At 69.3% G+C, this 55,558-nt stretch carries 55 protein-coding genes and 1 pseudogene (1 of these 56 running past the window's edge); 38 read left to right on the plus strand and 18 right to left on the minus strand.

Going from position 1 to position 55,558, the window contains the following annotated elements; translation table 11 throughout:
• Window positions 1–745, plus strand: a 745-nt coding sequence (locus ACZ3IC_RS24725) for a tetratricopeptide repeat protein (protein ID WP_467419281.1), incomplete at its 5' end; no start/stop codon positions are given.
• 14 nt (window positions 746–759) lie between these two features.
• On the opposite strand, the gene ACZ3IC_RS24730 is transcribed toward ACZ3IC_RS24725, so the two are convergent.
• The gene (locus ACZ3IC_RS24730) at window positions 760–1,380 is read right to left on the minus strand and encodes an L-threonylcarbamoyladenylate synthase (protein WP_467419283.1); all 621 of its coding nucleotides are present in this window, start codon (window positions 1,378–1,380) and stop codon (window positions 760–762) included.
• A 202-nt stretch (window positions 1,381–1,582) separates the two neighbouring features.
• Between ACZ3IC_RS24730 and ACZ3IC_RS24735 the strand changes: the two genes are divergently transcribed.
• Both ACZ3IC_RS24735 and ACZ3IC_RS24740 read left to right on the plus strand, forming a co-directional pair.
• Window positions 1,583–2,779 carry a hypothetical protein gene (locus ACZ3IC_RS24735; protein ID WP_467419284.1) on the plus strand — a complete coding sequence of 399 codons (1,197 nt, stop codon included), beginning with the start codon at window positions 1,583–1,585 and terminating at the stop codon, window positions 2,777–2,779.
• A 200-nt stretch (window positions 2,780–2,979) separates the two neighbouring features.
• Complete coding sequence (locus ACZ3IC_RS24740; RefSeq protein ID WP_467419286.1) at window positions 2,980–3,117, plus strand: hypothetical protein; 138 nt, start codon at window positions 2,980–2,982, stop codon at window positions 3,115–3,117.
• A gap of 257 nt (window positions 3,118–3,374) precedes the next feature.
• Here ACZ3IC_RS24740 and ACZ3IC_RS24745 read toward each other — a convergent pair whose 3' ends face one another.
• Together ACZ3IC_RS24745 and ACZ3IC_RS24750 are read right to left on the minus strand one after the other, a co-directional pair.
• A complete protein-coding gene (locus tag ACZ3IC_RS24745) occupies window positions 3,375–4,490 on the minus strand; it encodes an NAD(P)/FAD-dependent oxidoreductase (RefSeq protein ID WP_467419289.1) in 1,116 nt (371 codons plus the stop codon).
• Window positions 4,491–4,495: 5 nt separating this feature from the next.
• Window positions 4,496–7,495: a LodA/GoxA family CTQ-dependent oxidase gene (locus ACZ3IC_RS24750; protein ID WP_467419290.1), complete on the minus strand. Its 3,000-nt coding sequence runs from the start codon at window positions 7,493–7,495 to the stop codon at window positions 4,496–4,498.
• A gap of 265 nt (window positions 7,496–7,760) precedes the next feature.
• Between ACZ3IC_RS24750 and ACZ3IC_RS24755 the strand changes: the two genes are divergently transcribed.
• Together ACZ3IC_RS24755 and ACZ3IC_RS24760 are read left to right on the plus strand one after the other, a co-directional pair.
• On the plus strand, window positions 7,761–10,295 hold the full coding sequence (locus tag ACZ3IC_RS24755) for an alpha/beta hydrolase (protein WP_467419293.1): 2,535 nt from the start codon (window positions 7,761–7,763) through the stop codon (window positions 10,293–10,295).
• Between the two features lie 14 nt (window positions 10,296–10,309).
• Window positions 10,310–10,690: a hypothetical protein gene (locus ACZ3IC_RS24760; RefSeq protein WP_467419295.1), complete on the plus strand. Its 381-nt coding sequence runs from the start codon at window positions 10,310–10,312 to the stop codon at window positions 10,688–10,690.
• A gap of 268 nt (window positions 10,691–10,958) precedes the next feature.
• Here ACZ3IC_RS24760 and ACZ3IC_RS24765 read toward each other — a convergent pair whose 3' ends face one another.
• Together ACZ3IC_RS24765 and ACZ3IC_RS24770 are read right to left on the minus strand one after the other, a co-directional pair.
• The gene (locus ACZ3IC_RS24765; RefSeq protein ID WP_467419296.1) at window positions 10,959–12,011 is read right to left on the minus strand and encodes a polyprenyl synthetase family protein; all 1,053 of its coding nucleotides are present in this window, start codon (window positions 12,009–12,011) and stop codon (window positions 10,959–10,961) included.
• On the minus strand, window positions 12,008–13,072 hold the full coding sequence (locus tag ACZ3IC_RS24770; protein WP_467419298.1) for a tetratricopeptide repeat protein: 1,065 nt from the start codon (window positions 13,070–13,072) through the stop codon (window positions 12,008–12,010). The genes ACZ3IC_RS24765 and ACZ3IC_RS24770 overlap by 4 nt, the downstream gene beginning before the upstream one ends.
• A gap of 784 nt (window positions 13,073–13,856) precedes the next feature.
• On the opposite strand from ACZ3IC_RS24770, the gene ACZ3IC_RS24775 reads away from it, so the two are divergent.
• Complete coding sequence (locus tag ACZ3IC_RS24775; RefSeq protein ID WP_382903895.1) at window positions 13,857–14,048, plus strand: DUF6381 family protein; 192 nt, start codon at window positions 13,857–13,859, stop codon at window positions 14,046–14,048.
• Window positions 14,049–14,531: 483 nt separating this feature from the next.
• Window positions 14,532–15,041 (plus strand): mycothiol transferase, encoded by a 510-nt coding sequence (locus ACZ3IC_RS24780; RefSeq protein WP_467419300.1) that lies wholly within the window; start codon window positions 14,532–14,534, stop codon window positions 15,039–15,041.
• Between the two features lie 129 nt (window positions 15,042–15,170).
• Here the strand turns inward: ACZ3IC_RS24780 and ACZ3IC_RS24785 are convergent, their stop codons facing one another.
• The 4 genes from ACZ3IC_RS24785 to ACZ3IC_RS24800 all read right to left on the minus strand — a co-directional run bounded on the left by ACZ3IC_RS24785 (window position 15,171) and on the right by ACZ3IC_RS24800 (window position 17,468).
• Window positions 15,171–15,977, minus strand: a complete 807-nt coding sequence (locus tag ACZ3IC_RS24785; protein ID WP_467419302.1) for an SAM-dependent methyltransferase — start codon at window positions 15,975–15,977, stop codon at window positions 15,171–15,173.
• Window positions 15,978–16,226: 249 nt separating this feature from the next.
• Window positions 16,227–16,682, minus strand: coding sequence for a helix-turn-helix transcriptional regulator (locus tag ACZ3IC_RS24790; RefSeq protein ID WP_467419304.1), 456 nt, complete (start codon window positions 16,680–16,682; stop codon window positions 16,227–16,229).
• Between the two features lie 67 nt (window positions 16,683–16,749).
• A complete protein-coding gene (locus tag ACZ3IC_RS24795) occupies window positions 16,750–17,019 on the minus strand; it encodes a hypothetical protein (protein ID WP_467419307.1) in 270 nt (89 codons plus the stop codon).
• Between the two features lie 38 nt (window positions 17,020–17,057).
• Complete coding sequence (locus ACZ3IC_RS24800; RefSeq protein WP_467419309.1) at window positions 17,058–17,468, minus strand: VOC family protein; 411 nt, start codon at window positions 17,466–17,468, stop codon at window positions 17,058–17,060.
• 188 nt (window positions 17,469–17,656) lie between these two features.
• Here ACZ3IC_RS24800 and ACZ3IC_RS24805 point away from each other — a divergent pair, with 188 nt between their 5' ends.
• Window positions 17,657–18,670, plus strand: coding sequence for an aminoglycoside phosphotransferase family protein (locus ACZ3IC_RS24805; protein WP_467419312.1), 1,014 nt, complete (start codon window positions 17,657–17,659; stop codon window positions 18,668–18,670).
• Window positions 18,671–18,721: 51 nt separating this feature from the next.
• On the opposite strand, the gene ACZ3IC_RS24810 is transcribed toward ACZ3IC_RS24805, so the two are convergent.
• Window positions 18,722–18,907 carry a hypothetical protein gene (locus tag ACZ3IC_RS24810; protein WP_467419314.1) on the minus strand — a complete coding sequence of 62 codons (186 nt, stop codon included), beginning with the start codon at window positions 18,905–18,907 and terminating at the stop codon, window positions 18,722–18,724.
• A 124-nt stretch (window positions 18,908–19,031) separates the two neighbouring features.
• Between ACZ3IC_RS24810 and ACZ3IC_RS24815 the strand changes: the two genes are divergently transcribed.
• A complete protein-coding gene (locus tag ACZ3IC_RS24815) occupies window positions 19,032–19,478 on the plus strand; it encodes a nitroreductase family deazaflavin-dependent oxidoreductase (RefSeq protein WP_467419316.1) in 447 nt (148 codons plus the stop codon).
• A gap of 74 nt (window positions 19,479–19,552) precedes the next feature.
• Here ACZ3IC_RS24815 and ACZ3IC_RS24820 read toward each other — a convergent pair whose 3' ends face one another.
• Window positions 19,553–20,284, minus strand: a complete 732-nt coding sequence (locus tag ACZ3IC_RS24820) for a flavodoxin family protein (protein ID WP_467419318.1) — start codon at window positions 20,282–20,284, stop codon at window positions 19,553–19,555.
• A gap of 329 nt (window positions 20,285–20,613) precedes the next feature.
• Between ACZ3IC_RS24820 and ACZ3IC_RS24825 the strand changes: the two genes are divergently transcribed.
• The 3 genes from ACZ3IC_RS24825 to ACZ3IC_RS24835 are packed head-to-tail and all read left to right on the plus strand — an operon-like array spanning window position 20,614 to window position 22,915.
• Window positions 20,614–21,291, plus strand: coding sequence for an ABC transporter permease (locus ACZ3IC_RS24825; protein WP_467419320.1), 678 nt, complete (start codon window positions 20,614–20,616; stop codon window positions 21,289–21,291).
• Window positions 21,288–21,965: an ABC transporter permease gene (locus ACZ3IC_RS24830; RefSeq protein ID WP_467419322.1), complete on the plus strand. Its 678-nt coding sequence runs from the start codon at window positions 21,288–21,290 to the stop codon at window positions 21,963–21,965. The genes ACZ3IC_RS24825 and ACZ3IC_RS24830 overlap by 4 nt, the downstream gene beginning before the upstream one ends.
• Window positions 21,962–22,915: an ABC transporter substrate-binding protein gene (locus tag ACZ3IC_RS24835; RefSeq protein WP_467419325.1), complete on the plus strand. Its 954-nt coding sequence runs from the start codon at window positions 21,962–21,964 to the stop codon at window positions 22,913–22,915. Before ACZ3IC_RS24830 ends, ACZ3IC_RS24835 begins: the two co-directional genes overlap by 4 nt.
• Window positions 22,916–22,965: 50 nt before the next feature.
• On the opposite strand, the gene ACZ3IC_RS24840 is transcribed toward ACZ3IC_RS24835, so the two are convergent.
• Complete coding sequence (locus ACZ3IC_RS24840; protein WP_467419327.1) at window positions 22,966–23,940, minus strand: acetylxylan esterase; 975 nt, start codon at window positions 23,938–23,940, stop codon at window positions 22,966–22,968.
• 198 nt (window positions 23,941–24,138) lie between these two features.
• Here ACZ3IC_RS24840 and ACZ3IC_RS24845 point away from each other — a divergent pair, with 198 nt between their 5' ends.
• Window positions 24,139–24,414 (plus strand): DUF2087 domain-containing protein, encoded by a 276-nt coding sequence (locus tag ACZ3IC_RS24845; protein WP_467419329.1) that lies wholly within the window; start codon window positions 24,139–24,141, stop codon window positions 24,412–24,414.
• 47 nt (window positions 24,415–24,461) lie between these two features.
• Here the strand turns inward: ACZ3IC_RS24845 and ACZ3IC_RS24850 are convergent, their stop codons facing one another.
• Window positions 24,462–25,625, minus strand: a complete 1,164-nt coding sequence (locus ACZ3IC_RS24850; RefSeq protein ID WP_467419331.1) for an ABC transporter ATP-binding protein — start codon at window positions 25,623–25,625, stop codon at window positions 24,462–24,464.
• A 106-nt stretch (window positions 25,626–25,731) separates the two neighbouring features.
• On the opposite strand from ACZ3IC_RS24850, the gene ACZ3IC_RS24855 reads away from it, so the two are divergent.
• The gene (locus ACZ3IC_RS24855; protein WP_467419333.1) at window positions 25,732–27,027 is read left to right on the plus strand and encodes an alpha/beta fold hydrolase; all 1,296 of its coding nucleotides are present in this window, start codon (window positions 25,732–25,734) and stop codon (window positions 27,025–27,027) included.
• A 102-nt stretch (window positions 27,028–27,129) separates the two neighbouring features.
• Here the strand turns inward: ACZ3IC_RS24855 and ACZ3IC_RS24860 are convergent, their stop codons facing one another.
• Entirely contained in the window at window positions 27,130–27,702 is a 573-nt protein-coding gene (locus tag ACZ3IC_RS24860) for a rhodanese-like domain-containing protein (RefSeq protein ID WP_467419336.1), read from the minus strand.
• A gap of 99 nt (window positions 27,703–27,801) precedes the next feature.
• Between ACZ3IC_RS24860 and ACZ3IC_RS24865 the strand changes: the two genes are divergently transcribed.
• Entirely contained in the window at window positions 27,802–28,080 is a 279-nt protein-coding gene (locus tag ACZ3IC_RS24865; RefSeq protein ID WP_359080136.1) for a metal-sensitive transcriptional regulator, read from the plus strand.
• Window positions 28,081–28,108: 28 nt separating this feature from the next.
• On the opposite strand, the pseudogene ACZ3IC_RS24870 reads toward ACZ3IC_RS24865, so the two are convergent.
• Together ACZ3IC_RS24870 and ACZ3IC_RS24875 are read right to left on the minus strand one after the other, a co-directional pair.
• Window positions 28,109–28,414: pseudogene (locus ACZ3IC_RS24870) on the minus strand (TSUP family transporter); the annotation flags it as partial.
• A 38-nt stretch (window positions 28,415–28,452) separates the two neighbouring features.
• The gene (locus ACZ3IC_RS24875) at window positions 28,453–29,838 is read right to left on the minus strand and encodes an MBL fold metallo-hydrolase (protein WP_467419340.1); all 1,386 of its coding nucleotides are present in this window, start codon (window positions 29,836–29,838) and stop codon (window positions 28,453–28,455) included.
• 163 nt (window positions 29,839–30,001) lie between these two features.
• Here ACZ3IC_RS24875 and ACZ3IC_RS24880 point away from each other — a divergent pair, with 163 nt between their 5' ends.
• From ACZ3IC_RS24880 to ACZ3IC_RS24935, 12 genes are all read left to right on the plus strand, one after another.
• Window positions 30,002–30,733 carry a PIG-L deacetylase family protein gene (locus tag ACZ3IC_RS24880; protein WP_467419341.1) on the plus strand — a complete coding sequence of 244 codons (732 nt, stop codon included), beginning with the start codon at window positions 30,002–30,004 and terminating at the stop codon, window positions 30,731–30,733.
• 181 nt (window positions 30,734–30,914) lie between these two features.
• Window positions 30,915–31,043 carry a hypothetical protein gene (locus ACZ3IC_RS24885; protein ID WP_467419343.1) on the plus strand — a complete coding sequence of 43 codons (129 nt, stop codon included), beginning with the start codon at window positions 30,915–30,917 and terminating at the stop codon, window positions 31,041–31,043.
• A 227-nt stretch (window positions 31,044–31,270) separates the two neighbouring features.
• Window positions 31,271–32,239, plus strand: a complete 969-nt coding sequence (locus ACZ3IC_RS24890) for an NADPH:quinone oxidoreductase family protein (protein ID WP_467419345.1) — start codon at window positions 31,271–31,273, stop codon at window positions 32,237–32,239.
• Complete coding sequence (locus ACZ3IC_RS24895; protein WP_467419347.1) at window positions 32,236–33,423, plus strand: acyl-CoA dehydrogenase family protein; 1,188 nt, start codon at window positions 32,236–32,238, stop codon at window positions 33,421–33,423. Before ACZ3IC_RS24890 ends, ACZ3IC_RS24895 begins: the two co-directional genes overlap by 4 nt.
• Window positions 33,420–34,550, plus strand: coding sequence for an acyl-CoA dehydrogenase family protein (locus ACZ3IC_RS24900; protein ID WP_467419349.1), 1,131 nt, complete (start codon window positions 33,420–33,422; stop codon window positions 34,548–34,550). The genes ACZ3IC_RS24895 and ACZ3IC_RS24900 overlap by 4 nt, the downstream gene beginning before the upstream one ends.
• A 176-nt stretch (window positions 34,551–34,726) precedes the next feature.
• Complete coding sequence (locus ACZ3IC_RS24905) at window positions 34,727–36,331, plus strand: ABC transporter substrate-binding protein (protein WP_467419352.1); 1,605 nt, start codon at window positions 34,727–34,729, stop codon at window positions 36,329–36,331.
• Between the two features lie 23 nt (window positions 36,332–36,354).
• Window positions 36,355–37,320: an ABC transporter permease gene (locus ACZ3IC_RS24910; RefSeq protein ID WP_467419462.1), complete on the plus strand. Its 966-nt coding sequence runs from the start codon at window positions 36,355–36,357 to the stop codon at window positions 37,318–37,320.
• Entirely contained in the window at window positions 37,313–38,170 is an 858-nt protein-coding gene (locus ACZ3IC_RS24915; protein ID WP_467419354.1) for an ABC transporter permease, read from the plus strand. Before ACZ3IC_RS24910 ends, ACZ3IC_RS24915 begins: the two co-directional genes overlap by 8 nt.
• Window positions 38,171–38,217: 47 nt before the next feature.
• Window positions 38,218–39,246, plus strand: coding sequence for an ABC transporter ATP-binding protein (locus tag ACZ3IC_RS24920; protein ID WP_467419464.1), 1,029 nt, complete (start codon window positions 38,218–38,220; stop codon window positions 39,244–39,246).
• A complete protein-coding gene (locus ACZ3IC_RS24925) occupies window positions 39,239–39,952 on the plus strand; it encodes an ABC transporter ATP-binding protein (RefSeq protein ID WP_467419356.1) in 714 nt (237 codons plus the stop codon). Before ACZ3IC_RS24920 ends, ACZ3IC_RS24925 begins: the two co-directional genes overlap by 8 nt.
• Before the next feature lie 350 nt (window positions 39,953–40,302).
• Complete coding sequence (locus ACZ3IC_RS24930; protein WP_467419358.1) at window positions 40,303–41,220, plus strand: phosphatidylinositol-specific phospholipase C/glycerophosphodiester phosphodiesterase family protein; 918 nt, start codon at window positions 40,303–40,305, stop codon at window positions 41,218–41,220.
• A gap of 139 nt (window positions 41,221–41,359) precedes the next feature.
• Window positions 41,360–41,554, plus strand: a complete 195-nt coding sequence (locus ACZ3IC_RS24935; protein WP_467419360.1) for a hypothetical protein — start codon at window positions 41,360–41,362, stop codon at window positions 41,552–41,554.
• A gap of 417 nt (window positions 41,555–41,971) precedes the next feature.
• On the opposite strand, the gene ACZ3IC_RS24940 is transcribed toward ACZ3IC_RS24935, so the two are convergent.
• Together ACZ3IC_RS24940 and ACZ3IC_RS24945 are read right to left on the minus strand one after the other, a co-directional pair.
• A complete protein-coding gene (locus ACZ3IC_RS24940) occupies window positions 41,972–43,228 on the minus strand; it encodes a polysaccharide deacetylase family protein (protein ID WP_467419363.1) in 1,257 nt (418 codons plus the stop codon).
• Between the two features lie 44 nt (window positions 43,229–43,272).
• A complete protein-coding gene (locus ACZ3IC_RS24945; RefSeq protein ID WP_467419365.1) occupies window positions 43,273–45,300 on the minus strand; it encodes a transglycosylase domain-containing protein in 2,028 nt (675 codons plus the stop codon).
• Window positions 45,301–46,108: 808 nt separating this feature from the next.
• Between ACZ3IC_RS24945 and ACZ3IC_RS24950 the strand changes: the two genes are divergently transcribed.
• The 11 genes from ACZ3IC_RS24950 to hypB form a co-directional block, all read left to right on the plus strand.
• Complete coding sequence (locus tag ACZ3IC_RS24950; protein WP_467419467.1) at window positions 46,109–47,911, plus strand: hydrogenase maturation protein; 1,803 nt, start codon at window positions 46,109–46,111, stop codon at window positions 47,909–47,911.
• 63 nt (window positions 47,912–47,974) lie between these two features.
• Entirely contained in the window at window positions 47,975–49,054 is a 1,080-nt protein-coding gene (locus tag ACZ3IC_RS24955) for an NADH-quinone oxidoreductase subunit B family protein (protein ID WP_467419367.1), read from the plus strand.
• Between the two features lie 83 nt (window positions 49,055–49,137).
• Window positions 49,138–50,922, plus strand: a complete 1,785-nt coding sequence (locus tag ACZ3IC_RS24960; RefSeq protein WP_467419369.1) for a nickel-dependent hydrogenase large subunit — start codon at window positions 49,138–49,140, stop codon at window positions 50,920–50,922.
• Entirely contained in the window at window positions 50,919–51,494 is a 576-nt protein-coding gene (locus ACZ3IC_RS24965) for a hypothetical protein (protein ID WP_467419371.1), read from the plus strand. The genes ACZ3IC_RS24960 and ACZ3IC_RS24965 overlap by 4 nt, the downstream gene beginning before the upstream one ends.
• Window positions 51,491–52,159: a DUF5947 family protein gene (locus tag ACZ3IC_RS24970; RefSeq protein ID WP_467419373.1), complete on the plus strand. Its 669-nt coding sequence runs from the start codon at window positions 51,491–51,493 to the stop codon at window positions 52,157–52,159. The genes ACZ3IC_RS24965 and ACZ3IC_RS24970 overlap by 4 nt, the downstream gene beginning before the upstream one ends.
• Complete coding sequence (locus tag ACZ3IC_RS24975; RefSeq protein ID WP_467419376.1) at window positions 52,156–52,857, plus strand: DUF6084 family protein; 702 nt, start codon at window positions 52,156–52,158, stop codon at window positions 52,855–52,857. The genes ACZ3IC_RS24970 and ACZ3IC_RS24975 overlap by 4 nt, the downstream gene beginning before the upstream one ends.
• A complete protein-coding gene (locus ACZ3IC_RS24980) occupies window positions 52,854–54,302 on the plus strand; it encodes a hypothetical protein (protein WP_467419377.1) in 1,449 nt (482 codons plus the stop codon). Before ACZ3IC_RS24975 ends, ACZ3IC_RS24980 begins: the two co-directional genes overlap by 4 nt.
• Window positions 54,299–54,847 (plus strand): hydrogenase maturation protease, encoded by a 549-nt coding sequence (locus ACZ3IC_RS24985; RefSeq protein WP_467419380.1) that lies wholly within the window; start codon window positions 54,299–54,301, stop codon window positions 54,845–54,847. Before ACZ3IC_RS24980 ends, ACZ3IC_RS24985 begins: the two co-directional genes overlap by 4 nt.
• A 16-nt stretch (window positions 54,848–54,863) precedes the next feature.
• Window positions 54,864–54,968 (plus strand): DUF6893 family small protein, encoded by a 105-nt coding sequence (locus ACZ3IC_RS24990; RefSeq protein WP_467419381.1) that lies wholly within the window; start codon window positions 54,864–54,866, stop codon window positions 54,966–54,968.
• Between the two features lie 123 nt (window positions 54,969–55,091).
• Window positions 55,092–55,484: a hydrogenase maturation nickel metallochaperone HypA gene (gene hypA, locus ACZ3IC_RS24995; protein WP_467419383.1), complete on the plus strand. Its 393-nt coding sequence runs from the start codon at window positions 55,092–55,094 to the stop codon at window positions 55,482–55,484.
• A 3-nt stretch (window positions 55,485–55,487) separates the two neighbouring features.
• Window positions 55,488–55,558, plus strand: the 5' portion of a protein-coding gene (hypB, locus tag ACZ3IC_RS25000) for a hydrogenase nickel incorporation protein HypB (RefSeq protein ID WP_467419386.1). It continues 757 nt past the right edge of the window; only the first 71 of its 828 coding nucleotides appear in the window; its start codon is at window positions 55,488–55,490; its stop codon lies off the right edge, out of view.

A 55,558-nucleotide genomic window follows, 5' to 3' on the forward strand; every position in this document is an offset into this window, starting at 1 on the left:
GGCGGATCTTGCTGAGCTGGGGCGGCGGGAGGAGGCGTTGGCGGCGAGTATGCGTGCGGTGGAGATTCGTGAGGAACTGGCGGCGGCGCGTCCCGAGGTGTTTCTGCCGGATTTCGCGGTGTCGCTGAACAATTTGTCGGCGGATCTTGCTGAGCTGGGGCGGCGGGAGGAGGCGTTGGCGGCGAGTATGCGTGCGGTGGAGATTCGTGAGGAACTGGCGGCGGCGCGTCCCGACGTGTTCCTGCCCAGCCTCGCGGTCTCGTTGAACAACCAGTCCAACCGCCTGGCGGAGCTGGGCCGGAACGCGGAATCCCTCGCGGCGATCAGCCGTGCGGTGGAGATCCGAGAGCGCCTGGCGACGGCGCATCCGGACGCCTTTCTCCCTGACCTCGCACTGTCCCTGAGCAACTGCGCGGTCCGGCAGGACGAGATGGGCCGGAGGGAAGAAGCCCTGATGTCCGTCACACGCGCCATCGCCATGCTGAAGAACTTGGCGGCGGCGCGGCCCGCGGTCTTCAACCGCCTGCTCACGGAGTGCATCGCCCACCAAGGAGCCTTGCGGAGCCCGGACCGTCCGCCCCGCCCGGCGCTGCCGCAACCCCGTTCTCGCGATCGCGCCGCAGGCACCCCGGAGCTGAGCCACCGGCGTACCGAGGTGGATCCCGCCCATCAGATGCCGCACCGGGCAACGCCCCGGGCCGGAGCATCGCCCCCTGGACACACGCCCCTGCCCGACACATGGTGACGTCGGCGGCGGGGCTATTCGAACCGCGCGGTGTCGCCCGCCCCTCGGCGTACGATCTCGAGTTCGCCACCGGAGAAGTCGATGACCGTCGTCGGATCGGTGCCGCAGTCGCCGGAGTCGACCACGGCGTCCACCACATGGTCGAGCCGCTCCTTGATCTCCCAGCCCTGTGTCAGCGGCTCGTCCTCGTCGGGCAGGAGCAAGGTGCTGGAGAGCAGCGGCTCACCCAGGTCGGCGAGCAGAGCCTGAGCGACGACATGGTCGGGGATCCGGACTCCGACTGTCTTCTTCTTCGGGTGCAGCAGCTGACGCGGCACATCCTTCGTCGCGGGGAGGATGAAGGTGTAACTGCCGGGCGTCGCTGCCTTGATCGCCCGGAATACATCGTTGTCGATGTGCACGAACTGACCCAGCTGCGCGAAGTTCTGGCACACAAGGGTGAAATGGTGACGGTCGTCGAGGTTCCGGATCGACCGGATCCGGCTGATGCCCTCTCGACTGCCCAGCTGACATCCCAATGCGTAACAGGAGTCCGTCGGGTACGCGACGAGCGCGCCGGATCGGATGCTGTCGGCCACGGTGCGGATGGTGCGCTGCTGAGGATTCTCGGGGTGCACGTCGAAATACTTCGCCATCCGCCGATTCTAGGCGATCAGGGCATCGCGCCCGGCTGGCCAAATCCGCGCCGTCGATCACGCAAGGAGCGCTGGTCAACCCTTCGGCCCAATCGGTCGTGCCCGGGTTCGCGGAGGCGCACCGGCTGCTGAAGGTCCAGGGGCTCGACACCGCGGGCGGGCGGCTGGACATCTCACCGTCCATGCGGCGCACGACGTCCCGTTGACGCGGAGCGGCTGCGCCCCATCCTGGGCAGGACCCCGTCCACCGGGGCAGGGGTCTCTTCTCCCGGCCGCCGACGTCACGCGCTACGACAGCGCGGGCAACACCGTCGGAGCCTCGGCTGCCTTCCGCAGCGCCGGGATCGCCGGACTCGATGGGCCGATCTCTCCCAAGATCGAAGACCTGCCGTCCTACACAGAACTCACCGTCGACTGGGCCGGGCGCACCGTGCAATCCGGGCTGCGCGTCGGAGACGGAACCACATCCACGCTCCAGTCCAACAACCGGACATGGGCCGCCTACCACGGCGACTACACCACCGTCACCCAGGTCAACCGAGGGGACATAGACACTTACACCGATGTCTACGGGCAGGTGGAGAAGGTTGTCGAGCACGACGGCGCCTCGCTGTTCACCACGCAGTACCAGTACAGCGGCAAGAGTGAACTGACGAAGATCACCGACGCCCGAGGGAACAACACCCTCTACACCTACGACTGGGCCGGCCAGCGCCTCACGACGGACGACCCCGACTCGGCGGAGTCCAGCACCACATACGACGACAATGGCCAGGTCGAGACGACGACCAGCAACGGCGGGAAGACCGTCGTCACGCACTCCTATGACAATCTCGGACGCCAGACCTCAGTGTCCAGCGGCAGCGATGAACTGGCCGCCTGGACGTACGACGACCCGGACGTCGCCAATGGGCTCGGCCAAGTCACCGCGACTACCAGCCGCGATGCCGACGGCAACGCCTACACATCCAAGGTCAACGGCTTCGACACCCGCGGCCGGCCACTGAGCAGCACCATCACCGTCCCTGCCAACGTCAACGGCCTCGCCGGCAGCTACACCACCCAGCAGACGTACGACGCCGCCGACCACATCATCACCACCACCTACCCGCAGGCAGGCGGATTGGCCGCGGAGACCGTCACGACCTCCTACAACGCTTTTGGGCAGCCCGACCGACTCACCGGCACGCTCGGCAACGCCGTCTACGTGAACAGCACCGCCTACGACGCCTACAGCCGCCTCGTAGGACGCAACTATGGCCCCGACTACGTCGGAACCGGCGTCAACGCCAAACGCTCGTACGCCTACCAGGACTCCAACGGGTCCGGCCGCCTGGACACCATCTCCACTACGGTCAACGTCAACCAGCTCGACCGGGAATTCCAGAAAGACACCTAGCGTCCGCTGGAAGGTGCGCAGGTTCGGTTCCTCGGCCACGGCTTCGGCGTTTTGGTCCACGAGCCCGACGGCTGCATCCACTCCGAGCAGTACCCCTTCCGCGTTGGCCGCTGCCTTCGAGATCGACGAGTGGTCGGGAGACGTCGCGCCGGAGGACGACGACATCAAACAAGCCGCCTTTTTTTCCCCTGCCTGATGCCTTGAAGCTGCTCGGCGAGCTGGACAGCGCAACGCAGAGGGAGCTCATCGTCGGCTATCTGGCCGGGGATGTCGCGCCGGGGACCACCTGGCTTTACCGCAACCGGGGTAAGGACGAGACGCTCGTCGCCCGCTGGTGACTCCAGACAGTGAGCCTTTTCCAACCTCACCTTGATGCGTGATGGATGAAGGACGCGGGCGGCCTTCACTACGTCGTCGATCCGGTTGGTGCTGCAGCGGAGCTTCCGCAGGAGGTGCCGGCCCTTGAGAGTGGCCATGGCCTGCTTGCCGAGGCAGCGGATCCTGGCGTGGCTGCTGTGGTGACGGCGCTGCCATCTCTTCAGGCGACGGCCCCGCAACAGGACCTGGACGGGTCCGCGCCGCAACGCGTCGCCCCTCATGCTGAGCGCTGTCGGCGGCGCCAGAAGGAGTGCCTCCGCCAGCGCTGTTCCTGGCGATAAGCCTCGATGTGATGGTGCTGGTAGGCGTTCGCAATGCGGTCCAGGAACGCGCCGTAGGCAGCGAGGGATTCCGTTTCGCCGGCCAGGCACCGGTCAACCGTTGCGCCGGCGTGGACCCCTGTGTGCAGGGCCGTGAGGATGCCCTGGGAAGAGAGCGGGTCGAAGGCGATGACGGCGTCACCGGTGGCCAGCCATCCAGGGCCCGATGGTGGGGACAGCCGCAGTCCGTGCGCGGCGGTCCAGCGCGGGGGCGGGGCGTGGGCTGGGTCGTAGCCGTCGATGCGGGCGCGGATGTGCCGCGTGAGTGCGACTTCGCCGAGGAAACCCTCGGCGGTGCGCAGAGCGGTGTGGGCGAGATCGACATCGGTCAGATGGGCGACCACCCGCCCGGCAGGCACCCTGGCGGTGTACCACCAGCCCTGGGGGGCCGCCTCGACAAGCGTCCTGAGCTCCGTGTCGTCGGTGCCATGGCCGGGCAGACGACGGCTGAGCAGGGCGAACACGGACACCAGCCGGTCCTGTCTGCTGCGATGGGCCAGGCGGCGACCGATCACCGCACGGCGTCCGGTGGCGTCCACGACCCAGTCGCAGGACACCTCTTTCTGACAGCCCTGTTCACGGATCAACAGGCGCCGCTCTCCGGCGGCGGTGACGTTTTGCGACACGACGTCGGCCTGTCGCAGTTGGGCGCCCGCGGCGACCGCGGCGTCGCGCAGGAACGTGTCGAACCGGCTCCGGTCGAGGTGCCAGCCGTGTCCGTGCGGGTCGTAGAGGGGACTTCGGCTGTGAAGCGTCTCCGACCCCCAGGACGCGCACGTGCCCGTGCATCGGAGGTGGGCGTCGGTGGCGAAGGCGGGCCACAGGCCCAGATCGTGCAGCAACGGCCGGGCCGCGGGCGGCAGGGTCTCCCCGACCTTGAACGCGGACGTCGCCGACTCGCCCGTACACCTGTCGAGAAGGAGGACGCGCCGGCCCGCCCGAGCCAGTACCAGGGCCGCTACGGCGCCTGCCGGACCGCCTCCCGCCACGATCGCCTCGACGCGCTCGATCACCGCGGTCACGGTGCGTCCGGGAAGCGTACGACCTTCTCGAAGTAGCCCGCCATCACCTCCTCGTCGGGCAGGTCCGTGTGGGTGAGGGCGATGGCCACGGCGGCGTCGCTCATCTCGGGGTCGGCGGCCTCCGGCACGTGCAGGCACCGCAGATTCCGCAGAGCGGGCGGGGGCTGATCGGGGTGGAAGCCCACCTCGGACTCCACCAGCATCCTCACGGGCAGGTCCGGATCGGCGCTGGGTCCTGCGCGCCGTTCGACGAGGCCGAGTTTGCCGAAGTCCTTGACCATGGCGTTCATCTGCTCGATGCGGTCGCTGGGCAGCCACCGGTCCCAGACGGCCCGGTGCTCGAAAGCGGTCTGACGTTCCTCGGGGGTGAGGTCGGGGTCGACGGCCTTGTCGTAGTCCTCCTCTGTCAGGACATGATTGGGTACCCGCGCCGGCCAGAAGGTGGGGAGATACGGGTCGTACCGTGGGCCGAAGCCCAGGTAGTACCCGGATCGGCAACGGGCCGTGTCCGTCTGCCAGGGCACGGCCATCCAGCGGGTCAGATCGCCCGGCCCCTGCGCGTACAGCGGACCGTCGACCGAAAGTGCCGTCTGGGGGGTGAGCGCACTGCCGTACTCCCGCTCGGACCGGGTGGGATCGCGATGCCGCAGCCGGAACGGAGCGGAGTACATGGTGGAGTGGCGCATGGGCCAGGAGAGTTCACAGCCGGGATGGAAGGCATCGGCCAGACAGAAGGAAAGGGCGGCCCGGTCGAGAGTCTGGGGGCGTTCCGCGAACGGAACGTCCTCCAGCCTGGAGGGCGCCACTGCCGCGGGATCGTAGTCGGCGTCGAAGGCTCCGTCCGCCCAGCGGGCCAGTAACGCGTACTGCAACGCAGACAGCGTCAGATGTTGCCGCGGGGACGTGGGGCGCACGCTCATCGCATCGCCGTAGAGCGGTGGCCACGGCACGGGGGACATACCGTCGCGGTCGAAATCCCGCATCATGGCCCAGATCTGATGGCGCAGCTCTTTGTGGCGTGGTCCGGGGTCGGCGAGCCTGGCGAGCCGGTCGGGAGCCAGGAGGTGTTCGCGTCCGCCGTATCCGAACTGGGCCGCGATTCCACGGTTGACCCATTGCAGGTCGCACAGGCGCCGCAGGATGGGCAGTACGTCGCGGCTGAACGAGACGCGCTGGGGGGCGGGCAGCATGCCCACGGTCACGAAGGTGTCGCGCATCAGGTCGTATATCGTGCGCACGGACTTGATCTCCGGTGCGAAGTTCGGCGGCGCCACCACCACCCAGGCCGGATCGACCGGTACGGCCCGGCCGTCGATGCGGACCTGTGCGGTCACCGGTCCGTCGGAGATGTCGTCGTGCCAGCCGTCGTTGTTGGCGAAATTCGTGGCCTGGCTATTGTCCTTGGAGGCAGAGACACCGCGCCCCCCGAGGAAGATCAGCCGGCCGGCGCCGTCGGTGCGCAGCTCACCCAGGTAGACGCGCTTCCCCAGGAATGAGCCCGTGTCGAACCGGTGCTCCGGTTGCCCTGCCCGGTTCCGGCCACGGATCGACCTCGAACCGGGGTCGATGACCAGCTTGCCGCGTTCCGCATCGGAAACCATGGCGTTGCGCAGGGAACCCTGCGCTGCCTGGGCCGCCTCGGGGATGTCCAGGGCCAGTTGGAACTGGTACCAGGCGGCTTTCTTGTTGGCCACATGCACAGTCCAGCGAAGGTCGGCGTTATCCGCCGTCAGTTCGGCTACCGGTTCACCCGCTGCGTTGTAGCCATAGACACGAAAGCGTGCGGCCTGACGCTTGAGGGCTCCCGTCGCGTCCTTGTAGGTGCCGGTGGGCAACGGCGGAGGATCGTCGACCTCGGGGGCGAAGAAGAACTCGTCGGAGCTGTCACCGACCCGTGCCACTCCGATCGCAGGATGGACGGCGGCCCGTACGATCCGGGTGTCCCGCCCGTGCGGTTCGACAGACGCCGGCCGGGCGGGACCGGGTTCGGTCGCTGGAATGCCGTTGGCGTCGCGCCGCCGTGCCGCCGACGCCCGGTACACGATCCTGCGCGCCTCGGCGACGCTGCCGATCGGCCGGTGTTCGGGCAGGCTGTGCCAGGGGTTGTAGGCGAGGTTGTCGCCGTAGACGTCCTGGCCGCGCGCCAAGATGTCCTGTCGATGCAGGGTCAGCCTCGCCACGCGGACGGGCGCGCTCTGAGTCTCCTCCCAGCGCACGGTGGCGAGGTCCAAAGGCATCCGGTCCGGGTCCGTACGGAATTGGACCATCAGGTCGAAGGCGGCCTCACCGGCGGACAGACGGTGCCGCAGGTCCCCACGCAGGAACGAGGGATCCTCTTCCGGCGGCGCCGCGTGCGGGTCCCCCGGCGCGCAGCCGACGGGCACGAGCTTGTACTTCACGTAGCGGTCGGATCCGAACGCGTACGGCAGCACACCCCAGTACGTGGCCTTCAGCGTGCTTTCCTCGGGCTTTCGCATCTCCTGGAGAATGCGGCGAGTGAGCGGGTGGGCATCCTGGTAAGCGACGGGATCCTGCTGGAACTCGCACATGTCCCGTGCGGTGTCGACGAAGAAGACGTCGTGGTTCTGGACCACGAGGTCCTGCGTGTCCGTCTGGCCCTCGTCCTCCAGCAGCTTGGCTCCAGGGACCCCGAAGAGCTTGATGCCCATGCCGATGGTGCGGCGGAATCCCGTGAGATCCGGCAGGGTGTCGCTGGAGAGGCGGACCCAGGCGGTCAGGCCGCCTTTCTGTTCCTGAGCGGCCTTGAGGAAGCCGACACGGAGGTCCACCGGCAGATCGGGGTCGACGGTGAGAACGCCACGGGCCGCACCGTGATACTTGACGAAGACCGGTCGCAGGACCGGATCCTGCCCCTGGGCGATCCGGCTCCCCATGCGCTCACCCACGAATTCGGCCAGGATCCCGGCGATCGGCTCGCTGGCACAGTCGGGTAAGGCCCCGGAGGAATTCCGGTGTGGGGTGGGTGTCCCAGTCATGACCATGCTCTCCATCTGGTTGGCCGATTCCGTGTCCTTTGCTCATGACTGGAGCAAACCCGGCCTGAATATTCCTCGCGGGGCGCAAGTCGCGCGGATGGCGGCATGGCCCACCGAGACGGTTCGCCCTTGTCGGCGGCGGCCATCGAGAGGCGCGCTGCGGTCCGGCGGCCGCGCCTCCGACGTTCCCCCCGCTCGCCACCCACGATTACATCACGTAGTGTGATGTTCTGATACTCACCGTGAGGATGTGTGAGGGGTGTTCATGGGTCGACAAGTGGTGGACATCAGCCAGCTGAAGCTGGAGGACAATCCCGAGCTGCTCTCGCCGCCACGACTGGTCGAGCTGTACCAGTGCGCCACCGCCGTCACGGTGTTCGACTTCCTCCCCCATGCGGAGATCGACATCGAGGTCGACGGGACCGTCGTGGTCACCCAGCAGGTCGGCTTCCCCGAGCCGGTCGGGGCGACGCTCCCGCTTCCCGCACCGTTGGTGGCCGGGCAGATCGCGCGTGCCCGGCAACGCCTGGGCGGCCTGGAGAGCGACTGGAGTCAGCCGTCGACCGTTCTCGATCACACAAAGGAATTCCCGGCCGGGCCTCCTCGGCCGCAGATCAACCCCGCTCCGCCACTCGAGTGCGGAGTTCGCACCGGCGTGGCCAATCTGCTCGGGGGCGGAAACGTCTGGATCACCGCGGACGGGGCCGAGGTCGGCCGCGTCGACGGCTCCGCCGCGCCCCAGCAGGGCGTGAACATCGACCCGCCGTACGTCCTGGGCCAGCATGTCCGCGCACATTTCGACCTCTGCGGTGACAAGAGTCCGCCCTCGGTCGATCATCTCGTCCAGCCCGGCCCCACCCCTCTGCCGACCCCGGCGATCGATCCGGGTTACGAGGGCAGTGAGCAACTGCGCATCACCGGTATCGCCAACGGCGCCCGGGTCTCGCTCACCCGCAACGGGGCGCCGGCCGGCACCTACCGATGCTGGGGCGGCGCCCTGGTCGTCTCGTTCGGCACACCGTTCACGGCCGGAGAGACGGTCACCGCGACTCAGCGACTCTGTGACTCCAGCCCACCGAGCCCGCCCGGAGACGTCACGATCCAGCCGTGCTCCGCGCTGCCGGCCCCCGGCGTCGGCCCGCTCCAGGGCGGCGACCGGAGCGTCTCCATCACGAGCTCCGTACCAGGCGCCCAGATCAGGGTCTACCGCAATGGTGTCCAGGTCGGACTCGGCAGTGCTCCCCGTGTCCAACTCAGCCAGCCGGTCGCGGTCGGGGACACCATCGTGGTCACCCAGTCGCTGCCGCCGGCCTGCCCCGCCCGCCTCGGGCTCCAAGTGACGGTGGCCTGCGTGGACCCGCCGTTCACCCACGATCCATCGGCGCTCGACCTGTTCCCAGTCGGTTCCGACGAGTACTCCGACGGCCCCGTCCACGGAAGCGTCCGCTACCCGGCGGAGGACGACGGTCCGGGCCAGCCGTTCAACGCACGGCTGGCCGGGACGGGACGGGTGCCGATCGTGGTGCTCGCCCACGGCAACCACGACCCGGCCGATCCCAGCTATCTCGGCTACGACTACTTCCAGGACAGCCTCGCCCAGATGGGGATCATCGCCGTCTCGGTCGACTGCAACGCGCTCAACGGCGGATCGTCCGGGGTCGGTAACATCGAGGCCCGGGCCGACCTGGTCATCGACACCATCCGCCACTTCCAGACCCTCGACGCGGATGCGGGGTCCCGCTTCTTCGAACGGATCGACTTCGCCCGCCTGGGCCTGATGGGTCACTCCCGCGGCGGGGACGCTGTGGTCACCCTCCCGACCGTCCTCCCCCCGATCGGAGTCACCATCCTGGCCGTGCTCGCGCTGGCACCGACCAACTTCCGCTACTGGGCCGGCATGCCCACGATCGAGCCGGACGACTACGCCTTCATGACGATCCTTCCTGCCTCGGACGGCGATGTAGTCGACAACAACGGGGCACAGTTCTACGACCGCGCCAAACCGAGCCCGTACAAGTCCCAGCAGTACGTGCACAGCACCAACCACAATTTCTTCAACCGCCAGTGGCTCTTCGATGAAGGGGTGACGACCGTGGTCTCCCGAGGCGAGCACGAACGCGTCCTCGACGTCTACGGGACGGCTTTCTTCCGCTCCCGGCTGCTCGGCCACGGCACGCACGTCTTCCTCGACGGGCAGCAACGGCCGACCGGAGTCCTCACCTCCCTCGTCCAGCAGTCCTTCGCATACGAAGGTTCCCCCACCATCGACGACCACGAGGACGGCAACGGCATCGGCACCAACTCACTCGGTCTGCCGACCGCGCAGTCCGGAGGCATGGTCTCCGACGAGTTTCCGTTCGACCAAGTGCCCACTGCCTTCAACCAGTCCTTCTTCGGGCTGAGTGTCGGCATGGTTATGGAGCCGAAGGAGACCGGCGGGATCTTCCGCTCATCCGTACGGTCCTTGGACTTCAGCGGTGTCGAGCTCTGGCTGCGCGCCGCTGAAGTCGCCAAGGGGCAGCTGCCGCCGGACGCCACCGGGTTCCGGCTGGGGCTCGAGGACAGCGAAGGTGCCACGGCATGGGTTGATTCCGACTCCGTGGGCGGTGTGCCCCGCCCGTTCGACCGCCCCGACGTGGTCAAGACCATGCTCAAGACCCTGCGGTTCCGCCCCGAGTGCTTCCGGGCCGCGAACCCGGACATCCAGCTCGATCGGATCGAGGCTGTCCTTATCGAGTACAACCGCCGAGGAAGCCGTGCCCTGGCCTTCGACGACCTCCAGCTGGTCAAGCCGCTCTGAAGGAGCATCATCAGATGACGAACGACCCTGGCGAGCTCGAACCTCCAGCGCCGCGAGCACGCCACGAGCTCCCCGATGTGCTGTCGATCGACACCCGGTTGATCCGCTACGAGCCGCCTCAGTTCCGCAACTTCCGCTCGGTGCTGCCCGAGGGCGGGGACGTGGTGGAATTCCTGGTGGAGACCGACGCTCCCATCCCGGCTCGTGCACTCGGCCCGGCCCTGCAAGTCGGCACCACGCTCGTGGTCGAGGTCGCCGAGGTGGACTCCACCCACTACCGTTTCCTCGCCTTCAACCCCGAACGCCTGGAACCGGGAGCCCCGATCGGCCTCTGCTGGAGCGGCCGCCCCGAGACCGCGCGCTCGACCCCGTTCGTTTACGAAGGGCTTGGCTGAGCCGACCCCAGGCCTTACCGTACGTGTGGCCCCGATTCAGGACGCCCCGGACGGTGGGGTTGCGTGGCGTGGCCGACCCGGTCGGTGCCGTCCTGCCGTCCTGCCATCGTCCGGGAGCCAGCAAGCGGCGCTGCGGACGCACCGGCATGGGGCGAAGTTTGATGACGAATGCCTTCGTGCGGATGGTCTCCATCACCTCGGTCTGGCTCGGGGCCAGGGCGGCCAGCACCTCAACGGGGGTGGTGGCACGGTCGGGGCCTGTGTCGGTTCACATGGTGCGGTCGACGAAGAACGGCAGCAGCGCGAGGATGTCGCCCAATGCAGCCGGGGCCAGCGGAACGCCATCCAGACCGCGGCGAGCGCTGTCCAGGTGCTGGTGGGCTTCGGCCAGTGTCGCGGAGCGCCCACCGGCTTCTTCGACGAGGTCGGCGGCCCGCCGGGCAGTGGTGCCGTCGAGCGGGCTTCGGGCACCGAGAAGCGTGGCGAGGCGCCGTGCGGCGGGGTGGTCCGTGGCCAGGGCCGCGAGGACGGGGTACGTCTTCTTCAGCCTGCGCAGATCGTTGTGCACGGGCTTGCCTGTGACCTCCGGATCTCCCCAGATCCCCAGGAGATCGTCCACGGCCTGGAATGCCATCCCGAGGTGCCGACCGGCCCCGGCGAGGGCGTCCACGGTCGTGGCCGGGGCTCCGGCGAGCACCCCACCCAGGCCCGCCGCGCAGCCGAGCAGCGCACCGGTCTTGTGCTCGGCCATCCACCGGTACTCGTGCGGTTGCACCGCTTCGGGCCCGGTCCACGGCCGGGACTCGAAGAGCAGGTCCTCTGCCTGACCGCGCACCAGGTCGGTCAGTGTTTCGGCGAGATGCCGAACCGCTGCCGCACTGTGCGCACCGGGCGAATCGGCCAGAGTCCGCACCGCCAGTGCGAAGAGCGCGTCCCCCGCGAGGATCGCGGGTCCGGTCCCGTACGCCTTCCAGACGGTGGCGCGCTGTCTGCGGGTCTCGTCGCCGTCCATGATGTCGTCGTGGAGGAGCGAGAAGACGTGGATCAGCTCGACGGCGACCGCGCCGACAACGGCATCCTCCGCGGGCGCGCCGGCCGCCTCGGCGCCGAGCAGCGTGAGGGCCTGGCGTACGCCTTTGCCTTGTGAGCCCGGGACGGGGCTGCCGTCCACCGTGCCCCACCCGAGGGAGAAGGCGGCCATCTCCGCGTGCCACGGGTGCAGACGCTGCACGGCCTGTGCGAGCGCCGGGCGTACGAGGTCGCGGCAGCGGGCGAGAATCTGCGGTGCCGTGGCCTGCTGGGTGACGGGCGGGGGTGTCATCGGCGTCCGCTCTCCTCGTCCGTCTCGCCACCGACCGGTGTCACGCCGAGTTCGGCGTACGCCTTGTCCACCATGTCCCGGGCGTTGAGCAGGCCGATCCGGCTGAGAGTGCGGCGCAACTCGTCCAGATCGGCGGCGGTCTCGTTCCGGTCGCGGCCGAGTCGGGCGAGCGACTTGACGAGGCCGAGACGGGCCAGTGCTTCGCCCCGGGGTTCGTTCATGGCACGGAACTCGGCGAGCGCTTCTTCGTAGATCCGGCGCGCCTCCTCGTAACGGCGGGCGCGAAACAGCACGTTGGCGCGCATCTTGTGGTTGTACGCGAGCGCGCTGGACAACTTCATCTCACGGCAGGTGAGTTCGGCCTCCGTAAGCAGGGCCAGGGCACGCTCCGGATCGCCGTCCCGCAGGGAAATGATGTCGGCCATGCCGCGCAGGGCCCACGCCCTGCCACGCCGGTCGTCCGCGTTCCCGGCCAGCTCGGCGGCTTCCTCGAACATGGCGAGGGCCGTGTCGAATGATCCGGTGTTGCGGTGGATCTGCGCGATGCCCTCCAGGGCCCATACGGTGTGGCGTGCCTCGCCGCGTGCGCGCGCCTCGGCGAGCAACTGTTCGTGCAGAACCGCGACGGTCTCGTAGTCGCCCTGTATTCGCCCGGTCTCCGCAAGGCCGGCGAGGGAGTAGCCACGGGCGACGATGTCCCCACCGCGCTTTCCCATGTCGGCAGCGAGCCCCAACAGCCGGAACGCGAGCCTGAGTTCACCGCGCTGCCGGGCGAGCGTCCCGCCGCTCCACAGTCCCCAGGCCATCGCCCCCAGGTCACCGGCCGAGCGAGCGGCCCGGTAACTGGCCTTCCATGCCTGATCGGCTTCTTCCACGTGGCCGAGCCTGCGATGCGCCTCGGCCACCGCGAGCCCGCACCGTGCCACTTCCTGCTGCGAGCCGGTGAGCTCGGCCTCCCTCAAGTGACGTACTCCCTCTGCCAGTACATCTGTGAGGGAGGAGTTCACCGACATCTTGGTGAGGGCGCCTTGGTACTCGGGCGCCAGTGCCTTGCTGTGCATGGGTGCCTTTCGCGCGCAACCGGGTCGGCGGCAGAGCGGCTATGCACTTTGTGTATACATTCAGTGCATAGTTATTTGGTGGCCGGACCCGGGTGCTCGTGGGGATCGGACGTTGCTTGTCGCTTGCGGTGAACCGCCTTGCTGTGGATCAAGACGGCAGTCGCGTGCCGGAGGTTGCTCCGCGGTCGACAGAAGTCGACATTGCTGGTGCGGGGGCGATGCGGGGGGCAGGACGGGGCGGCCCCGGCCGCGTGGAGCCGCACGGTCGTGAGCGATTCGGACGTTGCCATCTCCGCCCGTAATGCCTCGTGAATGTAAGCGATTACTGTCGTCGCCGTATGTCCTGGCCATAGTGAAAGAAAGAAACTTGAGGACTCTCTTGCAGCCGCATGGCAATCGCTTATGCGCCGGCACGCAGCCCTTGGATGCGTTCTGCCGCCCGGCGCGGGCGCCTACCGGTGTCCCTGGCACCGGTCCCGAGGCTGACGGGCCGGCCGAGTCTCGGACGGGCGGCGGTGGATCGCTCACCATGCGGGGCCGGGGCGTGGGCGGGGCGTCGGGCGCAGGAGAAGGTCCACGTCAGCCGTAGCCTGACTACTCTGGAGGTGGGAAACCGCGTCCGAGCGGCGTCGGCCGCCCGGGACGCCGACCGACGGGTGACCCTCTGTCGCGTCGGACGTGACGGCGGGTGAGCGTCAGGGTGCGCTGCCCCCAGGGAGCCGGGGAGCTGACGAACCTGGTTCCGTGGTGGGCCCGCTCCGCCCCACAGATCCAAGGAGTGATCATGAGCGAATCAGAAGAATACCGCGGTCGTGTAAGGCAGATGCGCGCCAAGGCGAAGGACCTCAAGGACGCGGCCGAGCGCACCACCGACCCCAAGGAACGCCAACGCCTGAAGGACAAGGCCCGCAGGATCGAAGCGGAGAGCGACCAGGTCAGCGGCATGGCGAGCGGGGACATCTACCCCATGGAGTAGTGGACGCCGGGTGGCGGCCGAATGTGTCGGCCGCGCACCCCGACGCTGCGGGAGCACAGCCGTCGCGGGCCCCTGAGCGCTGCCGCCGGGAGTTGCGCCCCTCGTCCCGGTCCGCAGAGCCCTACGCGGTCGTGTCGGGCACGATCGCGCTCGCCGGGAGCGCGGAGGAGGCCCGGCGGGTCAGGTCACCTGCCGGCCCCGTACGACTCCGTGGTGGTCGGGGCCGTGACCATCGGCGTCTTCGCGTGGGCGGTGCACTCGGGCGCCGACCACCTCGGAACGGCTCCGGCCACGGCGCCCGAGGCCCGCCGATCTGAACGCGATCGCGGGTCCGGAACGGCCCGATGCCCGACGATGCCTTCACCCTGTACGGGCGCTGAAATGCCCTGTGCGTCACGGTCGGTGACCGGTGACCGGAGGCCGCGTTGCGTGCGGCGCGTGTCGATGGCGGGGGAGGAGTGTGAGAGCGGACAGGGTGGTGGCATGAACAGCGCTGACCTTTTGACGGATGCGTTTACTCGCGTTCAGGAGACGGTCCACTCGGCGGTCGAGGGCCTTTCACATGCCGACCTCCATGCTCGTCTCGACGACGGAGCGAACACGATTGCCTGGCTCGTGTGGCACCTCACCCGGATCCAGGACGACCACGTCTCGGATGCGGCAGGTATCGAGCAGGTCTGGTTCACCAAGGACTGGGCGTCCCGCTTCGACCTGCCCTTCGCGAAGGACGCCACCGGGTACGGACACAGCACCGCGGACGTCGCAGCAGTGCAGGTGGGCTCGCCCGAACTGCTGCTCGGCTACTACGACGCCGTTCATGAACAGACCCTCGGTTTCATCCAGGGACTCGACGGCAGGGCTCTGAACCGCATCGTCGACGAGGCATGGTTGCCGCCGGTCACCCTCGGGGTCCGTCTGATCAGCGTCATCTCGGACGACCTGCAACACGCCGGCCAGGCGGCGTTCGTCCGGGGCTCGCTCGCGCGTCGGTAGAACTCAACGCGAACGGACGGCCGTTGTTCAGGCGGGCGGCGTCGGCGCACTGCGACGCCTGTGCCGTCCCGTTCCTCCGGTGCCGAGGTCGCCGACCATGCGGCCTCGGCACCGGACGGCCCCGGCGTCTCAGACCTTGAACCCGACGCCGCTCACCGCATGACCCTGGAGGGCGTCCGCCGGGCTCTGGTCGGGATCGGGGCGCCAGGCCGACGTCCTGACGACGCCCGGCTCCACCACGCGAAGACCGTGGAAGAAGTCGGCGATCCGTTCGGGGCTGCGCAGATGGTACGAGCCGGCCGAGTTCGCGTTGTAGGAGGCGACGGCCTGGTTCAGCGAGTCGCTCGTGTTCGTACCGTCGCTGAGGGCCAGACAGCTTCCTGAGGGGAGTGCGGCCACCAGCCGGTCGACCAGCGCCCACGGGTCGTCCTCATCGGGGAGCTGCCCCATGATCCCCAGCATGGTCAGCCCGACCGGTCGGCTGAAGTCCAGCGTTTTGGCCGCCTCCGCGAGGATGGCGTCGGCGTTCCTGACATCGGCGTTGATGTATGCGCACGCGCCCTCGGGAGTACTGGTGAGCAGGGCGCGGGCATGGGTCAGGACGAGGGGGTCGTTGTCGACGTACACGATCCTGGACTCCGGGGCCACCCGCTGGGCCACCTCGTGCGTGTTGTCGGCCGTCGGCAGACCCGTGCCTATGTCGAGGAATTGACGGATGCCCGCCTCTGCGGTCAGGAAGCGCACCGCGCGGGCGAGGAAGGCCCGCTGGAGACGGGCGATGGCGGCGAAGTCCGGGAACGCCTTGAGGATCATGTCGCCCATTTGGTGGTCGACGGTGTAGTTGTCCTTGCCGCCCAGGAGGTAGTTCCAGACGCGTGCCGAGTGCGGCCGGTCCGTCTGAAGCCTGTCGGCCGGCGGCTGCCATGATGTACTCATGGCCAGATCCTCACATAGGCCACACGTGCCTGCCTGAGGTATTGATCACCGGTGAGGATCCGCATGGTGATGCACCTCCTGGCGGAGGTGCATCCGGTGGAGCGGAGTCACCGACCGTCGGTGCCTCTGAGGCCCGCAGGCGTATCTGCGTGTCCACACCGAAGGCGGCAGTGCAGAAGCGATGGGCGGCCGTGAAGTCGGCCACGTCGAGGGTGATGGATTCGATGAATGCCATGGCCATCGTGCTGGTTAAGGCTCGAGCACCGGCGCTTCTTGATTCCTGATCGGTCTTGTCACCTGTTTTGCCACACATGGCGGCATCCCCGCCGCAGCGCCCGTTGCGCGACGCCGGTAGGCGCTGGGCGGCATGCCGACCAGCTCGGTGAAACGGGTACTGAAGGTGCCCAGCGATGAGCAGCCGACCGCGAAACAGACCTCGGTGACGCTGAGGTCGCCACGACGCAGCAGCGCCGTCGCGCGCTCGATGCGACGCGTCATCAGATACGCGTACGGCGACTCGCCGTAGGCCAGCCGGAACTGGCGGCTGAGGTGCCCGGCGGACATGTTCACGCCGCGGGCGAGCGCCTCGACATTCAGCGGCTGCGCGTACTCCCGGTCGATCCGGTCACGGACGCGGCGCAGTCGCGCGAGGTCGCTCAGGCGCTGCGCCGCGGTGCGTGCGCGCCCCCACGAGGGGTCACACATGAGAGAACTCCTGTTCATCGACGTCTGCGAGCACCTGGGTTGCCTGCCGAGGCAGGTGGCGAGGTGCTCAATGGCAATGACCGGCTTGCCGGAGTCGACGAGCCGGTCGAGCAGCCGAACAGTCGAGAAGACCGAGCAACTGCTCGACGGCGGTGGGACGGAGGCCGGTGGCCGGCTCGGCGAGGATACGGACATCACCCTTGTGGGCAGACCGGGTGCGCGCCTCGGCCTCGGCGGCCGACATCGCGAGCACCTCTGCGATGGTCCGGCCCCCGAGGGGGTGGCCGAGGACCGTGGCCTGGAAGCGCCGACCGCCGTATTCTTCGCGGGTGGTCACGGCGCCGGCCGTCGTGGCCGGATCGATGACCGGACGGCTCAGCGAAGTTCCTGGATGCGGACCAGGTTGCCCGCGGGATCGCGGAAGGCGCAGTCGCGGATGCCGTACGGCTGCTCGGTCGGCTCCTGGACGACCTCGGCGTCGCCGGCCTGCACCTTCTCGAAGGTGCCGTCGAGGTCCCGGGTGGCCAGCAGGATCCAGCCGTAGGTGCCCTTGGCCATCATCTCGACGATGGTGCGGCGCTCGTCCTCGGTGACCCCGGGGTCGGCGGCCGGCGGCGCCAGGAGGATGGATGTGCCCGGCTGGCCGACCGGGCCGACCGTGATCCAGCGCATCTTGCCCTGCCCGACATCGCTGCGGACCTCGAAGCCGAGGGCGTCGCGGTAGAAAGCCACGGACGCGTCCGGGTCGTCATGTGGGAGGAAACTCGTGTGAATGGTGATGTCCATGGCGATCATGCTAAGAGCGGCCCGGTGACCCGCGCTTCTCGAATCCTGATCGATCAGCGCGGCGGTGGCACGCAGGTCCGTACTGGTCGCGCGGGCCGCTGACAGCCGGTAGCGACAACATGGTCGTCGTCGCACGCGCCGTGAACAAACCAGGTGCAACGAGCAGGGCACGGTGATGGGATGGCGCGATGCAACGTGAAGCGTCGGACATCGTGGACCGGGGGCGGTACCCGAATGCGGTGACGCCCTGGGAACAAGAGACCTGGCGGGAGGAGGCCCTCGGATGGGCGGAGTGCGGGCTCGCCGCTCAGGGGCTCCGCGTGACCGGGCAGCGGAAGGTGAGGCTCCGGCCGTGGTCCGTGCTGGTACGGATGTCCGTCGAGGGACGCGACGCCGTGTGGTTCAAGGCCAACCCGCCCGCCAGCGCCTTCGAGGCGGGGCTCACCGAGGCCTTGGCCCGCTGGGTACCCGAGTACGTATTGCAGCCGCTCGCCGTCGACGCCGGGCGCGGCTGGTCGCTGCTTCCGGACGGCGGCGCGCTCTTCAGGGACGTACTCGACTCGCCTCGCGGCCCGGTCGACCCGCGTGCCTGGGAGGAGCCGCTGCGCCAATATGCCGCAATGCAACGCGCACTTCTTCCGTACGCCGAGAGGATCGAGCTGCTCGGTGTCCCCAGCGCGCACACGGCCGCGCTGCCCGGGACCTTCGACTGGGTCGTCGACGGGAACACCGCACTGGAACCCACCGACCTCAAGGCGTTGCGCGCGCTGCGGCCCCGCCTCGCGCAGTGGTGCGAGGAACTTGCGGGCGCGGGCATCGCCGACACGCTCGACCACTCCGACCTGCACGACGGGCAGCTCTTCGCACCCGAACCGGGCCGTTTCACGTTCTTCGACTGGGGCGACGCGGCCGTTGCCCATCCCTTCTGCAGCTTTCTGGTCCCCGCCCGTGCGGCGCGCGAGCGGTTCGGGCCCGAGGCGCTGCCCCGGCTGCGGGACGCCTACCTGGAACCGTGGGAGGGGGACGGTCGCACGAAGCCGCAACTGCGGCGTGCGCTGAGTCTGGCGTGGCGGCTCGGGGCGATCGGCAGAGCCTGCTCCTGGGGGCGTCTCTTCCCCGGTGCATCCGCCGGCGTGGGCACGACGGGCGAAGCGGAGAGCGCCCGCTGGCTGCTGGAACTCTTCACCGAGCCACCGCTGTAGCGGCAACTTCCTCGGCCACGCGGGCGGACGCCGGTGTCATGGCCGTGCGCTTCACTGTGCCGACTGGCGGCGCTGGTCACGGCCGCGTTTGCGGTGATCCACCTGATCCCCTACCGGATCGAGCGGCTGACCGTAGTGGCCGGAATCGATCTCGACGATCCAGAGGTCGGATTCGAACCGATGCTGCAACTGCGCCTGAGCCCGCCCCACATCTGAACCCGGTCCGGCTGTCGCCATGACACGCGGATACGCCCGGCCCCGGCTGGCGGAATGATGAAAGAGTTCTCGGAGCAGCGGGACGCACCTACGCCCGCATGTCCGCGTGTCTGCGTAACCGAATGTCGACGATGGGACAGATGCCATGCCTCTCAAGGGTGAGTACGAGCCGAGCCCCGCGCAGTGGGTCCGCGATCAGGTCGAGCTGTTCGAGAGCTCCGGTGGGACGGAGGGGACCACGATGCGGGGCCTGCCGGTCATCATCCTGACCTCTCGTGGGGCCAAGAGCGGCAAGATCCGCAAGACCCCGCTGATGAGGGTCGAGCACAACGGCACTTACGCCGTGGTCGCCTCGCAGGGTGGCGCGCCCAAGCACCCCGTCTGGTACCACAACATCGTGGCCGACCCCCGTGTGGAGCTGCAGGACGGCCCGGTCCGACAGGACATGAACGCCCGTGAGGTCACCGGCGAGGAGAAGTCGGTGTGGTGGCAGCGCGCGGTCGAGGCGTTCCCCGACTACGCCGACTACCAGCTCAAGACCGACCGGCAGATTCCGGTCTTCGTTCTGGAGCAGGCAGCCGAACAGCACTGACGACCGCCCGGGGAGGCGTGGGCCGCACGCCCGCCGTGCCTCCCCCGGACGTGGCCTCGTCAGCGGGGGTGCGGTCAGCGGTGCTCCGGGTTGGGATAGTCCGAGCGGCAGCCCGCATCCCACTCGGAGCGCTGGTTGCCGTGGGCGGGGATGCCGTTCGCACGCCTCAGCATCGTGGCGAGATGCATCAGGTTCCAGGCCATGAAGGAGGTGTTGCGGTTGGTGAAGTCGTTGTCCGGACCGCCCGACCCCGGGTCCAGATACGACGGGCCAGGCCCCGCCTCTCCGATCCAGCCCGCATCGGCCTGCGGAGGGATCGTGTAGCCGAGGTGCTGGAGGCTGTAGAGCAGGTTCATCGCGCAGTGCTTGACCCCGTCCTCGTTCCCGGTGATCAGACAGCCGCCCACCCGGCCGTAATACGCGTACTGGCCCTTGTCGTTGAGGATGCTGGAACAGGCGTAGAGGCGCTCGACGACCCGTTTCATCACCGAGCTGTTGTCCCCCAGCCAGATCGGCCCGCACAGCACCAGGATGTCGGCGGCCATCACCTTCTCGTACAGCTCCGGCCAGGCGTCCCTCTGCCAGCCGTGCTCCCTCATGTCCGGCCAGACGCCGGTCGCGATGTCGTGGTCGACGGCCCGGACCACCTCGGTGGTGACGCCGTGCTCCTCCATGATCGCGCGGCTGTGGTCGATCAGCCCCTGCGTGTTGCTGGTCTCCGGGGAGCGCTTGAGTGTGCAGTTGAGGTAGAGCGCGCGCAGATCGTCGAAGCGGTAGGTGCCATCGGTGCGGCCGGGCGACGACATGCGGGGTCTCCTCGGTATGCATACGGGGAAGTGGCGTGCACCCCGGTCTACCGTCACGTGCGACGGTACCGGGCGGTAGGCGCGCGGGTGCCCCCCATACGCAGCAAGTCCGGTTCCTGGTCGTCCGGCGGATGCGCTCGGCGCTCCGGTGGTGACCAGGCCGACCGCACGCCGCGCCAGCAGCATCCGAATAGGCCGCAGTGCCGCACGGTTCGGCGGTGCCGCCACCTGCCCGACCGTCCGTGTCACACGCGCACGCCCCCACACGGTCCCCCCGGACAGTCGATCAGGACGCGCGCCCGCCTGCCCTCCCGCGCTCCAATGGACGGGTGACCGCGCCTCCCGACGACTGCCTCGCGCGCAATGAGTGGCTCTGCGGTGCCTACCTGACCAGCCGTCGCGAGATTCTCTGGGACGCGGTCGTCCAGCATCTGCAGCTCACCGCGGTCTCCGTACTCCTCGGACTGGTCCTCGCCGTTCCGCTCGCCCTCGCGGCGCGCCACCGGCGCTGGGCGGCCGGCCCGGTCCTCGGCGTGACGACGATCCTCTACACCGTGCCGTCGCTCGCCATGTTCTCGCTGCTGCTGCCGGTGTACGGACTCTCCGCCTCGCTCGTCGTCGCCGGACTCGTCCTGTACTCGCTCACCCTCCTCGTAAGGAACATTCTCGCCGGACTGCGCGCCGTGCCCGCGGAGACCAGGCAGGCCGCACGCGGCATGGGGTACGGTCCCGTGCGTCTGCTCGTCGCCGTGGAGCTTCCCCTGGCTCTGCCCGCGGCCATGGCCGGACTGCGTATCGCGACCGTCTCCGCGGTCTCCCTGGTCACGGTCGGTGCGATCGTCGGCTACGGCGGACTCGGCAACCTCATCTACTCCGGCATGAACACGTACTTCAAGGCCCAGGTGCTCACCGCGTCCGTCCTCTGCGTCGTGATTGCCGTCGCCGCCGACCTCCTGCTCCTGCTCGCGCAACGACTCCTGACCCCGTGGGCCCGGAGGCAGTCGTGAACACGCTCGCCGACGCATGGTCCTGGCTCACGACCCCGTCGCACTGGTCCGGCGACGGTGGTGTCTGGGACCGTCTCGGCCAGCATCTGTTCCTCACCGTCGTCTGCCTGCTGATCAGCTGTCTGATCGCGCTGCCCATCGCCGTGGTCCTCGGCCATCTCGGCAGGGGCGGCGCGCTCGCCGTCAACATCTCCAACATCGGTCGGGCCGTCCCTACCTTCGCCGTACTCGTACTGCTGCTGCTCACCCCGATCGGCGGGCACGGCGAGTGGCCGACCATCATCGCCCTCGTGCTCTTCGCCGTACCGCCGCTTCTCACCAACGCCTACGTGGGCATGCGCGAGGTCGACCGCGATGTCGTACGGGCGGCCAAGGGCATGGGCATGACGGGCGGACAACTCATGCTGGGCGTGGAGGTGCCGCTCGCCCTGCCGCTGATCCTCACCGGCGTACGGATCGCCGCCGTCCAGCTCGTCGCCACCGCCACCCTCGCGGCGCTGGCGGGCGGCGGGGGACTCGGCCGCATCATCACCACGGGCTTCAATCTCGCCTCCACCCCCCAGGTGGTCGCCGGGGCGGTCCTCGTCGCCCTCTTCGCCCTCGTCGTCGAAGGGCTCTTCGAGCTGGCGCAACGGCTCGCCCCCGACTGGGTCCGCGGCGAGGAATCCGGATGAGGCCGCGAAGCACGCTGCCCGCGCTCCTCGTGCTCCTGCTGCCGACGACCGCCTGCGCCACCGGGCCCTCCCTGGAGAACCGGGGCGAGGTCACCGCGCCGCCGGGCGACAGCAATCACCTCACCATCGGCTCCGCGGGCTTCACCGAGAGCGATCTGCTCGCCCAGATGTACGCGCTGCTGCTGAAGAGGGCCGGCTACTCCACGAAGATCATCTCCGTCACCAACCGTGAGATCTACGAACCGGCGCTGGAGAGCGGCCAGATCGACGTCGTACCGGAGTACGCCGCCACCTTCGCCGACTGGCTGAACGCCAAGAAGAACGGCGCCGACGCGACCCCCGTGGGCTCGCCCGACCTCGCCGCCACCATGAAGGCCCTGCGCGCCCTGGCCGCACCCCGTGGCCTCACCGTCCTCGACCCCGGGCGCGCCGTCGACCAGAACGCCTTCGCGGTCGCCGCCCCGTACGCGGCGAGGCACCATCTCAGGACACTCGGCGACCTGGGCAGATCCGGGCTGCCCGTACGTCTGGCCGCCGGAGACGAATGCGTACAGCGCCCCTACTGCGCACCCGGACTGAAGAAGACGTACGGAATCCGCATTACGGCCGTGGACCCCAAGGGTGTCGGCACCACCCAGGCCAAACGGGCTGTGCAGCGCGGTCAGGACCAGATGGTCCTGACCACCACGACCGACGCCACCCTCGACGACTTCGGCCTCGTCCTGCTCGCCGACGACAAGCACCTGCAGAACGCCGACTACCTCGTCCCCGTCGTCAACCGGTCCCGGGCGGGCAGTGAAGGCGTACGCAAGGCGCTGGGCAGGCTCAACACCCTACTGACGACAGCCGACCTGGCCCGGCTCAACGAGCAGGTCGACAGCTGGCGGCGGCTGCCCGAGGACGTGGCACGCAACTACCTGGAGTCCAAGAACCTCATGCCGCGCAACTAGGCCCGTCCGGCCCTGATCCGCCGACAGGCCCCAGCAGGTGAGATTTGCGGTCAGCCCGTCAGCTTCGCGGGCAGCCAGCCCAGTTGCGCGGCCTCCTGGAACGGCCCACCGCCCTCGTGATCGTTGAAGTCGTACACCTCGATGGCCTTGTCCTGGTGGGCGTATGCGTTGAAGGCGGCGAAGACGGTCGAGGGCGGGCAGGTCATGTCCTCCAGGGCCGTCGAGAACAGCGCCGGTGCCCGCCCGCGTGCGGCGAAGTGCACCCCGTCGAAGTACGACAGAGTGGCCCTCGCTCGCTCGGCCCGGCCCCGGTGCGTCTTGAGGTAGTTGCCCACCTCGCGGTACGGGTTGCGGTCGGTGACGGTGAGCGCGCGGGGGAAGTCGCACAGGAACGGGACGTCCGGCGCGATCGCCGCGAGGTCGGGTATCAGACCGCCGACGGCGAGCGTGATGCCGCCGCCCTGACTCACACCGACGGCCGCGGTGCGCGTCGCATCGGTCAGCGGATGCGAGCGCGCCGCCTCCACCGCACGCACCGCATCGGTGAACACACGCCGGTAGTAGAACGCGTGCGGGTCCTCGATGCCACGGGTCATGAAACCGGGGTACGAGGGCGCGCTGCCCACCGGATCTGCGGTGTCGCCGACGAGCCAGCCGCTGCCCTGGCCCCGGGTGTCCATCACGAAGTGGGCGAAACCGGCCGACGCCCAGAGCAGATGGGTGTGGGCCAGGCCCCGCCCGCCGCCATAACCGATGAACTCCACGACCACCGGCAGCGGTTCGGTGGTGCCCGCCGGGAGCACGAACCAACCCTTGACCGGGTGCCCGCCGAAGCCCGCGAACGTCACGTCGTACACGTCGACGGTCGTCAGCCCCGTGCCCGTACGCAGCTCGAACCGGGCGTCGAGGTCGTGGGACCCGGCCTCGTCGAGAGTCTTCGACCAGAACGCGTCGAAGTCCTCCGGCTCCACCGAACCGCTGCGATAGTCGCGCAGTTCGTCGAGGGGCAGATCGAACAGGGACATGCGAAACCGCCTTCTTCGCAGGGGTGGGTGATCACCCGTGGGGATGGTTGATCACACCGTACGGGTGCGGGCGGCGCGCGGACGAGGGCGCCCTGCGGACAACGGTGCAGTTCGTCTGAGCGGTGCAGGCGGCATCCGGCCTGCGGGCGCGGTGAAAACATGTTGCCCGCAGGCCGGGAGCCTGCGACGCTCCCTCTCATGTCTGACCACGATTCAAGCGGTTCGCACCAGGTCGCGGCGCTCTTCTCGCACGGCCGCCTGACGGCGATCCCCCGTAAGACGGCCCGCCGCGAGCAGTTGCTGGTGCACCTCACCGAGACGCTCTTCGAGCGGGACCGGGCCTACACCGAGCGCGAGGTCAACGACGCGCTGCTCACGGTGCACGAAGACTGCTCGGCGCTGCGCCGCTACCTGGTCGTAGCCGGTCTGCTGGTCCGGCCCAAGGACGGCAGCAGCTACCGGCGCGGGAAGTAGGGACGGACCCCGACCGGCTGTGGGGGCGTGCGTGCACCGCGCGCGCCCTACGCGTTCGCCACCGAGTCGAACTGCACCTCGTTCCGTCCCACCCCCTGCGCGTCCGCGTCCACCGAGCGGCGCAGCGCCTCATGGAGTGTGGCCGGGGTCAGCACGCCGAGGAACCGTGACCCGTCCAGCACCGCGACCCACCCGGCGTCGTGCTGGAGCATCTCGCTGAAAGCCTGCTTCAGCGGCGCGCCGACCGGCACCCAGGCATCCATCCGGCGGGCCAGTTCACCGACCGTTCCGTGGTCCCCGGCGATCCGCAGCGCATCCGCCGACACCCAGCCGTGCAGGTCGCCCTCGCCGTTCAGCACCACCGCCCAGCGGGCACTCGCACCGCTCAGCCGCGCCGCCGTCGCCCTGACCGGCTCGTCCAGCCGGGCGACCGGCGGCTCCTCCAGATCGTCGGGTTCGATCGTGGTGACCGAAAGGCGCTTCAGGCCCCGGTCGGCGCCGACGAACCGCGCCACGTACGGAGTCGCGGGTGAGCCGAGCACGGCGCCCGGACTGCCGAACTGCTCGATGCGCCCTTCTCCGTAGACCGCGATCCGGTCTCCCATCCGGACCGCTTCCTCGATGTCATGGGTGACCATCAGGACCGTCTTCCTGACCGTCGCCTGAAGGCTCAGGAATTCGTTCTGCAGCCGCTCCCGCACGACCGGGTCGACCGCGCCGAACGGTTCGTCCATCAGCAGTACCGGCGGATCGGCGGCCAACGCCCTCGCCACGCCCACCCGTTGGCGCTGGCCCCCGGAGAGCTGGGCGGGGTAGCGGGAGCCGTACGTCTTGGGGTCGAGGCCCACCAGATCCAGCAGCTCGGCCGCCCGCCCCCGGGCCCTTGCCCGCTTCCAGCCGACCAGCGCGGGAACGGTCGCGGTGTTGTCGAGGACCGTGCGGTGTGGGAAGAGACCGACCTGCTGGATGACATAGCCGATCCGGCGGCGCAGTCGCACCGGGTCGACGCCGGAGATGTCCTCGCCGTCGACCAGGATGCGGCCCGACGACGGCTCGATCAGCCGGTTGACCATCATCATCGTGGTCGTCTTGCCGCAGCCGGACGGTCCGACGAGGGTGACCAGTTCTCCCTCGGCGACCTCGAAGGAGAGTCCGTCGACCGCGCTCGTACCGTCCGGATAGACCTTGCTGACCTGCTCGAACCGGATCATGCCTGCACGGTAGGAGGCCCCCGGGCGTGCCGCACACGGGCCGCGACTGTCCGTGTCACGGCCGTGTGCTGAACTATCCGTGGCACATCTGATTCAGGAGCACCTTGTGAGCAGCTACCGGCACCCCGGCATCGTTTTCACCGACCGCTATTTCACGGTCCCGCTGGACCACACCGATCCGGGCGGTGAGCAGATCGCGGTCTTCGGCAGGGAGGCCGTGGCGAGCGGCAGGGCCGACGAAGAGCTGCCCTGGCTCGTCTATCTGGAGGGCGGCCCAGGCTTCGGCGCCCGGCGATTCATCGGCACGGAGGCATGGCTGGGACGGGCCGTGCAGGAGTTCCGGGTGCTGCTCCTCGACCAGCGCGGCACCGGCCTCTCCACCCCGGCCAACCGGCAGACCCTGCCGCTGCGCGGTGGCCCGCGCGAGCAGGCCGACTACCTTGCCCACTTCCGCTCCGACAACATCGTGCGCGACTGCGAGCTGATCCGGCCCCGGCTGACCGGCGGCGAACCGTGGACGGTCCTCGGCCAGTCCTTCGGCGGCTTCTGCGCCGTCCGCTATCTGTCGGCCGCCCCCGAAGGGCTTGAGGCCGTCCTCATCACCGGCGGACTGCCCTCCCTCGACGCACACGCCGACGACGTCTACCGGGCCGCCTACTCGCGGATCGAGCGCAAGGTCGCCGCCCACTACGCCCGCTACCCGCAGGATGTCGAGCGTGCCCGGGAGATCACCGCCCACCTTGCCGAGCACCGCCCCCAAAGCGCGGGACACCGTCTGACGCCCGAAGGGTTCCAGTCCCTCGGCATCATGCTCGGCGGCGGCAACGGCAGCCACCAGCTGCACTACCTGCTGGAGAACGCCTTCGTCCGTACGCCGCTCGGCATCGAGCTCTCCGACACCTTCCAGGAAGCCATGCGGACGGCCAACTCGTTCGCCGGGCATCCGCTGTACGCGCTGATGCACGAGGCGATCTACGGGCAGGGCGAGCAGGCCACCGGCTGGGCTGCCGAGCGGGTCCGTGCCGAATTCCCTCAGTTCGACGCGGCCGCGGCGCTCAAGGGCGACGGCCCGGTCCTCTTCACCGGTGAGAGCATCCACCCCTGGCACTTCGAGGTGGACCCGGCGCTGCGCCCGCTGCGGGAGACCGCCGAACTACTGGCCTCCCGCACCGACTGGGCGACGCTGTACGACACCGGGCGCCTGGCCGCCAACGAGGTGCCGGTCGCCGCCGCCGTTTATCACGACGACATGTATGTCGACACCGGGCACGCGCTGCGCACGGCGGAGTCGATCCGCGGGCTGCGTACCTGGGTGACCGACGAGTACGAGCACGATGGGCTGCGCGCGGGCGGACCGCGCGTACTGGACCGGCTGCTGGCCCTGGTGCGGGACGAGATCTGATCCGGGGCGGGATCTGATCCGGGACGACAGGTGATCCATTGCGGTCACGGGAGGAGCCGGTCACGCACCCCGCGTGACCGGCTCCTCCCGTGACGGGGCGTCTCAGCTCTGGAGGGTGTCCAGCGTCTCGTCCAGGTGCGCGGCCGAGCGCGGGACGCGGTTGTACGGAAGCTTCGACAGGGCCGCCGCCATGCCGCACGTGTTGGTCACGGCGGAGAAGACGAGCCCGGAGCCGATGCCCGCGGAGAGCCAGCGCGCGGCCGGGAAGCGCAACCCGGCGAGCAGGCCGGCCACCACGAGCGAACCGGCGGCGAGCCGGACCTGACGCTCCATCGGCCAGGTCGCGCGGGCCCCGGCGGGACGGTCGAGATCGCGGCCCTCGCCCTCCCAGGCCGAAGTGCCGCCGGACAGCGTCACGGCGTCGATGTCGGCCGCTGCGAGAATGTCGCAGGCCCGGGTGGAGCGGACGCCGGAGGCGCACACTATGAGCAACGGGCCGCGGGCCGCGGCGGACTTCAGAGCGGGCACGGCCTCGGGGAGGCGGTCCAGGGGGATGTTCAGCGCACCGGGAACGTGCCCGGATACGTACTCGCCCGGGGCCCGCACATCGATGACGGTGAACTCCGCGAGACGGGCCGCGGCCTTAGCGGGAGAGAGGGAGACGGGGCTGGTCACGAGCAGTGTTTCCTTTCGTTCACCGGGGCTGGGGAGGGAATCGATCCCTCCTTCCCCATTCAGGCTAGAATACCCCTCGGGGTATCAGGAGGAGGATGTGTGGAACTCGACATGGCGGCCGACGAACTGAAGTCGGTCCTCAACCGCCTTCGCCGCGCACAGGGCCAGCTGACCGGGATCATCAGGATGATCGAGGAGGGCCGGGACTGCGAGGACGTCATCACGCAGATGGCGGCCGTTTCCCGGGCGCTCGACCGGGCCGGTTTCGCGATCATCGCCACGGGCCTGCAGCACTGCATGGCCGACGGCAGCAGTGAGCCCGCGGACCGCGACCAGATGCGGGCGCGATTGGAGAAGCTCTTTCTCTCGCTGGCCTGAGCCAGGAGTCGGAGGGCGACGCCGTGGCTCACGCCACGGCGTCGATGAGCATGAACAGGGCCACGGCCAGCAGGACCGCACCGAAGATCCGTTGCGGCGCGGCCGTGGGCACCTTCGTGGCCGGCCGCTGCCCGTCCCAGGCCCCGAGCACCGCCGTCGCCGTGAACGGGGCGATCACCGCCCACTCCAGCACGGTGGGCGTGGCGAGGCGGGTGACCAGGGCGGCCGTGGAGTTCACCGTGATGACCAGCAGGCTGGTACCGACCGCCGCGGTCATCGGGATGGCCGGCAGGGTGACCAGAGCGGGCACCGCGAGAAATCCGCCGCCCACACCGGAACACTCCTCGGGGGCGGGGTGCAGATGACGGGCGGTCATGCCGCGGAGCGGTCGGCCGTGTGAACGGTCAGAGTCAGACCGGCCGGCACCGCAGAGCCGAAACCGTCGTCGACAGCCACCACATCACGGCCCGCCGCATCCAGCAGCGACGCGGCGATCGCCGCCCGCATCCCGCCGGTGCAGTGCACCCAGACAACGCCCGGCGGCACCTCGTCCAGCCGCCGGGGCAGCTCGTGCACGGGAATGTGCACCGCCCCGCTGATCGCACCGCCACCGTGCTCGGCGTTTCTGCGCACATCGAGAACCACCAGGTTCTCGCCGCGCGCCAGGGCAGCCGCCAGGCCCGCGAAGTCGGACCTGCGAAACGACCTCAGCGCCGCCGGTCCTTGCACCCAGTCCCCGGGACCGCCGGTGGCCGCGGCCACCGGCCGGCCCATGCCGACGCGGGACAGCTCCCGCTGCGCATGCGCGACATCGGTGGCCGTGCTCGCCAGCAGGGTGACCGGCTTCCCCCACGGAATCAGCCACGCCAGATATGTAGCGAGTTGTCCCTCGCCCTCGAAGTTGAACGATCCGGCGACATGCCCCTGGGCGAACGCAACCCTGCTGCGCAGATCCACGACCCACTCACCCGCGGCCAGCCGCCGGGAGATCTCCTTGGCGTCAGCGGGGTCGGGTGGGGTCAGATCGAGCGGATCGGGGCCCGCCGCATTGGCCGGTCCCATGTGCGCGTAGTACGCGGGAACGTCGTCCAGACCGGCGAGCAGGTCAGTGACAAAGGTGTCCACGTCCTTGACCAACGCGTCATTGCGCTTGCGCTCATCGCCGATCGTCGTGGCCGTCCCCTCGGCCTGTGCGGAGGAACAGAAGCTGCCGAAGCCATGTGTCGGCAGAACAGGAACGCCGTCTTCGAGCTCCTCGGCGAGCCGGTGCGCGGAGGCGTGCTGGGCGCGCGCCAGATCGGCGGTGAGTCGCGGCTCCACCAGATCGGGCCGGCCCACACTGCCGATCAGCAAGGAGCCACCGGTGAACGCGGCGACGGAGCGGCCGTCCTCCTCCAGCACATACGACGTGTGGTGCGGGGTGTGCCCGGGAGTGGCCAGCGCCCGCAGCGTGAGGCCGTCGTCGACCGCGGTGGTGTCACCGTCGGCCACCGGAACCCGGGTGAAGGAGACCTCCGCGGCGGCGGGAACCAGATACCGCGCCCCGGTGACGCGTGCCAGCTCCAGACCGCCGGTCACGTAGTCGTTGTGCAGATGTGTCTCCACCACCAGGGCTATCCGCACACCGCGCCGGGCGGCCGCGGTGATGACCCGGTCGATGTCACGCGGCGGATCCACGACCACGGCGGCCCCCTGCCCACCCGCCAGATAACTGCGGTTGCCGAGGCCCGCTGTCTCCATGGTGTCGACGAAGAACACGACACGACTCCTTCCGTACGGTTTACCCCGGGGGGTATCTCTGATTCAGATTAACATTGATACCCACGGGGGTATTTTGGGTGAGGTGAGGCGCAGGCAGCGCCGACGAGGAGGGGTGCGCATGCGGGGGGCGGATTCGATCGAGGGCGGCTAGCCTGCCGACATGGCGGAGCAGCTGATACCCATGCCCACGGATTGGCGGCGGGCCCTCGCCGTGGTCGCGCACCCCGATGATCTGGAGTACGGCTGCGCGGCGGCGATCGCGGGCTGGACCGACGGCGGGCGCGAAGTCTCCTATCTCCTCGCCACCCGGGGTGAGGCGGGCATCGACACCCTCGCACCGGAAAAGTGCGCACCGCTGCGCGAGCAGGAACAGCGGGCGAGCGCCGCGATCGTCGGAGTCTCCACTGTGGAGTTCCTGGATCACCGCGACGGGGTGATCGAGTACGGCATACAACTACGCCGCGACATCGCCGCAGCCATCCGTAGGCACCGCCCCGAGCTGATTGTCACGCTCAACCACCGTGACACCTGGGGTGGCGTCGCCTGGAACACCCCCGATCACCGGGCGGTCGGCCGTGCCACCCTGGACGCCGCGGCCGACGCGGGCAACCGCTGGATCTTTCCGGAGCTGGTCGAGGAGGGGCTCGAGCCGTGGAATGGGGTGCGTTGGGTCGCGGTCGCGGGGTCGGTCACGCCCACCCATGCCGTCGACGCGACGCCCGGACTGGAACGCTCCGTGAAGTCGCTCCTGGCCCACCGCACGTACATCGAAGCGCTGACGGAGGCGGACCCCGAGGCGTACTGCCGCAACTTCCTGACCGGCAACGCTCGGGCGGCGGCCGATCGCTTCGGCGGTCGTCCTGCCGTCACCTTCGAACTCTTCACCCGCTGAGTCCGGGGGCCAAGGGCCTGGGGTTCGACAATGGCGCCGCGCCCGCCTTTCCCGTCCCCGAGCCGCCACCCGTCACCAGCACCACACGTTCATCGTACGTACGGCGGGGAGTGTGCGCGCCCCACGGGCGGACCAGGGGTGTGCATGTTCTCCGCCATGCATGCATAGGTGCCGCTTCTGAGTGCACTCGATGTCCGGTGACGCCGCCCGGCTTTGCTCGGTGACCGCGGGCCGCACGGCTGTCGCGGTACGCCTCGTATGGCGCGCGGGGTCGGCGGCGCGGCAGATCGCCGATGTGGTGGTGGACTGAGGCCTGTCCGGGCGGATCGCGGCCGGGGCGCGCCGTCGATCATTTCCGGTCGGCCCTGTGGACCCCTCCCACGCCCGGTCCGGCCCGAAGCGCTTCGGGCCGGACCGGGCGCACCCATGTCCGCCTCCGGCCGAAACCGGCACCGGCAGGTTGTTCCCAGAGGGGCAAGCGACCGCTTAGTGTGCGCCGGAGCAGTGGCAATGCCGACAGTGTTGTGGAGGCCCCTCATGCAGGCATGGCGAGTGCACCGGAACGGCGAGCCGAGCGAGGTGATGCGGTTCGAAGAGACCGACCGGCCCACGCCCGGCGACGGGCAGGTGCTCATCGAGGTGCTCGCGGCGGGCATCAACTTCCCTGACGCGCTGCTGTGCCGCGGGCAGTACCAGGTGCGACCGCCGCTGCCGTTCACACCCGGTGTGGAGATCTGTGGCAGGACGGCGGACGGACGGAGGGTGCTGGCCACCCCCGCCCTGCCGAACGGCGGATTCGCTGAGTACGTCGTCGCGGACGAGTCGGCCCTCCTGCCGGCCCCGGACGCCCTGGACGACGCCGAGGCCGCCGCCCTGCACATCGGCTACCAGACCGGCTGGTTCGGTCTGCGCCGCAGGGCGCACCTCCAGGCGGGCGAGACGCTCCTCGTCCATGCCGCGTCCGGTGGTGTGGGCAGCGCGGCCGTCCAGCTCGGCAAGGCCGCCGGAGCCACCGTCATCGGTGTCGTCGGAGGCCCGGAGAAGGCGAAGATCGCCGGCGAGCTCGGCTGCGACGTGGTCATCGACCGCCGCAGCGAGGACATTGTCGCCATGGTCAAGGAAGCCACCGGCGGACGCGGTGCCGACGTGGTGTACGACCCGGTCGGCGGCGACGCGTACGCCAAGTCCGTGAAGTGCATCGCCTTCGAGGGCCGTGTCGTCGTCGTCGGCTTCGCGAGCGGCGTCGTCCCCACCCCGGCGCTGAACCACGCCCTCGTCAAGAACTACTCGATCGTCGGACTCCACTGGGGCCTGTACAACACCAAGGACCCGGCCGCGGTCCGCGCCTGCCACGAGGAGCTCACCTCACTGGCCGCGCAGGGCGTCATCAAGCCGCTGATCAGCGAGCGTGTCGCGCTGGACGGGGCCGCGGCCGCCGTCCAGCGGGTCGCTGACGGCACCAGCACCGGCCGGATCGTCGTCCTCCCGACAGGAGCCGCCCGATGACGGCCCCCGACGCGGCCGAACTCCGCCGCCGTACCCAGGACCTGCTGGCCGCACACCCCCCGGCCACCACCGACCGCACCGACTTCCTCAAGGCCCGCTTCGACGCCGGACTCGCCTGGGTGCACTACCCGGCCGGCCTCGGCGGCCTCGACGCACCGCGCTCCCTGCAGCCCGTCGTCGACGCCGAACTCGCCGCCGCAGGTGCCCCCGACAACGACCCGCGCCGGATCGGCATCGGCCTCGGCATGGCCGCCCCCACCATCCTCGGCTACGGCACCGACGAGCAGAAGCAGCGCTTCCTGCGGCCGCTGTGGGTCGGCGAGGAGGTCTGGTGCCAGCTGTTCAGCGAACCGGGCGCCGGCTCCGACCTCGCCGCGCTCGGCACGCGCGCTGTCCGCGACGGCGAGGACTGGGTGGTCGACGGGCAGAAGGTCTGGACGTCCAGTGCCCATCTGGCCCGCTGGGGGATCCTCATCGCCCGCACCGACCCGGACCGTCCCAAGCACCGCGGTATCAGCTACTTCATCTGCGACATGACCGACCCCGGCGTCGAGGTACGGCCGCTGCGCCAGATCACCGGCGAGGCCGAGTTCAACGAGGTCTTCCTGACCGGCGTACGCATTCCGGACAGCAGGCGCCTCGGCCCGGTTGGCGAGGGCTGGAAAGTCGCCCAGGCCACTTTGATGAATGAGCGGGTCTCCATCGGCGGGGCACCTGTCCCGCGCGAGGGCGGCATGATCGGCCCGGTCGCCCGCACCTGGCGCGAGCGGCCTGAACTGCGCACCCACGACCTCCATCAGCGCCTGTTGACCCTCTGGGTCGAGGCCGAGGTGGCCAGGCTCGCCGGCACCCGGCTGCGCCAGCAGCTCGTCGCCGGACAGCCCGGACCCGAAGGCTCCGGCATGAAGCTCGCCTTCGCCCGGCTCAACCAGGAGATCAGCGGCCTGGAAGTCGAACTCCTCGGCGAGGAGGGCCTGCTGTACAGCGACTGGACCATGCGCCGCCCGGAGATCGTCGACTTCACCGGACGTGACGCCGGCTACCGCTATCTCCGCTCCAAGGGCAACTCCATCGAGGGCGGCACCAGCGAGGTACTGCTCAACATCATCGCCGAGCGCGTCCTCGGCCTGCCTGTCGAGCCGCGCAACGACAAGGACGTCGCCTGGAAGGACCTGGCCCGATGACCGCACCGACCGAAGAGACCCAGGCACCCGATCTGCTGTACTCGGAGGCCGAGGACGATCTGCGGGCAGCAGTGCGCTCGCTGTTCGCCGACCGGTGCGACGCGCCGACGGTGCTCGCCCGCATCGAGTCCGACACGCCGTACGACCCGCAGCTCTGGAAGGCCCTCGCCGCCGACATCGGCACCGCCGGGCTGCTGGTGCCGGAGGCGCTGGGCGGGCAGGGCGCCGGCCATCGCGAGGCGGCGGTGGTGCTGGAGGAGCTGGGCCGCAGCGTCGCTCCCGTGCCCTATCTGACCAGCGCGGTCGTCGCCACCGAGACGCTCCTCGCACTGGGCGCGCAGGACGGACCGGTCGCCGGACTCCTCGGCGACCTCGCCGCCGGCCGCAAGATCGCGGTCCTGGCCGTGCCGTTCTCCGCCCCGGCGCCCGACGCCGCGCAGCCGGCCGGCGTGGTGGCCGACGCGGTGGCGGGAATGGTGACCGGCGTCGCCGACGCGGCCGCAGCCGATGTGCTGCTGGTGCCCACGACCGACGGTCTGTACGCGGTGGAGGCCGGCGCCGAAGGCGTCACCGTCGAGCCGCTCGTTTCGCTCGACCTGACCCGCCCGCTCGCCACCGTCACCCTCGCCCAAGCCGCCGGGACCCGCCTGGCCGACGGTGCGTCCGCGGTCTCCGCCGTGCGGCGAGGGTTGCTGGCGGGCGCCGGACTGCTTGCTTCCGAACAGCTCGGACTCGCCGAGTGGTGCCTGACCGAGACGGTCCGCCACACCCGCGAACGGCACCAGTTCAACCGGCCCGTCGGCTCGTTCCAGTCCCTCAAGCACCGGATGGCGCAGCTCTGGCTGGAGGTCGTGTCGGCTCGCGCCGCCGCGCGGAACGCCGCGGACACCCTCGCGACCGCCGGCCCCGACACGGCGCTGGCGGTGGCCGTCGCGCAGGCTTACTGCTCGAAGGTCGCGGTGCACGCGGCGGAGGAGTGCATTCAGCTGCACGGCGGCATCGGCATGACGTGGGAGCACCCGGCGCACCTCTACCTCAAGCGCGCCAAGGCCGACTCGATCGCGTACGGCACGGCCGGACACCATCGCGAGGCCATCGCCGAACTCGTGGAACTGCCCGCGCCGTAGCCGGACAGAGGGAACAGCCCGCAGCTCAGCGGGACTTGGGGGCGGAGGCGCGTGTTTCAGGTACCTCCGCTCCACTATTTCCCCGTCCGGCGGGGTACCGAGCATCCCTTTACCTGCTGTTTAATTGCGAGTGCTTCGCAAGAACAGTTGATCTTCGATAAGGGATGTGCGGCGTTATGACGGCCCGATCGATACGGGGAGCGGTCGCAGCGACACTGGCGACCTTGCTGTCGTTGACCGCGGCAGCCTGCTCACAACCGGGTGGCTCGAACGGCAGCAGCTCCGGTTCGGGTGCGAAGGACTCGGCGGTGGTCGGTATCGCCTACGAGCCCGACAGCCTCAGCCCGCTCCTGGGCTACGGCAAGGACGGCAACTCCAAGATCTTCGACGGGCTGCTCGCCCTCGACGAAAACATGGAGCTGCAGCCCGCGCTCGCCGCCGCCCTGCCCGAGGTGAGCGACGACGGACTGACGTACACGTACAAGCTCCGCCGCGGTGTGAAGTTCAGCGACGGGAAGCCGTTCGGCGCCAAGGACGTCGTCTTCACCTACCGCACCATCCTGGACGAGAAGACCAACAACGCCTCCCGCACCGAACTCGACGCGGTGAAGAGCGTCGAGGCGACCGGCGACGACACCGTCGTCTTCACGCTCAAGTACCCCTACGCGCCCTTCGCCCAGCGCACGGTTCTGCCCATTGCCCCCGAACACGTCGCGGGAAAGCAGGACGTCAACACCGGCGACTTCACCACCCATCCCATCGGCACCGGACCGTACCTCCTCACCAAGTGGTCCAAGGGCGAGAAGCTGAGCTTCACGGCCAACCCCGACTACTGGGGCGGCGCGCCGAAGGTGAAGAAGTTCACCATGGCGATCATCAAGGACGACGACGTACGCGCCACCCGGCTGCGCTCCGGCGAACTCGACGGCGCGATCCTGCCGCCCAACCTTGCCGAGGGCTTCGCCCGCGACAGCGGCACGCGGACGTACGCCGCCACGACGTACGACTACCGCACCGTGACCCTGCCCACACACAACAAGGTCACGGGCGACACCGCGATCCGGCGCGCCCTCGATGTCGCCGTCGACCGGCAGGCCATGGTCGACTCCATCCTCAACGGCGAGGGCAGGCCCGCCTACGGCCCCGTCCCCACCGACAGCGAGTGGTTCACCAAGGGCACCGAACGCACCCACGACCTCGACGCGGCGAAGAAGATCCTCGACGACGCCGGGTGGAAGCCCGGCAAGGACGGCATCCGCGTTAAGGACGGTGTACGCGCCGAGTTCCCGCTCTGGTACCTCACGGGCGACAAGCTACGCCAGGAGCACGCACTCGCCTACGCCTCCGATGCCAAGAAGGCCGGCATCGACATCACCACCGAGGCCGGGACCTGGGAGGTCATCGAGCCCCGGATGAAGCAGGACGCGGTCCTCGCGGGCGGCGGATCGCCCGCCGACCCGGACTTCGACCAGTACACCCTGCTGCAGTCCTCGCTCGCGGGCGACGGCTTCAACAACATGGCGTGGTACGACAACAAGGCCGTGGACCAGGCCCTCGAAGCGGGCCGCAGGAGCGGTGACAAGGCCGAACGCAAGGCCGCCTACGACACCGTCCAGCGTGAACTGGTGAAGAACCCCGGCTACACCTTCCTCACCCACATCGACCACCTCTACGTTGTGAAGGACCGTTTCGGGGCGCTCACCACGCAGGTCGAACCGCACGATCACGGCCTGGCATCCGGCCCGTGGTGGAACGTCGAGGACTGGACGCCGAAGAAGTGAACCACCGTCTCCCCTGGGGGGCGATGGGCAGGATGGCCGGACGCCGGGCACTGCTCGCCGTCCCCGTCCTGGTCGCCGTGACGTTCGGCGTCTTCGCCGTCGCCGCCGCCTCCCCCTTCGACCCGGTCAAGGCATACGCGGGCACCGCCGGTCTCACCGCCTCGCAGGAGAACCTCGATCAACTGCGGGCCAATCTCGGCGTCGACCAGCCCCTTGTGACCCGCTGGTGGAACTGGCTGACCTCCGCGCTGAGCGGCGACCTCGGCGACTCCAGCGTCATGCGCCAGCCGGTCGCCGATGTCATCGGCGAACGCCTGGGCTGGTCCGTCCTGCTCGCCGCGACCGCCTTCCTCGTCGCCGTCGTCCTGGGTACGGGCCTCGGTGTGCTGGCCGCGCGCCGGTCCGGTGGCCTGCTCGACCGGTGCGTCAGCTCCGCCGCGTACACACTCGAAGCCGCCCCCGCCTTCTGGATCGGACTGCTCGCCATCTGGCTCTTCGCCGTGAAACTCGATGTGCTCCCGGCCGGCGGCCTCACCGACGCGGCCAGCGACACGGTCACCTTCGGCCAGGTCGCCACCCATCTGGTGCTCCCCGCGGCCGTGCTCGGGATCTCCCAACTGCCGTGGTTCTTCCTCTACGTACGCCAGGGCGTCGCCGACGCACTCGACGAGGACCCGGTGCGCGGCGCCCGTGCCCGCGGACTGCGCGAACGCACCGTGCTGCTCGGCCACGCACTGCGCTCCGGGATGCTGCCGATGCTCACCCTCATCGGCTCCCGCGTCCCCGAACTCATCACCGGCGCCCTGCTCGTCGAGACGGTCTTCAGCTGGCCCGGCATCGCCGCCGCCACCGTGCAGGCCGCAATCTCCGTCGACTTCCCGCTGCTCGCGGCGCTCACGGTGCTTGCCACCGTGGCTGTCGTCCTCGGCAATCTCCTCTCCGATCTGCTCTACGCGATCGCCGACCCGAGAGTGGGCTTCGATGGCTGAACTCGTCCTCGGACCCAAGCGTCGCACCACCCGCCGCATCCGCGTGGTCAGCTCTGCCGGGATCGTCACCGCGGTGCTGCTCGCGGTTGTCCTCGTACCGCCGCTGGTCCAGCTCGACCAGCAGGCCGTCGACCTCTCGGCCAAGCTTCAACCTCCTTCCTGGGAACACCCGTTCGGCACCGACGATGTCGGCCGGGACCTGCTGCTGCGCTGCGTCTACGGGCTCCGTGTCTCGTTGCTCGTCGGTATCGTCGCGGGGCTCACGGCCACCGTCATCGGGACCGCGGTCGGTGCGCTCGCCGCCGCGTTCGGGGGCTGGACCGACCGGATCGTCATGCGGATCGTGGACACCTTCTCGTCCGTACCGCATCTGCTGCTCGGCATCTTCATCGTCGCCATGTTCCGGCCCGGGGTCGGACCGGTGATCGTGTCCGTCGCCCTCACCCACTGGCTCTCGACAGCCCGGATCGTCCGCTCCGAAGTGCTTTCGCTGCGCTCGCGCCCGTACATCGACGCAGCGATCTCCGGCGGCGCCTCGCGCGGACGGGTCATCGTCCGGCATCTGCTGCCCGCAGTGCTTCCGCAGGCGGGCCTCGCCGCGGTGCTCATGGTGCCGCACGCCATGTGGCACGAGTCCGCGCTCTCGTTCCTGGGACTCGGACTCCCCACCCATCAGGCGAGCCTCGGCAACCTTGTGCAGACGGCGCGCGGTTCGCTGCTCGCCGGGGACTGGTGGCCGACGCTCTTCCCCGGCCTGTTCCTGATCATTCCGACCCTCGCTCTGGCGGGCCTCGCCGGCGCCTGGCGGGAACGGATCAACCCGCGCCGCCGATCGGAGCTGATGCTGTGAAAACCATCCCGGTCCCGCAGACCCCGGACGCGCAGGCTCCGGACGCGCTGACCTCGGACGCGCAGACTCCGGTCCCCCAGGCCCCGGACGCGCTGACCTCGGACCCGAAGCCCCCGGTCCTCTCCGTCCGTGGACTCTCCGTCCGCTTCCGGATGCGCGGTGGGCAGCACATCGCGGCTGTCAGCGATGCCCACTTCGACCTCGCGGCGGGGGAGTGCCTGGCTCTGGTCGGCGAGAGCGGCTGCGGAAAGTCCGTACTCGCCTCGGCGCTGCTCGGGCTGTTGCCCGGCAACGCGCAGACCACGGGTTCGGCAGTGCTCCACGGCGCCACCGACACCGATCTCCTCACTGCCGATGAACGGACCCTCGCCCGCACCGTACGGGGCCGCCGCATCGGACTCGTACCACAGAGCCCCGCGGCCCACCTCACCCCCGTCCGCACGGTGCGCGCCCAACTGGAGGAAACCCTCCGCGAACTGACCGGCACCCGAAAGCTCGCGCTGCGTGGCAAGGCGGAGCAGGCCGCCGCGCGCGCCGCGTTCCCGACCGGCCATCTGGACCGGTATCCGCATGAACTCTCCGGCGGCCTCGCCCAGCGCGCCGCCATCGCGCTCGCCCTGATCGGCGACGCACCCCTGCTCCTCGCCGACGAGCCGACCACCGGACTCGACCGCGACCTGGTTGAGCGGACCGTCGACGAATTGCGCCGCCACACCGACGAGGGCAGGGCGCTGCTGATCATCACCCACGATCTGGCGGCGGCCGAACGGATCGCCGACCGGGTCGCCGTGATGTATGCGGGCCGCATCGTCGAACTCGCCGACGGTGACCGGTTCTTCGGGGAGCAGGGACCACGCCACCCGTACGCCCGCGGCCTCCTCGACGCCCTGCCGGAGCGCGCCTTCGCCCCCATCCCCGGAATGCCGCCGGAGCTCGGAGCGCTCCCCGACGGTTGCGCGTTCGCGGCCCGCTGCGGCCGCGCCGACGACCGGTGCTCCGTACCCCCCGTGTTCGACGACCATCTCGCCTGCCACCACGGTGAGCGGGCAGGTGCGGAGGAGTCCGCCCATGCTTGAACTCACCCGTATCACCGCCGGGTACGACCCCCGCGATCCCGTCGTCCGCGATGCGTCGCTGACGGTCGAGCCGGGGGAGTCCGTCGGACTGCTCGGCCCGAGCGGCTGCGGCAAATCCACCCTGGCCAAGGTCGCCGCCCTGCTGCACCGTCCCGACGCGGGCACAGTCGCACTGGACGGCCGACCGGTACGGGGCTGGCGGCACCGCGCCCCGCGGGCACAGCGCACCGCAGTCGGCGTCGTCTTCCAACAGCCCCGGCTCTCGGCCGACCCCCGGCTCAGCCTGCGCGAACTCATCGCCCAGCCGCTGCGGGCGACCGGCCGGCGCTCGGAGGTGACGGACCGGGTGGCTGAACTGGCACCGGCTGTCGGGCTCACGGACGAGCTGCTCGAACGGCGTCCGCATGCGGTGAGCGACGGCCAGTTGCAGCGCGCCTGCCTGGCAAGGGCGCTGGTCCTGCGGCCGCGCTGGCTGATCTGCGACGAGATGACCGCGATGCTCGACGCGTCGACGACAGCCGCACTGGTCGCGGTGGTCGAGGCCTACCGCAGCGAATCCGGGGCCGGGTTGCTGGCCGTCGGCCACGACCGGGTGCTGCTGGAACGCTGGTGCGACCGCACGGTCGGCTGGCAGGAGATCTCCGGGCGCGGCTCACCGCCGGAGTCCACGAGCCCGGCCGGACAGGCCCACGCCCTTCCCGCATGAGCCACCGCCATATGTGTGGAGCGCGCAGGATCCGCACCTTCACGGAACCTGGGTGAATGCCTATGCCAACTGGGCGGGCCTGTGCCCGCGGCTGCGGGAGGCCGACTACTGCGTCTACGCACCGAACTTCGGTGCGCCCGAGGAGGTCGTGTTCAAGGGGCGGGCGGCCATCCCTGACTCTTCCCGGGAAGTGGCTGCCTTCACGGACCCGGCCCGGCCAGGGAAACGGCAGTCGACGAGCGGACGACGACCCGGTCAACTCTTGTGACGTGCCTCCCCATTGCAGGTATCACGGTCGCATACTCGGTTGGTCCGCCCCTCAGATCCGCCCCATGCTCCCGGGAGAATCCATGGCGTTCCCGACCCGCCGAAGCGTCGTCACCACCGCGCTCGCCACCGTGGCCGCAGGCGCAGTCCTGCCCCTGCAGACGGCCGTCGCATCCGAAGCGTCCGCCGCATCCCAGACCGCGGGCCGCTCCCGCCCGCGCCCGCTGCGCCGGGCCCACGCGCACAACGACTACCTGCACACGCGCCCTCTCCACGACGCGCTCGCCCACGGCTTCACCAGCGTCGAGGCAGACATTTTCCTCGTGGACGGGGAACTGCTGGTCGCCCACGAGGTCACCGACCTCGACCCCACCCGTACGCTCGCCTCGGTCTACCTCGACCCGCTGCTGGCCAGGGTCCGGGCCAACCACGGCACGGTCCACCCCGGTTACCGCGAACCCATTCAGCTGCTGATCGACATCAAGACCGACGGGGCGGCCGCCTACCTGGAACTCGACCGGCAGCTCCGGCGCTATCGGCAGATGCTGACGTCGTACCACCACGGCCGGATACGGCCCGGCGCGATCACACCCGTCATCTCCGGCGACCGGGCAGCCCGCGTCCCGATGGAGGCGCAACGTACGCGATACGCCTTCTACGACGGCCGGCCGGACGACCTCGGGACCGCGGCCACCGCCTCGTTCATCCCGCTCATCAGCAGCAGTTGGGGAGCAAACTTCAGCTGGCTGGGTGCGGGCCCCTTCCCCGTGGCCGAACGCGACAAACTGCGCTCGCTCGTCGCCACGGCCCACCGAAGCGGCCAACGCGTCCGCTTCTGGGCCACGCCCGACGTCGCGGGGCCGGAGCGGGACGCCATATGGACCGAGCTGCTGGCTGCCGGGGTCGACCACCTCAACACCGACGACCTGGCAGGACTCGAACACTTCCTCCGCATGCATGACAGCGACGCCAAGACCGAGGCCGCTCACCTCGACGGCTGACCGGACGCGGACGCACCGTCCGGAATGTGACAGCCAGGCAACACCCATATGGCGGACATGCCAGTCCGCCGGATGGCCTCTCCGCTACGCCACACTGGCGGCCGAATGCCGCATTCCGGCGCGGCGGAGGAGGTTGGCCATGGCCATTTCGATCTCACTGGTGGTGTTTCTGCTGATCCTTGCGGTGATCTTTCTCCGCAACGGGGGGCTGAAGATCTCGCATGCGCTGGTCTGCGCCATGCTCGGGTTCTTCCTCGCGGGTACGAGCATGGCGCCGACCATTCAGGACGGCCTGACGGCCACGGCCGATGTCGTGAGCAGCCTCAAGCCCTGACTTCGGCGGCCCGTCCGGTGGCCGGGGCCCGGAGGGCGTGGTCACCGGACATCGCATGCGGTGCCGCCGCTCACCCGGTGGCGCGCACCTGCCTAGAGCGCAGCCGTTCGATGAGCAGGCGGTCGACGTCGGCGGCGCGATCCTGCTGGATCCAGTGCCCGCACCCCTGCTGGATGTGGGAGGAGACCAGGCCGGGAAGCCGCGAAAGGGTCGGTGGGCGGCATCTGATTCTCCTCGCGCAGGTGACCGGCTGCCGTGCAGTGGCCGTCGAAGCGGGTCACCCGGCCGGGAGCGCCTCGCCTGCAGGCGTGCTCGTGCCCCGCCTCGAGCAAGGCGACGGTGAAGACCGTGCCACCACTGCCCGCACCCACCGGCACCGGTCCGCTCCGAGAGGCATCGGAGCGGACCGTCTGACGCCTACTGCTTCCAGCTCGGGGGCTGGGCGGGGTCGAGTGTCCGCCACTGGGCCAGGACCTTGGGGTCCTGTGCGTCGAGCCAGTCGGTCAGTTCACGGAAGGACACGCAGCGCACCTCCTTGCGCGGGCATACCTCTCGCATCGTCTCCTCTACGGCATCCATGTAGATCCCGCCGTTCCAGTTCTCGAAGTGGTTGCCGATGAACAGCGGTGCGCGGTTGCCGTTGAACACCCTCTCGAATCCGGCGACATAGGCGTCCCGGGCCTCCTTGCGCCACGCTCCGTACTTCGCGGGGTCGCCCTCGGTGCTGCCCTCCGACTGGTTGTAGAGAAAGTTGAAGTCCATGGACAGCACCTGGAAGTCCTTGCCGGGGAACGGCAGCAACTGCAGCGGGAGGTTCCAGATGCCGTCCTTCTTGGACGGCCAGATCTGGAAGTCCCCCGGAGAGCTCGCGTCATAACGCCATCCGAAGGGCTTGGTAGCCGGCAGAAGGGCCTTCTGGCCCTCAAGACAGGGGGCCCGCCCACCGACAACCTCGCGGGTTGGGTCGAACGGCAGCGGGTCGAGGTCCGTGAAGCCTGTGTTCGTCTTCCAGTTCTGCACGAAGGAGTAGAACTGGTTGATCTCGCTGATCCACTCGGCTCTGCTCCAGTCCCCACCGCCCTTCTTTTCGCAGAAGTGGCCGTTGAAGTGGGATCCGATCTCATTGCCCTCCCGCCAGGCGCCGCCGAGCTGCTCCAGCGTCATGCGGATGTGCTCGCGTGTCGGGTACGAGATCGCAGCCGCTCCGCGCTTGTGCTGCGGAGGCTCGTAGAGGTTCCTCTTCTCCTTCGGCAGCAGGTAGATACCGGTGAGGAAGAACGTCATGTGAGCGTTGCTCTCCTTCGCCGCACGGCGGAAGCGCGAGAACATGCGATCGTCGCCCTCGAGCGCACCGTCCCACGAGAACACCACGAACTGCGGTGGCTTCTCACCCGGCTTGAGCCGCTCGGCCTTCAATTGGTCAGGCTGCGGACCGGTGTAGGACGTGGAACCGTCCCCCAGAATCCTGACCTTCCCGTCCCACTTCTCCTCTTCCGTCTTCTTACCGTCATTTCCGCGATGCGCACGGCCGGTGGGCTTCGGGGCGGCGACGGTGCGCGTGCCCTGCTGCGGGGTTCCATGGTCCGACGAATCGTCGGACGCCAGTGGGATGAGCGCCGCGGAACCCGACGCCACAAGACATGCCGCGAGGCCCAGGACGATACGGGGCTTCAAGCGGGCCCGTATTCGGTGAACGGCGGGCCTTTTTCTGGTATCTGTCACTTCATCATGGCTTCCGTGTAGGCGTTCCATATCTCGGCGGGGAACTTCCTGTCGGCCGCGGAGGCACCGCCGAGGCCCTTGAGCGGCAGCGGCTCGAGACTCTTCGTCAGGTCCATGCGGTACATGACAACGGCCGTTGACGTGGCTCGGTCGTATCCGACGTACCAGCGCGCGGTGTCGTCCTCGGTGGTTCCGGCCTTTGTGGCGACCGGGGAGGCGGAGGCTACGCCGCTTTCCCCGCCGGGTCGTGCGAGCGATGCGGTGACCTCGTCGGCGACGGCGGACCGCACGGCGCGCTTCGCCCGCGGCAGATCCAGCCGGACCGGCTCGCCGTTGCGCGTGACCCTGCGCACCGAGTACGGATCGGTGTGCATGCCGTGTGCCGCGAACATGCCGTACGCGTCGGCCATGCGGATGGCGCTCGGTGTGGAGTTGCCCATCGAGAACGCGGGGACGGGGAGGCCGAAGCTGGACGGGAGCAGCCCGGCTGCCTCGGCCGTACGGCGGACCTGCTTCAGCCCCGTATCCATACCGAGCTGGAGGAAGGGGGAGTTCACGGACTTCGCCATGGCGTCGTGCAGAGCGATGCGGCCGTAGGAGTGGTTGCCGTCGTTGTGGCCCTTGACCATCTTCCCGCTTCGGTCCCAGTAGGGGCCTTCGGGCGTCATGACCGGGATGTCGTCGTCACCGTCGTACACGGTCGAAGGCGTGACGGCGGTACGGGGGCCGTTGCGCTTGCGCGCGACGCCGTGCTCCAGGGCGGCGGCGTAGACGAACGGCGTGAACGCCGAACCCGCAGGAACCGTACTCGCGTTGGACTCGTTGAAGGCCTGCCGCTCGAAGTCGGGCCCGCCGTAGGCGGAGAGAATCCGGCCGTCCGGGGCAACGGATGCGGCCCCGAACCGGACATGGCGATCGGCCTTGCGCCGCTCGGGATCGAGCGTGGCGCGCGCATCCTTCACAGCCCGGGTGAGGGCGGTCATCCGCGGCTTCTCGAACGTCGTGTAGATCTGGTAGCCGCCGAGATCGAATTGTGCGTCGGAGATGTGGCCGGCACGCTTGGCGTACGTCTCGGCGAGCTGGACGAGATAACCGTCCTGCCCGCCCGCGCTGTTCGGCTTGTGAGACGGCTTCGGCTCGGGGAAGGCGGTGTACCGGGCACGCTCGGCCGGGCTCAGCTTGCCGATCTCCACCATGCGATCCAGCGTCCACTGCCACCGTTCGACGGCACGGACACGGTTGCGGGGGTTGACGGCGGGGTCGTAGAGCGAGGCCCCCTTGAGCAGGGACGCGAGGAACGCGCCCTCGCTGGCGTTGAGTTGAGTGACCTCCTTGCCGTAATAGGCCTGGGCCGCGCGCTGGAGGCCATAGGTGCCCCGGCCGAACCAGCTGGTGTTCAGATACTCCTCAAGGATCTTGTCCTTGCTCACATGGCGGTCGAGTTTGACCGCGAGCAGCATCTCGGTGAACTTGCGGGAGAAGGACTGGTCCTGCGAGAGGTAGACGTTCTTGACGTACTGCTGGGTGATGGTCGAGCCGCCCTGGGTGTCCCCCTTGCCGACCGTGCGCCACAGCGCGCGGGTGATTCCCTGTATCGATATGCCGTGATCCGAGTAGAAGTCGGCGTTCTCGGCCGCCAGTACGGCCCATCGGACATCGTCGGGAATCTTCGACAGGGGCATCTCCTGGCGGCTCACCCAGCCCGTACGGGCCATGGGTGAGCCATCGGCCCAGTAGTAGACGGTGTCCTGCTGGGTGGCAAACGCATTGAGATCCTTGGGGATGTCCGTGCGTGCGTAGGCGATGCCCACCACGGTCGCGAGCGTTGCGGCGAACATCAGTAACGAGCTCAGGGCCAGCCGCCACGAGGGCACCCACCTTCGCCACCCGCGCCGACCCGTTCGCGGGTAGTCCGGCCTGCCTGGCAGGCGCGGCCGCTTTGCTTTTTTGCGGCTTCTCGTTCCGAGCCCCGACGCGCTCCGAGCGGCATGCATCGCTCTGCTGAATATGTTGTGCTGTGTCATTCCGTCCAGCCGTGACAGGCCGGGTCGGCCGCAGACTACGACCGTGCCCGTACACATGTAGTGGTCCTTGCTCGTCCGCTGCGACACGTCATCCCGTTCCGGTGTTCCCCGGGTCCGCGGACGCCTCCCCGCACTCGGCGGGCAGCGGCGTCATTCCTCTTGGCCGATGTATGGCATGTGCACCCTCAAGTTCAAGTCAGGCCGTGCGGCTGCTGATCGGACTGAAACGCCCACAGAAGGTGGCCGTATGCTCCGCCCTCTCTGACTGCGCGACAGTAAAGGCCAAGGCATTACTCGGAGTTGCGTCGCGAATCACGTAAAGATAACGGATTAGTCATCGATTCGCATCGTCGGGGCTCCTCGCCGGGTCCGCTGGTGCGGACCGTCCCACCCTTCCAGTGCGGTGGGACGCGCAGCGGGTTGCAGCAGAAGACAAAAAAGGGGTGGTGCGGGCCCTGGCCCGTACCGCCCCTTCCGGTGCGCTTGCTGTCGCCCGTCGGTCCGATGACCTGCTGCATCACCCATCAGCCGAAATCTCGGGTCATCACGCCTCTGCATCAAGAGCCGACAACGGCGTAACGGGCTGCCAGGGCGACCGTGCCCTGCGGATCGGGCTGCCCCAGGTGGAAGCGCGGCTGGTCCGGGAACGGGCGGGGCTCGCGACAGGGTTCCCCTGAGTGGTCGCCGATGCGTTCGCTTTCGGGTGACTTCGCGGCCGTTTGCCGGTGATGACACGTCAGTCATGCCTGACCATCGGATGATCCGAATCTGCCCGGACCGGGACGGATCAGGGCGTTGGGAGATCGTTGTGCACATCCTGCTCGTGGCGAGCGCGTTCAACAGCCTCACTCAGCGTGTTCACGCCGAACTGAGGGACCGCGGCCACGCCGTAGCGGTGGAACTCGCACCGCGGGACAGCTCCGCGCGCGACGCGTCGCTGCGGCGGGCCGTGCGCGAGTTCGTACCCGACCTCATCCTGGCCCCGATGCTGAAGACCGCCATCCCCCGGGACGTGTGGACGGCGCACACCTGCCTGGTCGTCCACCCGGGCCCCCCGGGCGATCGCGGGCCCTCCTCGCTCGACTGGGCCATCCACGAGGGTGCGGACACATGGGGTGTGACGGTCCTGCAGGCCGACGAGGAGATGGATGCCGGGGACATCTGGGCCTCGGCCACCTTCCCGGTGCCCCCGGTGGGCAAGAGCGATTTGTACCGCAACGAAGTGTCCGACGCCGCGCTGCGGGCCGTGCATCTCGCCGTCGAGCGCTTTGCGTCCGGTACGTACGTTCCGCGTCCGCAGTCCGGCGGGGATGCGGAGTTGCGCATCCGTACGCGGCCGTTCCTCCGTCAGGAGCACCGTCGCATCGACTGGGAGGCGGACTCCACGGAAGCGGTCCTGCGCAAGCTGCGTGCCGCCGACTCCTGCCCCGGCGTACGCGACGAACTGCTCGGGGCCGAGTGGTTTCTGCACGGCGGGCACCCGGAGCGCGAACTGCGCGGCAGGCCGGGCGAGCTGGTGGCCGTGCGGTCAGGGGCCGTCTGCCGGGCGACGACCGATGGTGCGGTGTGGATCCCCGAGCTTCGTCCCCGCCGCAGTCCGGGAGGGCCCGCCACGTTCAAACTGCCCGCTGTGACGGCACTGGCCGGGCGTCTGCCCGCACTGCCGGAGCATCCCACGCCGCCGTACGAGGAAGGGCGCCGGCGTAGGTGGAGCGACATCGACTACCGGGAGGAGGGTGGGGCCGGAATCCTTTCGTTCTCCTTCCCCGGCGGTGCGATGAGCACGAGCCATTGCCGACGTCTGCACGAGGCCTACCGGCTCGCCTGCCGGCGCCCCACCTCGGTACTGGTCCTGGGCGGAAGCCGGGACTTCTTCTCCAACGGCATCCATCTCAATGTCATCGAGGCCGCCGCCGATCCCGGCAAGGAGTCCTGGGCCAACATCAACGCCATGGACGACCTCGTGGAGGCCGTGCTGACCACCACCGACCGGCTGGTCGTCTCCGCCATGGGCGGCAACGCGGCCGCGGGCGGGGTGATGCTCGCCCTGGCCGCGGACGAGGTCTGGTGCAGGTCGGGGGCGGTGCTGAACCCGCACTACCGCCTGATGGGGCTGTACGGCTCCGAGTACTGGACGTACACGCTGCCGCGCCGGGTGGGGGCCGCCGCAGCGCAGCGCCTCACCGACAAGGCGCTGCCGGTGAGCGCCGAGGCGGCTGTGCGGCTCGGTCTGGCCGACCGGAGGGTCGACTGCGATGCGCAGTCGTTCATGGGCGAGGTCGTCCGGCTGGCGGCCCATCTCGCCGCGTCACCCGCGGCGCGGTCGCGGATCGCCGCGAAGAAGACCGGACGGGAACGGGACGAGGCCCACAGGCCCCTGGCCGACTACCGGCAGAAGGAGCTCACCGAGATGCGGCGGACCTTCTTCGATCCACGGTCGTCCTACCACGCACTGCGGCGCGCGTTCGTGCTCAAGGATCCCCCGCCGGGCCGGCCGCAGCACCTCGTTCCGGCCTCCACGGGCCGAACTGCGGGGGAGCAGTGGCCCGGTCGGAAGTCCGACGTCACTGGACTGGCGGCGCACCGCGCGGTATCCGCACCGAGCGCTTGATACCAAGAACAGTGAGGGTCGATATATCGGCCTTCGTGTGTCTCTTTCCAGGGAGGCATCCTCATGGATGCAGCAACGTCGAACACCGTGGACGCACCCGCTGCGGACACCGGAGAAGAGTCCCCGATCCATATCCTCTGGATCAACGCGGGGCTGAGTTGTGACGGCGACTCGGTGGCACTGACCGCCGCGATGCAGCCGAGCATCGAAGAGATCGTGACCGGTGCGCTGCCAGGTCTGCCCAAGATCGAGGTCCACTGGCCGCTGATCGACTTCGAATCCGGTCCCGTGGGTGGCGCGGACACGTTCATCGAATGGTTCTTCAAGGGCGAGCGCGGCGAGATCGATCCCTTCGTCCTGGTCATCGAGGGTTCCATCCCGAACGAGACGATCAAGCCGGAGGGGTACTGGTGCGGCTTCGGTGACAACCCGGAGACCGGCCAGCCGGTCACCACCAGCGAATGGATCGACCGGCTGGCGCCCAAGGCCCTGGCCGTCGTCGCCATCGGGACCTGCGCCACGTACGGCGGCATCCACGCGATGGCGGGTAACCCGACCGGCGCCATGGGTCTGCCCGACTACCTCGGCTGGGACTGGAAGTCGAAGGCCGGTATCCCGATCGTGTGCGTGCCGGGGTGCCCGATCCAGCCGGACAACTTCTCCGAGACCCTGACGTATCTGCTGTACCAGGCGGCGGGATCCGCTCCGATGATCCCGCTGGACGACAAGCTCCGTCCGGCCTGGCTGTTCGGCGCCACCGTGCACGAGGGGTGCGACCGGGCCGGCTACTACGAACAGGGTGAGTTCGCCCAGACCTACGACTCGCCCAAGTGCCTGGTCAAGATCGGCTGCTGGGGCCCCGTCGTCAAGTGCAACGTACCCAAACGCGGCTGGATGAACGGGATCGGAGGCTGCCCGAACGTCGGCGGCATCTGTATTGCCTGCACCATGCCGGGCTTCCCCGACAAGTTCATGCCGTTCATGGACGAACCGCCGGGCGCCAAGGTCTCCAGCCGCGCCAGCGGTGCGTACGGGGCGGTCGTCCGCAGGCTCCGGGCGATCACGGCGAAGACCGTGGACAAGGAGCCGAGATGGCGGCACAAGAGGGACCGGCTGACCACCGGCTACCGGCCCCCGTGGTAACCACGCCCAGGACACCGAGCGCACTCCACACCTTCCGGTGACGATCTCACCTCACGCTTCTCAGAAGGGCTACGGCACATACGATGGCACCGACAACGAAGGCCGCAGGCGACGGCAGCGGGCTGGTGGAAATGGCCTGGGATCCGATCACCCGGATCGTGGGCAGTCTCGGTATCCACACGAAGATCGACTTCAAGCAGAAGCGCGTCGCGGAGTGCTACAGCACTTCGTCGGTCTTCCGCGGCTACAGCGTCTTCATGCGGGGCAAGGACCCCCGGGACGCGCACTTCATCACCAGTCGCATCTGCGGGATCTGCGGCGACAACCACGCCACGTGTTCCGTCTACACGCAGAACATGGCGTACGGCGTGAAGCCGCCGCACCTCGGCGAGTGGATCATCAACCTCGGCGAGTCCGCGGAGTACATGTTCGACCACAACATCTTCCAGGAGAACCTGGTCGGGGTGGACTACTGCGAAAAGATGGTCCGCGAGACCAACCCCGGTGTCCTGGAACTTGCCGAGCGCACCGAAGCGCCGCACGCCGGGGAGCACGGATACCGGACGATCGCAGACATCATGCGGTCGCTCAACCCCATCGAGGGCGAGTTCTACCGCGAGGCCCTCCAGGTCAGCCGTTACACCCGGGAGATGTTCTGCCTGATGGAGGGACGCCATGTGCACCCCTCCACGCTCTACCCGGGCGGTGTGGGCACGGTCGCCTCCGTCCAGCTCTTCACCGACTACCTCAGCCGCCTCATGCGCTACGTCGAGTTCATGAAGCGGGTCGTGCCCCTGCATGACGACCTGTTCGACTTCTTCTACGAGGCCCTGCCCGGGTACGAAGAGGTCGGTCGCCGGCGCGTGCTGCTCGGCTGCTGGGGAGCGCTCAACGACCCGGAGTACTGCGACTTCACGTACGCCAACATGAGCGACTGGGGACGGAAGATGTTCGTCACCCCCGGTGTGATCGTGGACGGCAAGCTGGTCACCAACGACCTCACCCAGATCAACCTCGGCATCCGGATCCTGCTGGGCAGTTCGTACTACGACGACTGGCAGGGCAAGGAACAGTTCGTCACCCACGACCCGCTCGGCAACCCGATCGACCCCCGCCACCCGTGGAACCAGCACACGATCCCCGCGCCGCAGAAGCGGAACTTCGACGACAAGTACAGCTGGGTGATGTCACCGCGCTGGTTCGACGGCAAGGACCACCTGGCCCTGGACACCGGCGGCGGTCCCCTCGCCCGCCTCTGGTCCACCGCGCTGTCCGGGCTCGTCGACGTCGGCTACGTCAAGGCCACCGGCCACAGCGTCGTCATCAACCTGCCGCGCACGATCACCAAGCCCGAGACCACCTTCGAGTGGAAGATCCCGCAGTGGAGCAACGCGCTGGAGCGCAATCGCGCCCGCACCTACTTCCAGGCGTACGCGGCCGCGATCGCGCTGCACTGCGCCGAGAAGGGGCTTGAGGAGGTCCGCGCCGGACGTACGCAGACCTGGGAGAAGTTCGACGTCCCGGACGAGAGCATCGGCGTTGGATTCACCGAGGCCGTACGCGGCGTGCTGTCGCACCACATGGTGATCAGGGACGGCAAGATCGCCAACTACCACCCCTACCCTCCGACGCCGTGGAACGCCAGCACCAGGGACACCTACGGAACTCCCGGGCCCTACGAGGACGCGGTGCAGAACACACCGATCTTCGAGGAGAACCCGCCGGAGAACTTCAAGGGAATCGACATCATGCGCACCGTACGCAGCTTCGACCCCTGCCTCCCGTGCGGCGTCCACATGTACGTCGGTGGGGGAAAGACTGTGCAGAAGATGCACGTGCCGACCGGGCTGAGCGGACTGGGCGGATGAGCGCGGCCACAGGCACCTCCGGCGCGGAGCAGGCCGGACGGCGCATCGACGAGGTTCTTGAGCAACTGACGGCCACCGGTGACCGGCAGGCCGCGGCGGCGGCCGAGGAACTGGTGCGGGTCCTGATGGACTTCTACGGCGCCGGCCTGGCCCGGATCCTCGACGGGCTCCGAGCCGCACCGGGCCGCGAGACCGGTGACGCCCTGGACGGGCTCCTGGGCGACGACCTCGTGTCGAGCCTGCTGGTCCTGCACGACCTGCACCCCGAGGACACCGGAACGCGGATCGGGCGGGCCCTCGCAGCCGTCCGTGATCCCGTCGAGATGGTGACCTTCGACGAGAGCACGGGCACCCTGCGCCTGCGGACCGCCGGCACGGGCGGCTGCGGCTGCTCCGGCGCGTCGGCGGTTCAGCAGTCCGTCGAGGACTCCCTGGCCTGCTTCGCACCGGAGGTGACCGCGGTGGAGATGGAACCGGTCTCCGCCGCTCAGGAACCGACACTCCTCCAGATCGGAACCCGTCCGCCCCAGGCCGCGGCAACCGCCCGTCCGGCCCCGGTCAGGACGCCATGAGCGCGCCCATGACGTGGGCCGGACGGCCCACGCCCACCTCGGGCGTGCACACGCTGCGGCGGTTCGCGGCACCGCGTGAACCCCGGCAGGAGCGGTGCGAACTCTGCGGCGTACCGGTGACCGAGGGGAACCACCGGCATCTGGTGGACACCGAGCAACGTTCCCTGGCGTGCGCCTGCACCCCGTGCGCCCAACTGTTCGCGCGGACCGGCGCTGCCCACGGCCGGTTCCTGAGCGTCCCGGACCGCTACCTGGTCGACCACGACCACCATCTCGACGACCGGGCATGGGAACTCCTGCAGATCCCGGTCAGCGTCGCCTTCTTCTTCCGCAACGCCGCACTGGACCGGCTGGTGGCGCTCTACCCGAGCCCTGCCGGAGCCACCGAGAGCGAACTCGACCCGTCGACCTGGCAGACGGTGCTCGGCGGCAGCCGTCTCTCCGAACTTCTCGAACCCGACGTGGAAGCACTGCTGCTGCGTCGCTCCGAGGGCCGGGCCGAGTGCTATCTGGTCCCGATCGACATCTGCTACGAGCTGGTGGGACGCATGCGGCTGCTGTGGCAGGGCTTCGACGGCGGAGCCGAGGCCCGCGCCGACCTACGAGCCTTCTTCGAACACATCGAACACCGCGCCCGGCCGGCAGAGGGGGAGCGACGGCCATGACGGACTTCACCTTCACCTGTACCGGCGTACGCGCCGACCCGTACGCAGCCGGTCCCACCCTCGTCTTCCGGCTCCGCATCACCGCGTCCGAAGAAGCGCGGGTGCACGCACTCGCGCTGCGCTGCCAGATCCGCATCGAGCCGGCCCGGCGCGGCTACGAACGCACCGAGGCGGACGGGCTGACAGACCTCTTCGGAGAGCGCTCACGCTGGGGCAACACGCTCCAGCCCGTTCAGTTCGCCCAGGTCCAGGTCATGGTTCCCGCGTTCACCGGGGTGACCGAGACGGATGTCGTCGTGCCCTGCACGTATGACCTGGACATCGCCGCGACGCGGTACCTGAACGCGCTGACGGATGGTGAGGTGCCGCTCCTCATGCTCTTCTCCGGTACGGCTTTCACCGGTTCCGGCGGCTTCCGGGTCGAGCCGGTGCCCTGGGACCTGGAGGCGCCCTTGCGGATGCCGGTGGCGACGTGGAAGGAGATGGTCGATCAGCACTTCCCCGGGTGCGGCTGGATCCGTCTTCCTCGCGACACCATGAGCGCGCTGCTCGATTTCCGCTCCCGGCAGGCACTGCCGTCCTGGGACGCGACCGTCCGGGCGCTTCTCGACGCGGCCGGCACCATCGCCCTCCGGCCGCCGCACCGAGGACCCGCCGACGCCGGGCTGGCCGGGCTCGCCGAGAGGACGGCGCAATGACCGCATCCGCGCTCACCCCCGCGCGGGAATCCCGTTTCGCCCCGGCCCGGGGCGTGGCCGACGCCGTCCTTTTCGAGGGCTACGTCCTGTACCCGTACCGAGCGTCGGCGGCCAAGAACCGGCTCCGCTGGCAGTTCGGGGTGCTCGTACCACCGGCCTGGGCGACAGCCGCCGACGAGCACGACTTCCAGCACACCGAGTGTCTGATGGAACCGAGGGCCGACGCGACTCTGGCGGCCGAGGTGCGGTTCCTGCACGCTCAACGGCGCACCGTGCAGCAGATCCGCGACGACGGCACCTTCGAAACGGTTCCCGAACTCCACCTCACCGACCGGGTCCTGGTCCCCTGGGACGAGGGCGCGGAGGAACGGGTCGAAGCGCTCGCCACCGTGGGAGAGCTCGCCGGCGACGGTGTGGTCGTCCCCTTCACGCGCCCGGCACGCGAGGAGACCGAAACCATCCGTGACGAGGACGGCCGGATCGTGGGCCGCCTGGTGCGCCGCTGCGAGGAGATCAGCGGCGCGGTAAGGCTGTCCGCTGCCGAACTCGACGGCCCCTACCGGGCGATGCGACTGACGGCCGTCGTGGAGAACACCAGCCCATGGACGCCGGACGCCGGTGACGCCGACCGCGACGCCGTTCTGCCCAGGTCGCTGGTGGCCGCCCACCTTCTCCTGGGACTCAGTGCAGGATCGTTCCTGTCCATGACGGACCCTCCAGAGTGGGCCAAGGGAGCGGTCGCGGGCTGCCGGAATCTGCACACCTGGCCTGTACTGGCGGGTGAGCCGGGCCGCGCGGACGTGGTGCTCTCGTCCCCGATCATCCTCGAGGACCACCCGGCCATCGCCCCGGAGAGTCCCGGAGCGCTGTACGACTCCACGGAGATCGACGAGATCCTCGCGCTGCGCACGGCGGCCCTGACGGACCAGGAGAAGCGCGAGGCACGGGGGACGGACGACCGGGCGGCCGCCGTGATCGACCTGGCCGACTCGATGCCCCCCGAGGTTCTGGAGCGGCTGCACGGCGCGGTGCGGGCCCTGCGGGAGGTCACCGAGCCGGGCGCGCCCGCAGCGGCTCCGCCGGACGGATTTCCGCATGTGCCGGATGGATCCGGCGCGTACGACCTGATCCGGCCGGAGCAACCGTGGTGGGACCCGGCCGGCGATACCGGGGCCGACCCGGCGCGCGACCGGGTCCTGGTGGACGGCCGGTCGGTTGGCGTGGGCAGCCGCGTACTGCTGCGGCCGGGCCTGCGCCGCACCGACGCCCAGGACCTCTTTCTGCAGGGCCGCAGCGCACTGGTCGAAGCAGTACTCCGCGACGTGGACGGAGGAGTGCACCTCGCGGTCACCGTGGAAGGAGATCCGGGTGCGGACATCCGGCGTGAACAGGGGCGATTCCTCTACTTCCAGCCCGACGAGGTCGCGCCTGCGGAGGACGCGTGACACCGCCCTCGGCACAGAGACCGACGACTCTGGTCGCGGGCGTCGGAAACATCTTCCTCGGCGACGACGGCTTCGGCGTCGAGACCGTACGACGACTGGCATCAGACCCCCTGCCCGGCCATGTCGAAGCGGTGGACATCGGGGTGCGCGGAGTCCACCTCGCGTACCAGCTCCTCGACGGATACGACACGCTGGTCCTGATCGATGCCACCCAACGTGGCGGCGATCCCGGAACGTTGTATCTGATCGAGGCCGACCGGCCCGGCCGGATCGAGCCGCAGGAAGCTCTGCTCGACGGCCACCGCATGTCCCCCGACGCGGTCCTGACCTTGCTGGCGACCCTGTGCGCCGGGACGGGCTGCATTCCCCCGAGACGCACGCTGGTCGTCGGTTGCGAACCCGCCTGCGTCGACGAGGGCATCGGCCTCAGCGGTCCCGTGGCCGCTGCCGTACCGGAGGCCGTGAACATGATCCTGCGCCTTGTGCGGGACGACGAACGGACCGCGCCCACCGAACGGTCGGTGGCCGGTCCGGCCAATAGCTGAGGAGACGAACACCGTCATGAAGAAGATCATCATCGGCGGCGCGGCCGCCGCCGTCATCGCCGCACTTGTGGTGCAGGCACTGCCCGATCTCAGGCGCTACTTCCGCATCCGGAGCATGTGACAGCTCCGGATCCGTCGAGGCCCCGGGCTGCACCGAATGGCGTACGTACCGTGCGGCATCGGCGAGGCAGCCCGGCTGCGGCCGCGACCCCCCGGTGTAATGACGCGGGCAGGACGGAGACCCATGCACGAGATGTCCATCGCCATGGCCGTCGTCGGCCAGGTGGAAGAAGCAGCCCGGGCAGGCAGTGCCACAGCTGCCACGTCCGTCCGGCTCCAGATCGGCGAGCTGGCCGGAGTGGTCCCCGACGCACTGTCCTTCTGCTTCGAACTGGCCTGCGCCGGGACCGTGCTGGAAGGCGCGGAGCTGGTTATCGACTCCGTACGGGCGAGAGCGCGCTGCGCGCCCTGTGCGGACGAATGGGCGGTCGGCATGCCACCGCAGCTGTGCTGCCCCCTGTGCGGCGAGGCGACTGCGGAGCTGCTCTCGGGCCGCGAACTGCAGATCGCCGATGTCCACTGGGACGACGGCCCCGCGCACGAACGTACCCGTGAACCGATGTCCGAGGAGTGCTGAACCATGTGCCGTGTGGTCGATCTGCAGCAGGCGGTACTCGCGAAGAACGACACGACAGCGCACCACCTGCGCAC

Source organism: Streptomyces sp. NPDC002958 (assembly GCF_055563255.1).

What these genes read in the sequence shown, in the direction of transcription:
- ACZ3IC_RS24815 (WP_467419316.1), top strand. Translation starts at nt 19,032, where the DNA reads ATGCCTCTCAAGGGTGAGTACGAGCCGAGCCCCGCGCAGTGGGTCCGC.
- ACZ3IC_RS24945 (WP_467419365.1), bottom strand. Translation starts at nt 45,300, where the DNA reads ATGACACAGCACAACATATTCAGCAGAGCGATGCATGCCGCTCGGAGC.
- ACZ3IC_RS24835 (WP_467419325.1), top strand. Translation starts at nt 21,962, where the DNA reads ATGAGGCCGCGAAGCACGCTGCCCGCGCTCCTCGTGCTCCTGCTGCCG.
- ACZ3IC_RS24910 (WP_467419462.1), top strand. Translation starts at nt 36,355, where the DNA reads ATGGGCAGGATGGCCGGACGCCGGGCACTGCTCGCCGTCCCCGTCCTG.
- ACZ3IC_RS24845 (WP_467419329.1), top strand. Translation starts at nt 24,139, where the DNA reads ATGTCTGACCACGATTCAAGCGGTTCGCACCAGGTCGCGGCGCTCTTC.
- ACZ3IC_RS24930 (WP_467419358.1), top strand. Translation starts at nt 40,303, where the DNA reads ATGGCGTTCCCGACCCGCCGAAGCGTCGTCACCACCGCGCTCGCCACC.
- ACZ3IC_RS24780 (WP_467419300.1), top strand. Translation starts at nt 14,532, where the DNA reads ATGAACAGCGCTGACCTTTTGACGGATGCGTTTACTCGCGTTCAGGAG.
- ACZ3IC_RS24785 (WP_467419302.1), bottom strand. Translation starts at nt 15,977, where the DNA reads ATGAGTACATCATGGCAGCCGCCGGCCGACAGGCTTCAGACGGACCGG.
- ACZ3IC_RS24890 (WP_467419345.1), top strand. Translation starts at nt 31,271, where the DNA reads ATGCAGGCATGGCGAGTGCACCGGAACGGCGAGCCGAGCGAGGTGATG.
- ACZ3IC_RS24850 (WP_467419331.1), bottom strand. Translation starts at nt 25,625, where the DNA reads ATGATCCGGTTCGAGCAGGTCAGCAAGGTCTATCCGGACGGTACGAGC.
- ACZ3IC_RS24800 (WP_467419309.1), bottom strand. Translation starts at nt 17,468, where the DNA reads ATGGACATCACCATTCACACGAGTTTCCTCCCACATGACGACCCGGAC.
- ACZ3IC_RS24970 (WP_467419373.1), top strand. Translation starts at nt 51,491, where the DNA reads ATGAGCGCGCCCATGACGTGGGCCGGACGGCCCACGCCCACCTCGGGC.
- hypA (WP_467419383.1), top strand. Translation starts at nt 55,092, where the DNA reads ATGCACGAGATGTCCATCGCCATGGCCGTCGTCGGCCAGGTGGAAGAA.
- ACZ3IC_RS24750 (WP_467419290.1), bottom strand. Translation starts at nt 7,495, where the DNA reads ATGACTGGGACACCCACCCCACACCGGAATTCCTCCGGGGCCTTACCC.
- ACZ3IC_RS24925 (WP_467419356.1), top strand. Translation starts at nt 39,239, where the DNA reads ATGCTTGAACTCACCCGTATCACCGCCGGGTACGACCCCCGCGATCCC.
- ACZ3IC_RS24775 (WP_382903895.1), top strand. Translation starts at nt 13,857, where the DNA reads ATGAGCGAATCAGAAGAATACCGCGGTCGTGTAAGGCAGATGCGCGCC.
- ACZ3IC_RS24770 (WP_467419298.1), bottom strand. Translation starts at nt 13,072, where the DNA reads ATGCACAGCAAGGCACTGGCGCCCGAGTACCAAGGCGCCCTCACCAAG.
- ACZ3IC_RS24960 (WP_467419369.1), top strand. Translation starts at nt 49,138, where the DNA reads ATGGCACCGACAACGAAGGCCGCAGGCGACGGCAGCGGGCTGGTGGAA.
- ACZ3IC_RS24760 (WP_467419295.1), top strand. Translation starts at nt 10,310, where the DNA reads ATGACGAACGACCCTGGCGAGCTCGAACCTCCAGCGCCGCGAGCACGC.
- ACZ3IC_RS24980 (WP_467419377.1), top strand. Translation starts at nt 52,854, where the DNA reads ATGACCGCATCCGCGCTCACCCCCGCGCGGGAATCCCGTTTCGCCCCG.
- ACZ3IC_RS24810 (WP_467419314.1), bottom strand. Translation starts at nt 18,907, where the DNA reads ATGGCGACAGCCGGACCGGGTTCAGATGTGGGGCGGGCTCAGGCGCAG.
- ACZ3IC_RS24790 (WP_467419304.1), bottom strand. Translation starts at nt 16,682, where the DNA reads ATGTGTGACCCCTCGTGGGGGCGCGCACGCACCGCGGCGCAGCGCCTG.
- ACZ3IC_RS24955 (WP_467419367.1), top strand. Translation starts at nt 47,975, where the DNA reads ATGGATGCAGCAACGTCGAACACCGTGGACGCACCCGCTGCGGACACC.
- ACZ3IC_RS24990 (WP_467419381.1), top strand. Translation starts at nt 54,864, where the DNA reads ATGAAGAAGATCATCATCGGCGGCGCGGCCGCCGCCGTCATCGCCGCA.
- ACZ3IC_RS24965 (WP_467419371.1), top strand. Translation starts at nt 50,919, where the DNA reads ATGAGCGCGGCCACAGGCACCTCCGGCGCGGAGCAGGCCGGACGGCGC.
- ACZ3IC_RS24730 (WP_467419283.1), bottom strand. Translation starts at nt 1,380, where the DNA reads ATGGCGAAGTATTTCGACGTGCACCCCGAGAATCCTCAGCAGCGCACC.
- ACZ3IC_RS24755 (WP_467419293.1), top strand. Translation starts at nt 7,761, where the DNA reads ATGGGTCGACAAGTGGTGGACATCAGCCAGCTGAAGCTGGAGGACAAT.
- ACZ3IC_RS24915 (WP_467419354.1), top strand. Translation starts at nt 37,313, where the DNA reads ATGGCTGAACTCGTCCTCGGACCCAAGCGTCGCACCACCCGCCGCATC.
- ACZ3IC_RS24880 (WP_467419341.1), top strand. Translation starts at nt 30,002, where the DNA reads ATGGCGGAGCAGCTGATACCCATGCCCACGGATTGGCGGCGGGCCCTC.
- ACZ3IC_RS24900 (WP_467419349.1), top strand. Translation starts at nt 33,420, where the DNA reads ATGACCGCACCGACCGAAGAGACCCAGGCACCCGATCTGCTGTACTCG.
- ACZ3IC_RS24975 (WP_467419376.1), top strand. Translation starts at nt 52,156, where the DNA reads ATGACGGACTTCACCTTCACCTGTACCGGCGTACGCGCCGACCCGTAC.
- ACZ3IC_RS24935 (WP_467419360.1), top strand. Translation starts at nt 41,360, where the DNA reads ATGGCCATTTCGATCTCACTGGTGGTGTTTCTGCTGATCCTTGCGGTG.
- ACZ3IC_RS24765 (WP_467419296.1), bottom strand. Translation starts at nt 12,011, where the DNA reads ATGACACCCCCGCCCGTCACCCAGCAGGCCACGGCACCGCAGATTCTC.
- ACZ3IC_RS24905 (WP_467419352.1), top strand. Translation starts at nt 34,727, where the DNA reads ATGACGGCCCGATCGATACGGGGAGCGGTCGCAGCGACACTGGCGACC.
- ACZ3IC_RS24820 (WP_467419318.1), bottom strand. Translation starts at nt 20,284, where the DNA reads ATGTCGTCGCCCGGCCGCACCGATGGCACCTACCGCTTCGACGATCTG.
- ACZ3IC_RS24895 (WP_467419347.1), top strand. Translation starts at nt 32,236, where the DNA reads ATGACGGCCCCCGACGCGGCCGAACTCCGCCGCCGTACCCAGGACCTG.
- ACZ3IC_RS24805 (WP_467419312.1), top strand. Translation starts at nt 17,657, where the DNA reads ATGCAACGTGAAGCGTCGGACATCGTGGACCGGGGGCGGTACCCGAAT.
- ACZ3IC_RS24840 (WP_467419327.1), bottom strand. Translation starts at nt 23,940, where the DNA reads ATGTCCCTGTTCGATCTGCCCCTCGACGAACTGCGCGACTATCGCAGC.